Source organism: Flavobacterium oncorhynchi, assembly GCF_002217355.1.
GTDB lineage: Bacteria > Bacteroidota > Bacteroidia > Flavobacteriales > Flavobacteriaceae > Flavobacterium > Flavobacterium oncorhynchi.
This window is the reverse complement of record NZ_MUHA01000004.1, coordinates 12729-70399: the sequence shown is the minus strand read 5'-3', so window position 1 is coordinate 70399 and position 57671 is coordinate 12729. Positions and strand designations below refer to the sequence as shown.

At 33.9% G+C, this 57671-nt stretch carries 51 protein-coding genes and 3 tRNA genes; 31 read left to right on the top strand and 23 right to left on the bottom strand.

Annotated elements, in window-relative coordinates:
- Window positions 1-95: 95 nt before the first annotated feature.
- The 6 genes from B0A75_RS02890 to B0A75_RS02865 all read left to right on the top strand — a co-directional run bounded on the left by B0A75_RS02890 (window position 96) and on the right by B0A75_RS02865 (window position 5303).
- Window positions 96-734, top strand: coding sequence for a DUF4159 domain-containing protein (locus B0A75_RS02890; RefSeq protein ID WP_089052794.1), 639 nt, complete (start codon window positions 96-98; stop codon window positions 732-734).
- Window positions 735-744: 10 nt separating this feature from the next.
- Window positions 745-1239, top strand: a complete 495-nt coding sequence (locus tag B0A75_RS02885) for a TrmH family RNA methyltransferase (RefSeq protein ID WP_089052793.1) — start codon at window positions 745-747, stop codon at window positions 1237-1239.
- Between the two features lie 158 nt (window positions 1240-1397).
- The gene (locus B0A75_RS02880; protein WP_089052792.1) at window positions 1398-2348 is read left to right on the top strand and encodes a zinc metalloprotease; all 951 of its coding nucleotides are present in this window, start codon (window positions 1398-1400) and stop codon (window positions 2346-2348) included.
- Between the two features lie 111 nt (window positions 2349-2459).
- Window positions 2460-3551 (top strand): AI-2E family transporter, encoded by a 1092-nt coding sequence (locus B0A75_RS02875; protein WP_089052791.1) that lies wholly within the window; start codon window positions 2460-2462, stop codon window positions 3549-3551.
- 2 nt (window positions 3552-3553) lie between these two features.
- Entirely contained in the window at window positions 3554-4735 is a 1182-nt protein-coding gene (locus B0A75_RS02870; RefSeq protein ID WP_089052790.1) for a THUMP-like domain-containing protein, read from the top strand.
- A gap of 1 nt (window position 4736) precedes the next feature.
- Window positions 4737-5303 carry a hypothetical protein gene (locus B0A75_RS02865; protein WP_089052789.1) on the top strand — a complete coding sequence of 189 codons (567 nt, stop codon included), beginning with the start codon at window positions 4737-4739 and terminating at the stop codon, window positions 5301-5303.
- A gap of 4 nt (window positions 5304-5307) precedes the next feature.
- Here the strand turns inward: B0A75_RS02865 and B0A75_RS02860 are convergent, their stop codons facing one another.
- From B0A75_RS02860 to B0A75_RS02820, 8 genes are all read right to left on the bottom strand, one after another.
- Window positions 5308-5952, bottom strand: coding sequence for a M15 family metallopeptidase (locus B0A75_RS02860; protein ID WP_089052788.1), 645 nt, complete (start codon window positions 5950-5952; stop codon window positions 5308-5310).
- Window positions 5953-6083: 131 nt separating this feature from the next.
- Window positions 6084-6500 (bottom strand): hypothetical protein, encoded by a 417-nt coding sequence (locus B0A75_RS02855; RefSeq protein WP_123872306.1) that lies wholly within the window; start codon window positions 6498-6500, stop codon window positions 6084-6086.
- A 168-nt stretch (window positions 6501-6668) separates the two neighbouring features.
- Entirely contained in the window at window positions 6669-8171 is a 1503-nt protein-coding gene (locus B0A75_RS02850; protein ID WP_244284334.1) for a TolC family protein, read from the bottom strand.
- 9 nt (window positions 8172-8180) lie between these two features.
- Complete coding sequence (locus B0A75_RS02845; protein ID WP_089052785.1) at window positions 8181-11294, bottom strand: efflux RND transporter permease subunit; 3114 nt, start codon at window positions 11292-11294, stop codon at window positions 8181-8183.
- 33 nt (window positions 11295-11327) lie between these two features.
- A complete protein-coding gene (locus tag B0A75_RS02840; protein ID WP_089052784.1) occupies window positions 11328-12434 on the bottom strand; it encodes an efflux RND transporter periplasmic adaptor subunit in 1107 nt (368 codons plus the stop codon).
- Between the two features lie 837 nt (window positions 12435-13271).
- A complete protein-coding gene (locus B0A75_RS02830) occupies window positions 13272-14375 on the bottom strand; it encodes a fatty acid desaturase family protein (protein ID WP_089052782.1) in 1104 nt (367 codons plus the stop codon).
- 157 nt (window positions 14376-14532) lie between these two features.
- A complete protein-coding gene (locus B0A75_RS02825; RefSeq protein WP_089052781.1) occupies window positions 14533-15438 on the bottom strand; it encodes a carbohydrate kinase family protein in 906 nt (301 codons plus the stop codon).
- 189 nt (window positions 15439-15627) lie between these two features.
- The gene (locus B0A75_RS02820; RefSeq protein ID WP_089052780.1) at window positions 15628-17481 is read right to left on the bottom strand and encodes an alpha-amylase family glycosyl hydrolase; all 1854 of its coding nucleotides are present in this window, start codon (window positions 17479-17481) and stop codon (window positions 15628-15630) included.
- A 160-nt stretch (window positions 17482-17641) separates the two neighbouring features.
- Between B0A75_RS02820 and B0A75_RS02815 the strand changes: the two genes are divergently transcribed.
- From B0A75_RS02815 to B0A75_RS02795, 5 genes are all read left to right on the top strand, one after another.
- Window positions 17642-18706, top strand: a complete 1065-nt coding sequence (locus B0A75_RS02815; protein ID WP_089052779.1) for a sensor histidine kinase — start codon at window positions 17642-17644, stop codon at window positions 18704-18706.
- A complete protein-coding gene (locus tag B0A75_RS02810) occupies window positions 18693-19415 on the top strand; it encodes a LytR/AlgR family response regulator transcription factor (RefSeq protein WP_089052778.1) in 723 nt (240 codons plus the stop codon). Before B0A75_RS02815 ends, B0A75_RS02810 begins: the two co-directional genes overlap by 14 nt.
- A 312-nt stretch (window positions 19416-19727) precedes the next feature.
- Window positions 19728-20564, top strand: coding sequence for an alpha/beta fold hydrolase (locus tag B0A75_RS02805; RefSeq protein WP_089052777.1), 837 nt, complete (start codon window positions 19728-19730; stop codon window positions 20562-20564).
- Window position 20565: 1 nt separating this feature from the next.
- A complete protein-coding gene (locus B0A75_RS02800; protein WP_089052776.1) occupies window positions 20566-21060 on the top strand; it encodes an RNA polymerase sigma factor in 495 nt (164 codons plus the stop codon).
- On the top strand, window positions 21047-21616 hold the full coding sequence (locus B0A75_RS02795) for a hypothetical protein (RefSeq protein WP_089052775.1): 570 nt from the start codon (window positions 21047-21049) through the stop codon (window positions 21614-21616). The genes B0A75_RS02800 and B0A75_RS02795 overlap by 14 nt, the downstream gene beginning before the upstream one ends.
- A gap of 201 nt (window positions 21617-21817) precedes the next feature.
- On the opposite strand, the gene B0A75_RS02790 is transcribed toward B0A75_RS02795, so the two are convergent.
- From B0A75_RS02790 to B0A75_RS02760, 7 genes are all read right to left on the bottom strand, one after another.
- Complete coding sequence (locus B0A75_RS02790) at window positions 21818-22693, bottom strand: ABC transporter ATP-binding protein (RefSeq protein ID WP_089052774.1); 876 nt, start codon at window positions 22691-22693, stop codon at window positions 21818-21820.
- On the bottom strand, window positions 22693-23367 hold the full coding sequence (gene modB / locus B0A75_RS02785; RefSeq protein ID WP_089052773.1) for a molybdate ABC transporter permease subunit: 675 nt from the start codon (window positions 23365-23367) through the stop codon (window positions 22693-22695). Before modB ends, B0A75_RS02790 begins: the two co-directional genes overlap by 1 nt.
- Entirely contained in the window at window positions 23360-23764 is a 405-nt protein-coding gene (locus B0A75_RS02780; RefSeq protein ID WP_089052772.1) for a TOBE domain-containing protein, read from the bottom strand. The genes modB and B0A75_RS02780 overlap by 8 nt, the downstream gene beginning before the upstream one ends.
- Complete coding sequence (gene modA, locus B0A75_RS02775; protein WP_089052771.1) at window positions 23764-24534, bottom strand: molybdate ABC transporter substrate-binding protein; 771 nt, start codon at window positions 24532-24534, stop codon at window positions 23764-23766. The genes B0A75_RS02780 and modA overlap by 1 nt, the downstream gene beginning before the upstream one ends.
- Window positions 24535-24850: 316 nt before the next feature.
- Window positions 24851-24924: transfer RNA gene (locus B0A75_RS02770), tRNA-Arg, on the bottom strand.
- Between the two features lie 36 nt (window positions 24925-24960).
- Window positions 24961-25035, bottom strand: a tRNA-Pro gene (locus B0A75_RS02765).
- Between the two features lie 15 nt (window positions 25036-25050).
- Window positions 25051-25134 (bottom strand) — tRNA-Ser (locus B0A75_RS02760).
- 238 nt (window positions 25135-25372) lie between these two features.
- Here B0A75_RS02760 and B0A75_RS02755 point away from each other — a divergent pair.
- The gene (locus B0A75_RS02755) at window positions 25373-26551 is read left to right on the top strand and encodes an acetyl-CoA C-acyltransferase (RefSeq protein ID WP_089052770.1); all 1179 of its coding nucleotides are present in this window, start codon (window positions 25373-25375) and stop codon (window positions 26549-26551) included.
- A 74-nt stretch (window positions 26552-26625) separates the two neighbouring features.
- The gene (locus tag B0A75_RS02750) at window positions 26626-27387 is read left to right on the top strand and encodes a C40 family peptidase (protein WP_089052769.1); all 762 of its coding nucleotides are present in this window, start codon (window positions 26626-26628) and stop codon (window positions 27385-27387) included.
- 93 nt (window positions 27388-27480) lie between these two features.
- On the opposite strand, the gene B0A75_RS02745 is transcribed toward B0A75_RS02750, so the two are convergent.
- The gene (locus B0A75_RS02745; protein WP_089052768.1) at window positions 27481-28326 is read right to left on the bottom strand and encodes an AraC family transcriptional regulator; all 846 of its coding nucleotides are present in this window, start codon (window positions 28324-28326) and stop codon (window positions 27481-27483) included.
- 119 nt (window positions 28327-28445) lie between these two features.
- On the opposite strand from B0A75_RS02745, the gene B0A75_RS02740 reads away from it, so the two are divergent.
- From B0A75_RS02740 to B0A75_RS02730, 3 genes are all read left to right on the top strand, one after another.
- Window positions 28446-29432, top strand: a complete 987-nt coding sequence (locus tag B0A75_RS02740; protein WP_089052767.1) for an aldo/keto reductase — start codon at window positions 28446-28448, stop codon at window positions 29430-29432.
- 284 nt (window positions 29433-29716) lie between these two features.
- Window positions 29717-30319, top strand: a complete 603-nt coding sequence (locus B0A75_RS02735) for an NAD(P)H-dependent oxidoreductase (RefSeq protein WP_089052766.1) — start codon at window positions 29717-29719, stop codon at window positions 30317-30319.
- Window positions 30320-30321: 2 nt separating this feature from the next.
- Window positions 30322-30600, top strand: a complete 279-nt coding sequence (locus B0A75_RS02730; protein ID WP_089052765.1) for a putative quinol monooxygenase — start codon at window positions 30322-30324, stop codon at window positions 30598-30600.
- Between the two features lie 119 nt (window positions 30601-30719).
- Here B0A75_RS02730 and B0A75_RS02725 read toward each other — a convergent pair whose 3' ends face one another.
- Window positions 30720-31427, bottom strand: coding sequence for a class I SAM-dependent methyltransferase (locus B0A75_RS02725; RefSeq protein WP_089052764.1), 708 nt, complete (start codon window positions 31425-31427; stop codon window positions 30720-30722).
- A gap of 260 nt (window positions 31428-31687) precedes the next feature.
- On the opposite strand from B0A75_RS02725, the gene B0A75_RS02715 reads away from it, so the two are divergent.
- Together B0A75_RS02715 and B0A75_RS02710 are read left to right on the top strand one after the other, a co-directional pair.
- Window positions 31688-32569 carry a LysR family transcriptional regulator gene (locus tag B0A75_RS02715; RefSeq protein WP_089052762.1) on the top strand — a complete coding sequence of 294 codons (882 nt, stop codon included), beginning with the start codon at window positions 31688-31690 and terminating at the stop codon, window positions 32567-32569.
- A 358-nt stretch (window positions 32570-32927) separates the two neighbouring features.
- A complete protein-coding gene (locus tag B0A75_RS02710; protein WP_089052761.1) occupies window positions 32928-34214 on the top strand; it encodes a DUF2130 domain-containing protein in 1287 nt (428 codons plus the stop codon).
- Window positions 34215-34408: 194 nt separating this feature from the next.
- Here B0A75_RS02710 and B0A75_RS02705 read toward each other — a convergent pair whose 3' ends face one another.
- Complete coding sequence (locus B0A75_RS02705) at window positions 34409-35188, bottom strand: META domain-containing protein (protein WP_089052760.1); 780 nt, start codon at window positions 35186-35188, stop codon at window positions 34409-34411.
- A gap of 267 nt (window positions 35189-35455) precedes the next feature.
- Here B0A75_RS02705 and nirB point away from each other — a divergent pair, with 267 nt between their 5' ends.
- From nirB to B0A75_RS02655, 10 genes are all read left to right on the top strand, one after another.
- Complete coding sequence (nirB, locus tag B0A75_RS02700) at window positions 35456-37969, top strand: nitrite reductase large subunit NirB (RefSeq protein WP_089052759.1); 2514 nt, start codon at window positions 35456-35458, stop codon at window positions 37967-37969.
- Between the two features lie 370 nt (window positions 37970-38339).
- Entirely contained in the window at window positions 38340-38717 is a 378-nt protein-coding gene (gene nirD / locus B0A75_RS02695) for a nitrite reductase small subunit NirD (protein ID WP_089052758.1), read from the top strand.
- Between the two features lie 238 nt (window positions 38718-38955).
- Window positions 38956-39540 (top strand): DUF4202 domain-containing protein, encoded by a 585-nt coding sequence (locus B0A75_RS02690; protein WP_089052757.1) that lies wholly within the window; start codon window positions 38956-38958, stop codon window positions 39538-39540.
- A 9-nt stretch (window positions 39541-39549) separates the two neighbouring features.
- Entirely contained in the window at window positions 39550-41358 is a 1809-nt protein-coding gene (locus B0A75_RS02685) for a PAS domain-containing sensor histidine kinase (protein ID WP_089052756.1), read from the top strand.
- A gap of 704 nt (window positions 41359-42062) precedes the next feature.
- A complete protein-coding gene (locus tag B0A75_RS02680) occupies window positions 42063-42722 on the top strand; it encodes a response regulator transcription factor (protein ID WP_089052755.1) in 660 nt (219 codons plus the stop codon).
- 98 nt (window positions 42723-42820) lie between these two features.
- Window positions 42821-44299, top strand: coding sequence for an MFS transporter (locus B0A75_RS02675; RefSeq protein WP_089052754.1), 1479 nt, complete (start codon window positions 42821-42823; stop codon window positions 44297-44299).
- A gap of 99 nt (window positions 44300-44398) precedes the next feature.
- On the top strand, window positions 44399-45658 hold the full coding sequence (locus B0A75_RS02670) for an alginate export family protein (protein ID WP_089052753.1): 1260 nt from the start codon (window positions 44399-44401) through the stop codon (window positions 45656-45658).
- Window positions 45659-45764: 106 nt separating this feature from the next.
- Window positions 45765-46478, top strand: coding sequence for an exonuclease/endonuclease/phosphatase family protein (locus B0A75_RS02665; protein ID WP_089052752.1), 714 nt, complete (start codon window positions 45765-45767; stop codon window positions 46476-46478).
- Between the two features lie 3 nt (window positions 46479-46481).
- Window positions 46482-47102 carry a class I SAM-dependent methyltransferase gene (locus tag B0A75_RS02660; protein WP_089052751.1) on the top strand — a complete coding sequence of 207 codons (621 nt, stop codon included), beginning with the start codon at window positions 46482-46484 and terminating at the stop codon, window positions 47100-47102.
- A 53-nt stretch (window positions 47103-47155) separates the two neighbouring features.
- A complete protein-coding gene (locus tag B0A75_RS02655; protein ID WP_165765077.1) occupies window positions 47156-47731 on the top strand; it encodes a transglycosylase domain-containing protein in 576 nt (191 codons plus the stop codon).
- Window positions 47732-47753: 22 nt separating this feature from the next.
- Here the strand turns inward: B0A75_RS02655 and B0A75_RS02650 are convergent, their stop codons facing one another.
- Window positions 47754-48464, bottom strand: coding sequence for a Crp/Fnr family transcriptional regulator (locus tag B0A75_RS02650; RefSeq protein ID WP_089052749.1), 711 nt, complete (start codon window positions 48462-48464; stop codon window positions 47754-47756).
- Window positions 48465-48640: 176 nt separating this feature from the next.
- Here B0A75_RS02650 and B0A75_RS02645 point away from each other — a divergent pair, with 176 nt between their 5' ends.
- Entirely contained in the window at window positions 48641-52159 is a 3519-nt protein-coding gene (locus B0A75_RS02645; RefSeq protein WP_089052748.1) for a nitrate reductase, read from the top strand.
- A gap of 276 nt (window positions 52160-52435) precedes the next feature.
- Window positions 52436-53866, top strand: a complete 1431-nt coding sequence (locus tag B0A75_RS02640) for a rubredoxin (protein ID WP_089052747.1) — start codon at window positions 52436-52438, stop codon at window positions 53864-53866.
- A gap of 360 nt (window positions 53867-54226) precedes the next feature.
- Here B0A75_RS02640 and B0A75_RS20660 read toward each other — a convergent pair whose 3' ends face one another.
- Window positions 54227-54775, bottom strand: coding sequence for a hypothetical protein (locus B0A75_RS20660; protein WP_244284333.1), 549 nt, complete (start codon window positions 54773-54775; stop codon window positions 54227-54229).
- A gap of 4 nt (window positions 54776-54779) precedes the next feature.
- Between B0A75_RS20660 and B0A75_RS20655 the strand changes: the two genes are divergently transcribed.
- Window positions 54780-55001 (top strand): hypothetical protein, encoded by a 222-nt coding sequence (locus B0A75_RS20655; RefSeq protein ID WP_233207029.1) that lies wholly within the window; start codon window positions 54780-54782, stop codon window positions 54999-55001.
- A 228-nt stretch (window positions 55002-55229) separates the two neighbouring features.
- Here the strand turns inward: B0A75_RS20655 and moaA are convergent, their stop codons facing one another.
- Genes moaA through B0A75_RS02620 form a run of 3 tightly spaced genes read right to left on the bottom strand, consistent with a single transcriptional unit; the run spans window position 55230 to window position 57569 of the window.
- Window positions 55230-56237 (bottom strand): GTP 3',8-cyclase MoaA, encoded by a 1008-nt coding sequence (moaA, locus tag B0A75_RS02630; RefSeq protein ID WP_089052745.1) that lies wholly within the window; start codon window positions 56235-56237, stop codon window positions 55230-55232.
- A complete protein-coding gene (moaCB, locus tag B0A75_RS02625; protein WP_089052744.1) occupies window positions 56224-57138 on the bottom strand; it encodes a bifunctional molybdenum cofactor biosynthesis protein MoaC/MoaB in 915 nt (304 codons plus the stop codon). The genes moaA and moaCB overlap by 14 nt, the downstream gene beginning before the upstream one ends.
- Window positions 57138-57569 carry a molybdenum cofactor biosynthesis protein MoaE gene (locus tag B0A75_RS02620; protein WP_089052743.1) on the bottom strand — a complete coding sequence of 144 codons (432 nt, stop codon included), beginning with the start codon at window positions 57567-57569 and terminating at the stop codon, window positions 57138-57140. The genes moaCB and B0A75_RS02620 overlap by 1 nt, the downstream gene beginning before the upstream one ends.
- Window positions 57570-57671: the final 102 nt, after the last annotated feature.

Sequence of the window (57671 nt, the reverse complement as noted above, 5' to 3'; positions counted from 1 at the left end):
GTTTATAGTTATGGAGCTTCTTATGGAGATTTCTCCTTCGTCGAAATGACAAAAAGCCATGTAAGTAAAGGAAAATCATACGATAATTTGCTATTATGAAAAAAATATTCTACTTAATATTACTTTTTTCTTTCTCTTCTTTCTCTCAAGAAATTGCTTTGCTTAAATACAGCGGCGGCGGCGATTGGTATGCAAATCCAACATCGCTTCCAAACTTAATACGATTTTGCAATGCGAACATTAATACTAGAATAAAAGCAAAACCATCAACGGTTGAACCTAGTAATCCTGATTTGCTTTCGTATCCATTTGTTCATATGACTGGTCATGGAAATGTAGTTTTGAGCGATTCTGATGTTACTAATCTTAGAAATTACTTAACTGCTGGAGGTTTTTTACATATTGATGACAATTATGGAATGGATCAATATATTCGAAAGGAAATAAAAAAGATATTTCCAAATAATGATTTAATCGAAATTCCTGCCAATCATCCAATTTTTCAAAAACCTTATCCTTTTCCAAACGGTCTTCCAAAAATTCATGAACATGACGGAACTCGCGCACAGGCTTTTGGAATTTTCGTCGAAAATAAATTAGTTTTATTATACACTTACGAATGCGATTTAGGTGACGGATGGGAAGATGCAGAAGTACATAATGATCCCGCAAATGTTCGAGATAAAGCGCTAAAAATGGGCGCAAATATCATCAACTATATTTTTACCAATTAAAGACTAAAAAGTGCAGCTTACTCACGAAGAAAACCAATTTGAAAGAAAAACTTTTCCAATAACTTTGGTTTGCGATCATATTTATTTTCAGCAAAATATTGGTTCACTTTTTAGAATTGGTGAAGCTCTGGGAGTTGAGAACATTATTTTCTTAGGCAAGGATATTCCTTTAACTCCAAGAAAAATAAACAAAACCTCACGCAGCACACATCTTCACGTACCCCATACTATTATTGAAGAAACTTCTGACCTAATCACTTTTCTAAAAGAAAACAATTTCGAGATTATCTCACTTGAAATCACAAGTACCAGCAAACCTTTAAAAGAAGTTCAAATTCCTGAAAACCAAAAAATTGCACTTATTATCGGCAATGAAATTAACGGTATTTCTGATGAGCTTTTAAAAATTTCACATCAAATTGTGCACATAAATATGTTTGGAAAGAACAGCAGTATGAATGTTGTGCAAGCAGCAAGTATAGCTTTATACGAATTTACTTCATAAAAAAATATTTAACATTTTTGTAAGAACTAGACTATACAAGGGCTTGTAAAATTCTGACAAAAAAATTGTTATATTTTTTTGGTCAAAACATCATTTTGTTATAAAATTGCGACATAAATAACCAAATTTAATTTTTTATAACAAAAACCCCAAGTATTATGAAAAAAGTTATTATTACCGCAATCACAGCATTAGTGCTGTTTTCATGTCAAAACGACCAAACTGAATCCTCAAATTCAGATACAAGTGCCGTAACTCGTCGTGCTTGTGCTTCTCAGGAAGTTTTAGACGCTCAATTAAAGGCAGATCCTATGTTAGCCATTAGGATGAATGAAATTGAAGCCTTTACCAGTCAAAAATTACTTACAAATCGTTTAGTGAATGGCAAAATCGAAATTCCTGTTGTTGTGAATGTATTGTACAAAACCGCAGCACAGAATATTTCGAATGCACAAATTCAAACACAAATCGATGTTTTAAACAAAGATTTTAATGCACAAAATTCTGACTACGGAAATGTTCCTGCTTTATTTTCAGGAGTTAAAGCCAATATAGGAATTACATTTGTTTTAGATCAAGTAATCAGAAAATCAACAACCAAAACTTCTTGGGGTACAAATGACGCTATGAAAAAAACGGCTCAAGGCGGTATTGCACCAACTTCTCCAACCACAAAACTTAATTTATGGTCTTGCGCAATTGGAGGCGGAATTTTGGGTTATGCACAATTTCCCGGCGGTGCTGCGGCAACTGACGGAGTTGTAATTGATTCTAGATATTTTGGTTTATCCGGAGCGGCAAATGCACCATTTAACCTTGGCAGAACCGGAACTCACGAAGTGGGTCATTGGATGAATTTACGCCATATTTGGGGAGATGCAAGCTGTGGAAGTGATTTAGTAACCGATACACCAACACACAATACTGCAAACTATGGTGTTCCAGCATATCCGCATTACAGCACATGCACAGGAACTCCTGTAGAAATGACAATGAATTATATGGATTATGTTGATGATAATGCCATGTATATGTTTTCAGAAGGACAAAAAAGCAGAATGGCTGCTATTTTCCTTTCGGGAGGACCAAGAGCGGCCTTTGGAATCTAAAACAAACAACATATTTACAAAACAAAAAGCGAGATGTCATCATCTTGCTTTTTTTTGTTTATCCAAAATTTTCAAAAGCTTTTTCCTATATTTATCATCTAAAATTTAAATATGGTGACGTCAAAAACTATTTCAAACGGAATTTTAAGAGCTTTAACTACAATCTTACTTGTAGGCGCGGGACTCTATTTTTTATATGAAATTCAAAGTGTTATTGTTTACTTATGTATTTCTTTAATACTATGCCTGATTGCAAATCCGTTAGTACAGTTTTTGAAAAACAAATTAAAATTCAGCAATTCATTGGCCGCCACTACCACTCTTATCCTTTTTGTATTAGCATTAGTGGGTTTTATTTTACTATTTGTTCCATTAATTATTTCACAAGCCAATAATTTATCACTGCTCGATACTAACAACTTGCAGCAGCAGTTTATTGCTACAGAAAAAAGTATCGAAAGTTACTTTAATATTCAGCATGTAGATTTGAATAAAGTTTTAAAAGAATCTAAAATAACTTCCATGCTGGATTTAACTTATTTTACAGGCTTCTTAAACTCTCTTTTCAGCTTTATGGCAGATATGGGTATGGGATTCGTTTCGGTATTTTTCATAACTTTTTTCTTCATCAAAGATCAAGATGCCTTTAAAGTTTCGGCAAGAAAAATTCTGCCTGACACTAATGAAGATAAAATTTTAAACTCAATTGCTAAGATAAATCATTTTTTAACCCGCTATTTTATTGGTTTACTTCTTCAATTAACGGTCGTATTTATTTTGTATTTTATTGTGCTTCTTATTTTTGGCAACAAAAATGCATTTGTAATTGCTTTTTTATGCGCAATTTTAAACATCATACCATATATAGGACCAATTATTGGCACTATACTGGCGGCATTATTAACTATGATCAGCTTAATTGGGCAAGATTTTCAATCGGAGATTTTACCTACGACAATATATGTAGTCATAGGCTTTTTACTTGTTCAAGCTATTGATAATAATATCAGCCAGCCTATAATTTCATCAAAAAGTGTAAATTCGCATCCGTTAGAGATATTCTTAATTACGGTAATCAGCGGTATCACTTTTGGAATCGTAGGAATGATTATTGCAATTCCATTTTTTACTATGGTAAAAGTAATCTTAAAAGAATTTTTCCCTGACAACAAAATTGTCTCCGTATTAACTGAAAGAATTTAGCATTGAACTTTTCGATTTTAAACAAAAATATCCAAGAATTTATTACTCAAAATACTGGTGTTTCTATTAGTAAACTTGCGCTTCAGAAAAATCCTTTTCCTGAGGTTGACTGGATAGCAGTTTTAAATCAAATCGAAGCCAGAACTAAAGCTAAAGATAAACTGTCAACCTGGTTCTCAACTGAAAACATTATTTATCCAAGCAAGGTTTCTGTTGAACAAACCTCATCAGAAAAAACGGCTGAATATAAAGCTTCTTTAATTTCTGGTAAATCTTTAATTGATCTTACAGGCGGTTTTGGAGTTGATGATTATTACTTTTCTAAAAAGTTTAAACTTGTTGCGCATTGCGAAATCAATGAAGATTTATCCAATATTGTAAAACATAATTTTGAACAGCTGAAAGTTGCAAACTGTGATTTCTACGCTGCTGATTCTGCAAATATTTTAGATAAATCTGAAATAAAGTGGGATTGGATTTATATTGATCCTTCTCGTCGAAATGATGCCAAAGGCAAGGTTTTTATGTTGAAAGACTGTTTGCCAAATGTTCCGGAATCATTAGACTTTTATTTTGAAAAATCGAATTCAATTTTAATCAAAACGGCTCCTTTACTAGATATTTCTGCGGGTTTATCTGAATTAAAATTTGTAAAAAACATTCATATAATTGCTCTCGAAAACGAGGTTAAGGAATTGCTTTTTGAAATTCACAATCAGTATAAAGGCAGTATTACTTTAAAAACAGCTAATATTTTAAAGGATAAAATTGAAACCTTTGATTTTGTCTTGGATGACGAAATGAATTTTATGCCTTATGAATTACCTAAAAAGTACATTTACGAACCCAATTCGGCAATAATGAAATCTGGCGGATTTGATGAAGTAAGCTCGATTTTTAAAATTGGTAAACTTCACAAACATTCGCATTTATATACTTCTAACGAATTAATTGATTTTCCAGGGCGTGCTTTCGAAATAGAAAAAGTGATTCCGTACAATAAAAATGATATGAAAACAGAGCTTGTAAATGAGCAGGCAAATATTACCACTAGAAATTTTCCTGAAACGGTAGAGAACATTCGAAAAAAATGGAAAATAAAAAATGGCGGTAATAAATATTGTTTTTTTACAACTGATAAAAATGATAACAAAATAGTTTTAATTTGCAGAAAAATAATTTAAAATGAAACACTTAATTACACTAACCTTTTTTCTATTAACCTTTACTGCATTTGCACAAAAACCATGTGAATATAGTACTAATGTTACCGATTCTATTGGGACTTATAAAATAACTAATGAATATTTAGTAAGCGAGAAAAACTTTGGAGGTACTTCCAGCTATATCTTCTTTTCGCTGGCACAAACGGATGGTCTTCCAACTTTGAATGTGCAGCTGATTCAAAAAAGTAAAGATTTTATGAAAGCCAACTGTTTTGATAAAAACTCAAAAATATTTTTGCAGTTAGAAAATGGTAAAATTGTTACTTTACTACATATCAATCAAGAAAACTGCGGTACTTTACTTCGCGACGATAAAGGTTTTGACAACCGTGTAAATACTGGAATTTTTATGTTCATGAAAGATAACTTTGAGGAATTGAAAAAATCACCTGTTTCGATCATGAGAATTAAGTACTTGACTGATATCGACGATTATATTGTAAAAAGCGAGTTGGTTTCTGAAATGAACGGCAAGACTTACCAACCCAATACTTACTTTATGCAAAACATAAGATGTGTTGAATAATTAATTATTCACAATTCCAATTTTGATTAGAAACAGGGTCTTTGAGCCCTGTTTTTAAATTATAATGCCACCATTCTGAATCGAACGGATTGAACCCATTCTGAATCATTATTTTTTTTAGAAATTTTCTGTTCGATTTTACTTTTTTAGGAAGTATTGGAAAGCTGTGGCTTGCCTCAAGTCCAAAGTAATCAAAAGAAGTCCCCATTTCTAACTCTTTGCCATTAGAATCAACTAATGTAATATCTACGGCTCCTCCTCTATTATGAATTGATCCTTTTTTTGGATCTGCAACATATTCAGGTTTTGGAACAATCTCCCACATTTTTTTCTGAATTGATAAAGGTCTGTAACAATCGAAAAGCTTAATTCTATAGCCTTTTTCTATAAAATCTTTATTAGCGGCAATTAAAGCTTTAACCGTTTTGTAACGCAGTAAACATTCTGCACAATCGTATACTTTTGCTTTCAAAAAATTGTCTTCGGTCGCGTATTTCATATCGTACACAAAATCTTTGCTATAGTCTTTTAAATTTACAAAAGTTGTATCTGCAACTTCTTTGGGACTTGCATATGTTTCGTTTTGAGCATTTGCAGAGATTATTGAAAAAAAAGCGATTACACAAAGAGTTTTGGTTAATTGTACCATGAGTTTTAAATTTTGAAAAAATGAAATTACTCAAAAAAACGCCAATCTCCTATTTAATCGGTTTTCATATGGATAATTTTGATTTTCTTTTAGCTGATTAATTGAACGAGTCGTTACAAAGCAAATATAATTTACCCGTTATTACTTTTTACAAACTCTGTAATTTCTTTTACTGAATTGGGAATAGAAGATGGATAAGAAGGAAATGAATCGATCATAAAAATAATAGACTTAAATGTATCATCTACCTTATATGATATCTTATAACAAAATGAACTTATTTTATTGACAGATATAATATTCTCAAATAATATCTTTTGAGTATTAGTTTCTAAAAACTTATCTCCTAAATACACTATTTCTAGTTTTCTAAATCTTAATATCCATGCAATAAAAAAAATTAAAGTTGGAAAAAATATAAATGCTAAATCTCTAAATGTAAAATCAAAAATTAAAAAGCCCAAAAACATTACTAGCAAATTTACAAAGAGAATTATTGGAATAATTTTTCTTCGAAAGTATGTCGTGTTACTGGATATTCTTTTCATACTATTTAATTTGACTTCTTAACTATTTAGCCAGATTCAATTCGCCTCGATAAATATAAATATTTTTCTTTAACTAAGTTTTTTTCATACAAAAGATAAACAGTAAAAAAAATGCGCAAAAGTCTTAGACCTTTACGCATTTTATTAGAAATAGCATTGAAGAAGTTTTTAGTTTATTCCTCCTCCTAAAGCTTTGTACAACAATACTTGCGAGCTTACATTTTTAAATTGTATGTCTACAAAATCAAGTTCTGCCTGCAGCATGTCTTTTTGTGCGTTTATTATTTCTAGATAATTGGCATAACCGCTCAAATACAAATCATTTGACACATTTACTGCAATTTCGAGATGTTCAACTTGTTTTGACTTGTATTTTAAAACATCTTCAAACGCTTTTGTGCGATACAATAACGCACTCAATTCATTGTACGCAGTAGTGATCGAATTTTGATATTCTAAAAAGCTGATCTGCTGTCTGCGATTGGCAGTAAAAAATTCATGTTTAATTTGTCCTTTATTAAATATTGGCGCAGTAATTCCGCCCAATAACTGCCAAGCAAATGATCCGCTGTCGAAGAATGTTGCAAAAGAAAATGAATTAAGACCAACATATCCTCCTAAGTTTACTGTTGGAAAAAAAGCAGCTCTCGCCGATTTCGCATCCGCTTTTGTTGCAAGCAATTCGAAATAAGCTTGAGACACATCTGGTCGATTATGTATGATTGAATCGACACTCATTTTTTGATTCAGCACTTCAAGATGTCCTGATAGAAAATCTTTGCTTCTCGTAACTTTACCTCCGTATTCACCTAAAAGAGTCAGTAGGGCTTTTTCCGTTTGATCTATACTAAGGTTCAATTCTTCGGCTTCAGCCAAAATACTATTGTTTTGAGCATTAAATTGCTGCACAGCTAATTCTGTTGCTTTACCAACTGCACGCTGTGCCGAAACAATATCAAGGGCACGCTGCTGTGTTTTTAAGTTTCGCTCATAAATTACTTTTTGTTTATCGAGCGCAATAAGCTTAAAATAAAGCTCAGCAACATCGCTCAATAATCTTGTCTGCAACAATCTTACACCTTCTTGTGATGCAAGAAATCTTTGTTGAGCAGCTTTTTTTCTGTTACTTAATTTTCCCCATATATCAGCTTCCCAAGATACTTTTCCTCCTAAAAATAAATTAGGAGTTACATCTGTATTAATTCTTTGTTTTTCTGATATATTCTGTGAGAAATTAGTATCGAAGTTTCCTACGCCATCCATAGTATATTTACCGTAATGTGTTCCTGAAACATCAGCACCAATGTCAAACGAAGGCAGTAAAGCTAATTTTGCCACTTTTAGATGCGAATTTGCAATGAGAATTCTCTGCTGCATTGCCAAATAATCAGGATTCTGAGCTACTGCTATGTCTAACAATTTTTCCAGCTCTGGATCTTTAAAATACGATTCTGTTTTTAGCGGTGTAAATGTCTGCTGGCTGTCTGTTGTTTTTGGATTTGAGGCAAAATTTTCAGGCAGTGTTTTTACCTTCTGCTGCTCTGCCTCTTTCGGGGCAGAACAGGCAGAAAGTAACATTAAAAACACAACTACAAGTACATATTTTGATTTATTCGTGATGAGATATATTGACTCTGTATGTTTAAGAAATTTTCTAAAATTATTTTTCATTGTTTTCATTTATTTATTCCAAGCTTTTTCAATTTTTGCAAACAGGATGTAAAGCCCCGGAATGATTACCAGTCCAAAAATGGTTCCTATTAACATTCCTCCTGCAGCTGCAGTACCAATAGATCGGTTTCCAATTGCACCAGCTCCAGAAGCAATACACAATGGTATAAGTCCAGAAATAAAAGCAAATGAGGTCATCAAAATAGGTCTGAAACGTAATCTTGCACCTTCAATTGCTGCTTCGGTAATTCCCTGCCCTAACTTATTTTGGGCAATCGCAAACTCTACAATCAAAATGGCATTCTTGGCGAGGAGTCCTATAAGCATGACTAAGGCGACTTGGGCATAAATATTATTGTCTAAGCCCACTGCGAGTAATGCGAGGTACGAACCAAAAACTCCTACTGGTAAACTTAAAAGCACTGGAAACGGAAGCAATAAGCTCTCGTATTGTGCGGCAAGTAATAAGTAAACAAAAAGGATACATAAGGCAAAAATGTAAATGGTTTGGTTTCCTGATAGAATTTCTTCACGCGTCATTCCAGACCATTCGAGTTCGAACCTGCTTGGCAGCTTTTCGGCTGCGATTTTTTCTACGGCAGCAATGGCTTCTCCAGAACTAAATCCTTCAGCTGGCTCACCATTAATCATGGCAGACATATACATATTATAGCGGGTTAAAACCTCAGGGCCGTAAACTCGTTCTAATTTTATAAATGTTGAAAATGGCACCATTTCACCTGCATCATTTTTAAGATACATGTCTAGAATACTTTCTGGATTTTTTCTAAACTGCGGACTTGCTTGTACCATTACTTTATACATTTGAGAAAAACGAATAAAGTTTGTAGCATAAAACGATCCCAGCATGGTTTGCAAGGTAGACATCGCATTGTCTACAGATATTCCTTTTTTAGCCGCAAGATCATAATCAATATGTATTAAATACTGCGGAAATGTAGCATCAAAACTGGTAAATGAATTTTGTATTTCTGGCGAAGCATTCAATTCTTTAATAAAGTTTTTAGTAACGGCATCAGTATTATTGATGGTTCCTCCTGATTTGTCCAGCAAACGTAATTCAAAACCACTGGTATTACCAAAACCGGGAACTGTAGGCGGTGCAAAAACTTCGATTTGAGCATCGGCAATACCTTTTGTTTTCTGCGTAAGCATTGTAATAAATTCATTTACAGAAATGTTTCGATCTTTCCAGTCTTTCAGGTTTATCATTCCCATACCGTAAGAAGCTCCTGCAATTTCAGTAACAATGCTGTAACCTGCAAGAGTTGTTACGTTATCAACTCCGTCAATTTGTTTGGCAATGCGAGTTACTTCATCAAGTACTTTTTCGGTACGTTCTACGGTAGCTCCTTGCGGTGTAGTTACGTTTACATACACCATTCCCTGATCTTCAGAAGGTATAAATCCTGAAGGTAAAAACTTCGAAGTTCCCCAAGTAAGGAAACAGAACAAAACTAAAAGTCCGATAGTCATAGAACTTCTGTCTGCAAATTTTGACAATACTCTGATGTATTTTGAAGTAATATTGTCGAACCACGCATTAAAACGAACAAAGAAACGATCTAATAATGATGTGTTCTTTTTATTTGGATCATGCGGTTTAAGCATTATGGCACACAAAGCTGGTGTTAATGTTAGGGCGTTAATTCCCGAAATTACAATACTAATTGCCATAGTAAGTGAAAACTGTCTGTAGAAAACTCCAACAGGACCGCTCAAGAATGCAACTGGTATAAACACGGCTGCCATAACAATTGTAATCGCAATAACGGCTCCTGTAATTTCTTTCATCGCACTAATTGTTGCGGGCAGAGGCGCCATATGTTCTTCAGAAATTTTAACATGGACGGCTTCTACAACTACAATAGCATTATCGACAACGATTCCTATGGAAAGTACTAGGGCAAAAAGGGTAAGTAGGTTTATCGAGAATCCCATCATCGACATAAAGGCAAATGAACCAATTAAGGCTACAGGTACTGCCAATACTGGTATCAACGTAGAACGCCAGTCTTGCAGGAATATAAAAACAACAAAAGCTACTAGAATAAAGGCTTCTATTAATGTTTTTAAAACTTCATCGATTGAGGCATCAAGAAAACGTGATACATCATAAGCAATATTATAATCCATTCCAGGAGGGAAAGACGATATTTTCAGCTCTGCCATTTTTTCTTTTACACTGGCAATTACTTCAGAGGCATTCGAACCTGGTCTTTGTTTCAACATGATTGAAGCCGAAGGTTTTCCGTCAGTCTTAGAAACCATTCCGTAACTCATTGCTCCAAATTCGATATTAGAAACATCTTTTAATCGCAAGATTGTTCCATCTGAATTAGCACGAAGCGGTACTTCTTCATACTGTTTAGGTTCAAAGAATTTTCCTCCGTATTTAATTACATATTGAAGCTGATTATCAAGCTGCCCTGATCCTTCTCCAACTTTACCAGGAGCTGCAGAAATGTTTTGTTTTTGCAGCGAGCTTATCACTTCGTTTGCTGAAATATTATAGGAAAGCATTTTTTGTGGATCCAGCCATACTCGCATTGAGTATTCTTTCTGTCCCATAATCTCGGCACGACCTACTCCATCAATACGTTTTAATTCCTGAAGAATATTAATATCTGTAAAGTTGAAAATAAATTGTTCGTCCTGAGTTTTATCAGTACTTGTAATATTTAAGTACATCAACATACTATTTACCTCCTTTTCGGTGGTAACTCCTGCTCGTATTACTTCTTCCGGAAGTTCGTCTAGTATGGTTGTTACTCTGTTTTGAACGTTTACGGCAGCAAGATCAGGATCTGTTCCTACTTCAAAGAAAACCTGAATTAGGGTTAAACCATCATTTGAGGTAACGGTCGACATATAGGTCATTCCCGGTACACCATTTATAGCTCGTTCTAAAGGTAGTGCCACAGCATTGGCCGAAACTTCGGCATTGGCACCTGTATATTTTGCCGTTACGGTTACAGACGGCGGTACAATATCTGGAAACTGCGTTATGGGTAATTGAAACAAAGCCAATAACCCCAAAAGTACTATCATCACGGATATGATAAGTGACAATATTTTTCTTTTGATAAACAACTCTATCATTTTATATTTTTTTAGTAATAATTATGTAATGGCTTATAAGCTTACACTTTGTGCGTCTCTAATGTTAATCTTATCTCCATCTCGAAGTGATTGGGTTCCTTCATGTACAATAAGATCATTCTTTTTTAATCCTTTTTTCAAAATGTAAACATCATCAAGAGTGCTTCCAATAACAATATTGGTCATTTTTACAATTCCTCCTTTATCCACCACAAACACGAATTGTTTGTCTTGGATAGAGAAAACTGCTTTTTGCGGAATTAAAACGACATTGGTTCTTGGCTCAGAAATAATCAGTTTTCCAGATGTACCGTGTTTGATAAATCCTTGCGGATTATGAAATTTGGCTTTGTACTGAATTGATCCTGTTTGTCTGTCAATTTCCCCATCGGCTGTTTTTAATTCTCCTGTTTGACCGTAAACCATACCATTTGGCAATACTAATTTTATATCTCCTTTGGTATTAAGGCTTTTATCTGCCATCATTTGAAAGTAAATATTTTCAGGTATCGAGAAATAGGCATATACATCGTCTAATTGTGAAACTGTTGTCAGCAAAGAGCCATTTTCTACTAAACTTCCTTCTTTGAATGGAATACGATCTACAGTTCCGTCAAAAGGTGCTGTTATGGTTGTAAAACTAATTTGTTGTTTTATCGCTTTTCTCTCTGCCGAAGCATGAGCAACTTTAGCATTTGCGGCATCGTGCTTTGCTTTTGATAATTCTAATTCTTTATCGGCAATTACTTTTTTATTAAAAAGAGTTTGAGCCTGCTCCAATTCGACTGTAGCAATTCGAAGGTCTGCCAATGTGCTTTTGTAAACAGCTTCAGCTTTTAAAAGTTGTATTTGAAGTTCTACGTCGCTGATCTTAAAAAGAATTTGTCCTTTTTTTACTCTCTGTCCTTCGCTTACATAAACTTTATCTAGTAATCCAGGTATACGAACATGAATTTCGACATTATTTTTAGCATGTACATCAGCAACAAATCGATTTGAAACGATGGTATCTTTTACAGTTACCTTATATACAGGCAGTGTTTTTATATTTGCGGATTTTTTTTCGGCTTTATCTCCGCAAGAAGCTAGAAATAAAACAGAGAATGCGTACAAAAGGAATTGTTTTTTACTAATGCTCATAATTGTTTTTTAAAAATTACATAAATATACTGGCTCCCTATATTGATTTTATAGGGAGTGGTAAATGGGTTAAATATTGAAAATAGGGAGTTTATCGTATACTGCTTATTCTTTTGAACAGTACCGTTTTAGGACATATTTTTATAGCGCAAATACCTTCATAAATAAATATAAAGCAGTATTGCAGAAACTTGTTTCTGTATATAAAAATAAAAGAGAATTGGGAAATCTAGAAAAGCTGGTACAAATGAAGATGTGTATGACGCTGAATTTGATATATGTTTGCTATACCATAAATCAAGCTGTCTTCAAAGACCTTAAAATGTACTAATTTGGTAAAAAATAAACTTTTTAAAATATTGCTGTCTGAAGAGACTGCACGAGATTTCATCTTCTTTTTGACTATAAAATGTATATCCAGATCTTTGGATATAATTAGTGCTGAAGGTAAAACCTCTGGTATTTCTGATGTTGAAAGAAAATCCTGACCATGACAAGCTGAAAATTCAGAAGGGTGCTTAAAGTACTCTGCACTGCTTGTAAAAGTGAGCAGAAAGAGTAAAATAATACTTATGAACTTAATTTGTTTCATGAACGCAAAGCGAAGGATTACATATTTGTTGTTTGAAAAGGCTGTGCTTTTCTTGATGGTGGGCCAAATATAGTAATTTGAAAAGTAACCAATTCTTAAATTTTTCCAAAAAAAGCAAAATACCTAAGTCAAACACGGTTTTTTAATGAATAAGCCTCTAATTGTATATTGTATTTACAAATCGTTAACTTTTCATTTACATTCTCATTGAAAAATATACCTGTAAGATTGACTTTCGGGAATCTTTATATTTCACCTGTCATCATAATATTTTCTTTCACACCTTTATTTTTGAGCATTCTAAAGTGTGATCGAACTGCATGATAAAATGGATACGAAGTATAAGGAAGATCATACTCCTCAGCATAACGCATAATTATTGGTGTTATATAAGGATAATAAGTATGTCCGATACCCGGAAAAAGATGATGCGCAACATGATGCGTAAAGCCTCCGTATAAAAAATTCGCCAATTTACTATTGGTACTGAAATCTTTTGTAACAATCATTTGATGCATTGCCCAAGTTGCTGATAAATTTCCATCTTCATCTGTTTCTGGAAAATTTGCATCTTCATCGACATGTGTTGACACAAGTGCGACAACGCCCAGCATACTGCCGCATAAATGCATCGAAAACCAACCTGCTAAAATTATATACCAAGGCTGCTTTAATACAATCATAGGAATAAAAAGCAGGTAAAATAAGTTAAGTGCTTTTGCTAAAAACAGTTTGTATATTTCTTTTTGTGGAATGTTGTCTACTACTTTTTTTACATAATTATTTCTCTTTCCAAAAAAGTCTTTGAAATCCCTAATATAAATCCAATTTAAGCTGTACAACGGATAAATAAACCACATATAAATATGCTGGTATTTATGATAATTAAACAGCGGACTGTTTGGAAAAATCCTTATAATGTCACTTTGTTTAATATCTATATCCCAATCGGGAACATTTGGATATGCATGATGAAGATTGATATGTCGTCGAGTCCAAAGCCAATGGTTGCCGCCAAAAAGCTCCAGAATATACATAAACCATTCATTGTGTTTTGATTTTTTGAATAAGGCACCATGCGCAGCGTCATGAAAGGCATTGATAAAAAGTACGATCATGGTTATACCACACAAAATATAGAAAAAGAATAATAAAGGAGTACTGTTTCCAAACAGTAAAATACAGCTGTAAGATAAAAAGAAAAGAGCTACTAGACCTAAAGATTTAATAATATTGAACAGGTACAAGGATGAGTTTTGTAGAATTGTTTCGTTTACTTCAGTTCGCATCTTCTTAAAAAAATCATCAGTACCGGCTTTAAGATACACCGGGCGTTTTAATTTTTCCATAATGGTCTTGGCTAGAAATTCTTACATCAAATTTAATAAAAAAAAGTTAAAACACACGAAAACAAAGCATTACAAAATCAAAAAAAGACTATCTTTTTAAGTCGAAAACAAAAAAAGCCGTTCAATCGAACGGCTTTGAATATTCAGATTTTATATTTTACGCTCTAACTCTTTTCATTAAAGCTTCAATTTCAGCTTGAGAAATTTCAGGATTTGCTCCTGGAGCCTCGGCAACTAGAGCACCGACTGCACAGGCAAAATCAATCGCTTTTTGAGGCTCTTTACCAGTAAGTAATGATGTAATTAAGGCCGCTAAAAATGAATCTCCTGCTCCTACTGTATCCGCTACTTTTATAGGATAACCATTGTTTTCATACAATTGTCCTTCCCACATTAATAAAGCGCCATCTTTACCTCTAGTTACACACATGGCTTTTATTTTTGTTTTCTCGGCAATAAACTGCATGTTTTCTTCTAAGGTTGAAAAAGGAGAATTTATTACGGAAGTAATTTCTAGCAATTCTTCGTCATTAAATTTTATAAAATCAGCCGAATTCATTAGATGCTCAATAATTTCATATGTATAATGAGGTTTCCTTAAATTGACATCAAAAACTTTGTAAACATTTGATTTCAGCAATTCGTTAAGTGAGCTTCTTGATACTTCATCTCGACAAACTAAACTTCCGTAAATTAAAACATCTGCATCAGCGGCTAATTCTTTAGCTGAATCATTCAATACAATTTTATCCCAAGCTGATGGATATTTTATTTCATAACTTGCCGATCCTTGCTCATTTAATGTTACGTTTACTAATCCTGTTGCAAATTCCTCCGATTTAAAAACAGCCGCAGTTTCAAGTCCTAAACTTTTTACGTAATCAATAATTGTTTCTCCATCTGCGTCTTTTCCTACACAGCTAATCATTGCCGATTCGCATCCTAACGTTTTCATTCGCATTGCTACATTAAGAGGTGCACCGCCAATTTTTCTTTCATTGACAAAAACATCCCAAAGCACTTCGCCATAAGCTACTGCCTTAAGTTTTTTTATATTACTCATTCTAAATTCGTTTACTATTATTGTTATTCAAGTGGTATAATGTAAAATACTGAAACAGGTTGTATTTTTCCTTTCAGCAATTAAGTTCTATTTTATTCTGATAAAAATAGATTACCCTAAAAATACAATATTTTGTGCTGACTTAAATTCTAAATCTTAAAAATAAAATTTCATCACTAAAAAACTGAATTACTTATTTAATTCCAAAACCCACATTTTCATTGCAGGTATCGATGTTTTTTTCAACGATGAAAACTTTTCATCTGTCACAAAGTTTTTAGCTGAATTGAATCCTTCTGTTCTCTCGATGTATTTCTGAAAATCGACTTCTTTAGTATCATTACTCGTATTCATAATACACATAATCGTTTGCTTTTCATCATATCTAAAATAAACATACAAACCATCAACAGGAACATAATGCATCAATTTTCCTGTGGTTAATGCCGAAGATGTTTTTCTAAAATTGGCTAGTTTTCGAACTAAATCCTGAGTCGATTTTTCGTCATCTGTTAAACCTTTTCCGGTAAAAGCATTTTTTGTATCAGTACTCCATCCGCCAGGAAAATCGCTGCGCACCAAACCGTCAGGCGCTTTAAATCCTTTAACCAAAACCTCAGAACCGTAATACAACTGCGGGATTCCACGACAGGTTAACAGCCATTGAAAACCCATTTTTTGTTTCTCAACATTCTCACCTACAACTGAGAAAAAACGAGGCTCGTCATGATTATCTAAAAGCAGTACTTTTTGCATTGGGTTTTTACTCAAAAAATCACTGCTTAAAGTATAATATAATTTATTTACACCATCTGTCCAGCCAAATGGCTGAGTAAGCGCAGGAATAATTCCGTAATACAAACTCTGAAAATCAACAACTGATGGCAGATTACTTTTAAAAGGCGTTTCTATATTATTTTGTTCAAAATAAGCTTGATTGGCAACGCCGTGAACCATGATTTCTCCAAAAATAGACATCTTAGGAAATTCATTAAGAATGGCTTGATTACATCTATTTGCAAAATTCAAATCATTGTAAGTGTACGTATCTAAGCGAACACCGTCAATACCAAATGTTTCAATATGCCAAATACAGTTTTGAATTAAAAAATTAGCCATGTATGGATTATCCTGATTAATATCCGGCATAATTTTATCAAACCAGCCATTACTCATTTTTTTCTGATCTGATTTTGCTCCGTATGGATCAAACAACGGCTGTTCTCTATAAATTGTTTGCGTATACTCTGGCCAGCGATGTACCCAGTCATTTTCCGGCTGATCTTGTTCTAAAAAATGATACAGTCCAAAATGATTGTAAACAGCATCAAATATTAGTTTCATACCGCGTTTGTGCAGCTGGCTGCTCAATTCTTTATACGCTTTATCACCGCCATAACGAGCGTCAATTTTATAGTGATCTGTAATCGAATAGCCATGTTCTGTGCGGTTCATCATATCATTTTCCATCACAGGTGTAAACCATAAAGCAGTTATTCCTAAACCTTGCAGATAATCTAAATTATTAATTACACCTTGCAAATCGCCTCCATGACGATCATACATTTGATTTCGGTCTAACGATTGATCTCTCATTCCTTTTACTCGATCGTTTGACGGATCGCCGTTACTAAAGCGATCTACCATTATTAAATCTATAAAATCTGAAGAATTTACACCTTGCGCATATTCGGTGCCATTTCCTGATCTTCGAGCATTAAGCTGCCAATTTATTTTCTGTTTTTTCCCGTTCTTAGCAACTTCAATTAAAACAGTTCCTGGAAGGGCTTCCGGTAAAATTGTAATATCTACAGCTAGATATTTTTTGTTTGAAAATTGATGTGTTTTCAAAACCTTTATTCCTGAATAATTTATACTTACATCAGCTGATGAAAAGACTTCATCTGTACTTCTAATAAGCAATTGTATCGAATTTGTTTTCATTCCTGTCCACCAATTGGTAGGATAAACGTCAATATTTTTGGCATTAACAATACATGTGAAGCACATTAAAACCAAGTAAAAAAAGAATGTTTTTTTCATCTCAAGCTATTTTTAGATTAATATTACTGCCGAAAGGTATTTTTCTTCAGTATTCTAAAAAAGCAACTTATTCAAACAACGTTGTTTACGTTGTAAACAACAATTTAGGTTTCAAACAAAAGCACTATTTTTACATGTATCAGAAAAACAAATAAGTAAAATGAAGATAATGGCATATGATCTTGAAAATAGATCGCTCATAATTAGATTGTATACCTTATACTGGCTGGGGTATATTTTGCTTTTTAGTTTAATTCAAGGGCTGCCTGCCAATGATTTTATTACGGCATTGCGCAACGAATGGTACAGTATTTTACCTAAGATTCTTTTTGTAACTATTGTTGTTGAGTTTTTAATGCCTCGTTTATTATTCAAGAAAAAAACGATAACTTTTATTACCGCTTACGTTATTCTAATTCTGCTTTTTGCTTTTTTACAGCGTTTAATAGACAATTTTATAATCCTGCGTTATTATCTAACATTCTGGAAAATTGAACCTCTTCTATCAGCACCTGTCTTTTTGTATAATGTGAGTAAACTTCAATTTGTAGTTACGATACCAATAGCTTTTAAACTATTTTATTATCTAGCGGAAGAAAAAAATAAAGTACAAACCATTTTATCCGAAAAACTGCAAGCCGAACTTTCGTCTCTTCGAAATCAGTTTCATCCGCATTTTTTGTTTAATGTGCTGAATAGTTTGTATTCTAAAATTCTAAGCAAATCAGATGATTCAGCTGAAATTGTTTTAAAAATATCCGATATCCTGCGATTTTCTATTTACGATGTCAACAACAAAAGCATCACATTAGAAAATGAAATAGATTACCTTAAAAATTATATTTCACTGCAGCAACTGCGTTTTGAGAATCAGCTCCAATTGAGTTTTAGTGTTTATGGTTCTGTAGAAAACCATTCGATAGAACCTTTTTTGATACTGCCGTTTATTGAAAACAGCTATAAATATTGTTTAGACGAAAACAATCAAGGCTGGATAACCATTTCTATTACTATTAATGATGAATGGTTAGTCGTTAAAATTGAGAACAGCCTTTCTGAAAACGCTAATCTGTATCCTGAAAATGTAAACAGCGGCATAGGAATTTCGAATGTAAAAAGAAGATTAGAACTCTTGTATCCAGACACACACGTTTTGACAATAAAAAATGAAACGGTAAGCTTTTTTGTTTCTTTAAAAATAAAAATAAAAGATGGCGGCAATTAACTGTATTATTATTGAAGATGAATTACCTGCATCAATTTTGCTGGAACTTCATATTGCCAAATTTGATTTTTTAGATCTGAAAGGTAAATTTACCAGTGTCTCAAATGCCCAAAATGCAATAAAGTCAAACAAAATAGATCTTATTTTTTTAGATATAAATCTGCCTGGGAAATCTGGAATCGAATTTGCGAAAAGTCTGCCCTCAGAAACAGCAGTAATTTTTACAACTGCATATACAGAATACGCCGTTGAAGGTTTTGAGATTGAAGCTGTAGATTATATTCTAAAACCAATCTCATTAGAACGTTTTACAAAAGCCATAAGCAAATACTCGAAAATAAGAGAGTCGAACGAGATAGTTTTGCATTCTAAAAGTCAAGAAACAGATCGTGCTTTTATCTTTGTAAAATGCGAACGAAAAATGGTTAAACTTTTCCTTGATGAAATTTATTATTTTGAATCTCAAGGAAATTATTTACTGATTTATACACTGTCAGAATGCTACAAAACTTACCAGTCTATAACCGAAATGGAAGATAAATTGCCTGAAGGTTTGTTTTTGAGAATTCATCGCTCTTTTCTTGCTGCCATAAAAAAAATATCCGGCTATAATGCAAATCATATCAACATTCAAAATAAGCAATTGCCAATTGGACGTTTTTATAATTCTGCTGTTTCTAGTTTATTGAACTCTTTAATACAAAAATAAATGTCAGTATATTTTTGTTCACAATGCTACTTCGACTGCTTCCTTTATTAATGATTTTGCAAAAAGGCAGTATTTATTGCTTAAATGAACACTTTCATTCCTAAAATCTTAGTTTTTTTTAATTCAGATTGTTTAGCTAAACAACATGAATAATCACTTATAAAACAGCTAATTAAAACCATTATTACATTTTTTTTCATTCGTTAAGCGCCTATTTATGCGCTATTGCAATTTATTTTAAAAAAAACGTCCTTTTTGAGGTAACAAATAATATAGCACTGCATCAAAAGGTAAACTTTAAAACTTAACGTTATGAAAACTAAATCAATTTTAATTATCGCATTTATGCTTCTTGCTTCAAAATCTGTTTTTTCTCAAACCGCTTTTAAGGTAGATGTAAAAGGAAAAGGAGCACCTGTTTTATTATTTCCTGGTTTTGGCTGCACAGGAGAAGTTTGGAATGAAACAGTAGCCGAACTTTCTAAAAATTACGAATGTCACATTTTTACTTTTGCAGGATTTGGGAATGTTCCTCCAATCGAAAATCCGTGGTTATCTACAATAAAAGACCAAATTATTTCTTATGTCAAAACTAAAAAATTAAAAAAAGCTGCCTTAATTGGTCATAGTTTGGGCGGCACTTTGAGTTTATGGTTAGCTGCTGAAGAACCTACTTTATTCAAAAAATTAATTATTGTTGATGCCTTACCCTCAAGTGCAGCTTTAATGATTCCTAATTACAAAGGAGAAACAATTCCTTATGATAATCCGCAAAGCAAAATGTTGCTGGCTATGGATCAAAAAACATTTAGCGCAATGAATTCACAATCGACTTCTTATATGTGTTTGAACAAAGAAAAGCAAAAAACGATCAACGAATGGATGAATGCTGCCGATAGAAAAACCTATGTTTATGGTTATATCGAAATGCTTAATTTAGACTTACGTAAAGAAATTGCCAAAATTAAAATTCCAGTAGTAATTTTAGCTGCAACAAATCCAGATCTTAATACAGTACAAAACACATATAAAGCTCAGTATGAAAATCTGCCAGCCGCTAAAATTTATTACGCTGCAAACTCGGCTCATTTTGTAATGTATGATCAACCAGAGTGGTTTATAGAAAAAGTAAAACTAGAAATACAATAAGGTGGCTGAAAAAGAACAATTTAACGATATATACAACAAACATTATAATAAAGTGTTTCGTTTGTGCAAAGGTTATTTTTGTGGAGATATTTCACTGGCTTCTGATGCTGCTCAAGAAATTTTCATTAAGGTATGGGAAAAATTAGACACATTCCGAAATGAATCCAGCATAAGCACTTGGATTTACAGAATTACGGTAAACACTTGTCTTCTTTATTTACGAAAATCATCTTCTAAAAAAGAAATTAGAACAGAAAGCCTGCCCCAGCTCGTTACAGAAACCTACTCAAACGAAAAAGACGAACAGCTTCAACAAATGTATCAATGCATACAAAAGCTTGAAGAAACAAATAAAATGATCATACTGATGACTTTAGACGGAATAGAATATCCCGAAATATCAAAAGTAATAGGAATAACCGAAGAAACACTTCGTGTTAGAATCCACCGAATCAAGAAAAGTTTAACTCAATGTGTACAAAATGAAAACATTTGAAGAATTACAAAATATTTGGAATCAGCAAGCAGAATCCAATATAAAGCCAGCAGCCGAAGATATTATTAAAAAAGCTGAGGCTCACACTAAAAAAATTAAACGCAATCATTTTTGGACTAGAATAATTTTGAGTCTGACCGCAGTAATATTGATCTATTATTATATTTGGGTAGGTGCTTATAAACAAACACTATTCAATTTTGGATTGTGCATTATGATCACAATGCTCCTATTTCGTGTACTCTTAGAATGGATTAGTGTGAAAAAATTGGAAAACTTAAAAACGGACACGACCTTAATTGAATACAGTAAATTGGCTTCTCAATTTTACCAATGGAGAAAAAAAATCCACTACATCTGCACACCAATAATCTACCTTACTTATGTTGTTGGTTTTACATTTCTTTTACCCGTTTTTAAAGAAAATTTGTCTAGCGGTTTTTACCTTTATATCGTGATAAGCGGATTTGTTTTTTTAATGCTTTTTGGATTATTTATGGTAAGAATAATAAAAAGAGAAATACAGCTTTTAGGTTTCTTAAAAAACATTTCTTAAAACTACTATTCTAAATTAACTAGAATTCTAGTATTTAAAGAAACTTATACTTTTTGTCACTGTACAGATTTTACATTCAACAAAAGGAACAATTTCATGTTTTGATAAATATATATAACAAAAGCCACTCGATATGAGTGGCTTTTGTTATGAATTTAGAAAGAGCATTTTCATTCCAATTAATCAGCTGCGTTTTTTTTTTTAGGATAAAATCTGAATAATTGGGTTAAAAGCTTTTGAGGCCACAAGCACTTTTTGCCCTATTTTATAATTTACAATTTCATCTTCTGTCGCGACGACTTTTATAATGTTATTTCCTGACGACACTTGTACAACATAAATAATATCACTTTTTATAATGCTGATTATTTCTCCCGTTATTTGAAATTTACTGCTTATTTTCTTTTCAGCAAATACCTCATTCGGCGTTCCTTGCTTAGTAATTTTACCTTTGTCGATAACGACTACCTTATCCGAAAGTTTAAAAATTTCGGCTGCCGAATGGCTGATCATCAAAGTAGTTAATTTATATTTTTGATGAATTTTTAAAATATAATCCTGAAGCTTAAATCGCATTTCATCATCTAAGGCTGAAAGCGGCTCGTCTAACAACAAAATCTCTGGTTTACGAACAATCGCTCTTGCCAACGCTACACGCTGTTTTTGTCCTCCTGATAAATTTTGCGGTTTACTGTTTTGTAGCGACTCCAATTCCATCAGCTCTATTAATTCAGTAACAATTTCCTTTGAATCGTTTTTAGATAACGCAAACTCCAAATTTTCTTTAACCGTCAGATTCGGAAATAAAGCAAAATCCTGAAAAACGAATCCTATAGAACGTTTTTGAACTGGAAGATGGAACTTTTTTAAAGAATCATCCCAAACTTCATCCCCTACTTTTATCTGCACTTTTTCTGCTTCAATAAGTCCTGCTAATATTCTAAGAATAGTGGTTTTACCTGCTCCAGAATTACCATAAATAGCAATAAACTGACCTTTTTCAAAAGTCAAAGAAACATCCAACGGCAGTTCGCCGTCAGCGGTTTGAAGCATTTTATAGGCTTTAAACTGTATCATTAATAAAGTGTAGTTTTTCTTGATTTATTATTAATTAAATGAACAGTAAGCAAAATAAGAAAAGAGAACACAAACAAAATTCCCGCATAGACATTGGCGTTATAATAATTCATCGATTCTACTTCTTCGTAAATGGCAATCGAAACGACTTTGGTTTCTTCAGGAATACTTCCTCCCACCATTAAAACTACGCCAAACTCCCCTATTGTATGTGCAAAAGTCATTATAATTCCAGTAAGTAACGATGTTTGTATATTGGGCAGTAAAATTTTTGTAACAGTTACAAACCTTGATTTCCCAAGAGTAAAAGAAGCTTCCTGAAGTGCAGGCGGCAAATTTTTCAATCCTGACAAAATAGGATTTACCATAAAAGGCAAACTGTATAAAACCGAAGCTAAAATTAATCCTTGAAAAGTAAACACCAATCGAAGATCAAAATAATCAGATAAAAATTTTCCAAAGGCATTTTCTGGGCTAAAACCTATTAAAAGATAAAAACCTAAAACCGAAGGCGGCAAAACCAAAGGCAGACTTATCAGGGCTTCAATAACCGCTTTGAACCGAAACCTGCTATAAGACAACCAATAACAAAGCGGAATTGCCACAATAAAAAGTATTATTGTGGTAATCAAAGCCAGTTTTGCCGTAAGCCATATGGGTTCTAAATTAATCATGTGCAGACAAGCTTACTTCGTTTGTTTTTATTAAAGCCAATACCGTATCATTTTCTTTTAAATCTAATTGTTCACAAGCATTTCTTGTTATAATAGATTTTATAACCTGCTGCTCATTGATCAAATTAATCTGGCACAAAATCACTCCTTTGTGAATAGATTCAATGTGGCACAAAAGTTTATTCTGCGTACTAATATTTGGATTTAAATCTTTAGAAATTACTACTTCCGTTTCTTTAAAAATAATTTTGACAGGATTCTCTATTTTTAAGTAATCAGACGTTTCTGGTGTATCGAGAACAATTGTAGAAAAAGTAACGTTATTTGATTGTACTCTCACGAGCGAAATACCTTCATGAGATTGAATTTGCGATATGATTCCGTTTAGTATATTCATTATGCTTTTGTATCATATCCATAATACTTTAGAATAGCAATTGCTTTCTTTGAAGATATGAAATTATAAAACTTGACCGCACCGGCCTTTCCTTTTGCATTTTTCAAAATTACGCAGCCCTGCTCTAGCGGTGTATGGCTCTTTTGCGGAATAATATAGTACTTTCCTCCTTCTCTTTTCATATTTGGAGTTAGAACAAGCGATAAGGCAGTGATTCCAATATCGGCATTTCCAGTTGTGATAAATTGAGTGGCTTGAGTAATATTATCGCCGAAAACGAGTTTGCTTTTTACTTTGTCATAAATTTTATAAAATTTCAAACTTTCAACTGCTTTTTCTCCATAAGGCGCAGTTGCAGGATTTCCAATGGCTATTTTGCGAATATCTGCGCTTAGAAGGCTGTTTATTTTGCTTTTATTCGGATCTATTTTTTTGCTCCAAATCACCAATTTTCCGGTTGCATACATTTTAATTTTAGAACCGATCAATTTTTTCTCTTCCAATTTTTTGGGATAATCCATATCTGCCGAGAAAAATAAATCAAATGGAGCACTGTTAGAAATCTGCTCAAAGAACTTTCCTGAGGCGCCATAGGTAATCTGTGTATTTATACCTGGATTTTGAATTTTAAAAACGGTATTTATCGAGTCCAGAGCAATTTTTAAGTTGGCTGCCGCTACAATTGTAATTTTTTCCTGTCCTCGTACAATTCCAAATGTCAATACTAAAAATGCTGTTACAATAAACAAATGTCTTTTACTAGCTTTCATCTCTAATTGTTCTGTTAGTATTGTAAAAGTAAGTATTCTAAGGCAGAGTAGAAAAATCTAATTTGTTTTTAAGAGTAAAATTATCAGTCCAAATAATCGAAATCTTCCTAATAACTTTAAACGATCCCTTTCTCTCCGTTTGAAATGTAGACTATTTTCTTTTCAGATTGACTTATACTTATACTTATACTTATACTTATACTTATACTTAATTGCTAGTCCACAGGTTTTAGTGTTGATCTCTAAAAGAACAATTTTCAGGTTTCGATAAATGGTACAAAACAAAAAAGCCACTCAAATTGAGTGGCTTTTGTTGTGATCCCAGAAGGATTCGAACCTTCGACCTACGCATTAGAAGTGCGTTGCTCTATCCAGCTGAGCTATGGAACCAAAATAAGATTTTTATAAAAAAACTCTCAAAAAAAGTCGGGGTGGCAGGATTCGAACCTGCGGCCTCCTGCTCCCAAAGCAGGCGCGATAACCGGGCTACGCTACACCCCGAAGGCAAAATTTAAGCGGAGAGACAGGGACTCGAACCCTGGCGACGGTTACCCGTCGACAGATTAGCAATCTGCTCCATTACCGCTCTGGCACCTCTCCAAGCTCAAGAAACGTGTTCTGTTTTGCGGTTGCAAATGTAAGACAACATTCCATATCTCACAACTATTTTTGCGCTTTTTTTAAAGTTTTTTTAATCTTTTTTCTAAAACACTTCACAATCAAACGAATAGAATTAACAAAAATTTCATCTTAAATTTAAAATCCAATCGAATTGACGCAAAATTTGAATTTATTCAAATAAACAGTAAATTTGCTAGATAACTAATATTAACAGAAAATGAACAAAAGAGTTGTGATTGTTTCTGCCGTTAGAACACCTATCGGAAGTTTCATGGGTGGGTTATCTACCGTACCCGCACCAAAATTAGGCGCTGCCGCTATTAAAGGCGCACTTTCAAAAATTAACCTAGACCCAAAATTAGTTGATGAAGTTTTCATGGGGAACGTAATCCAAGCTGGTGTTGGACAAGCTCCAGCTCGTCAAGCTGCCCTTTTTGCAGGATTATCAGAAGAAGTTGCTGCCACAACAGTTAACAAAGTCTGTGCTTCTGGAATGAAAGCGGTAATGTTTGGTGCGCAGGCAATCGCTTGCGGTGATGCCGAAATCGTAGTTGCCGGCGGAATGGAAAGCATGAGTTTGATTCCACATTACGTGCAAATGCGTACTGGAAACAAATTTGGTCCTGCAACAATGCTGGACGGAATGCAAAAAGATGGTTTAACAGATGCTTACGATAACAACGCAATGGGAGTTTGCGCTGACTTATGCGCATCTGAATACAAAATCAGCCGTGAAGAACAAGATAACTTTGCTATTCAATCTTATGAAAGAAGTGCAAAAGCTTGGGATGCTGGAAAATTTGATAATGAAGTTGTTCCCGTAGAAGTTCCACAAAGACGCGGCGAACCAATTATATTCTATAAAGATGAAGAATACACTAATGTAAAATTAGATAAAATTCCATCTTTAAGCCCTGTTTTTACAAAAGACGGAACTGTAACTGCTGCAAACGCTTCAACTATAAACGATGGTGCCGCTGCTTTAGTTTTAATGTCTGAAGAAAAAGCAATTGCATTAGGTTTAAAACCTTTAGCTTATATAAAAGGCTATGCAGATGCAGCGCAAGAACCAAAATGGTTTACTACAAGTCCTGCAAAAGCATTACCAAAAGCTTTAGACAAAGCTGGAGTTTCAATTTCAGATGTTGACTATTTCGAATTCAATGAAGCCTTTTCTGTTGTTGGTCTAGCCAATGCAAAAATCTTAAATCTTGATAACGATAAAGTAAACGTAAACGGTGGCGCTGTTTCACTAGGACATCCGCTTGGCTGCTCTGGAGCACGTGTTATTGTAACTTTAATTAATGTTTTAGAACAAAACAATGCTAAAATCGGAGCTGCTGCAATTTGCAACGGCGGCGGCGGCGCATCAGCAATTGTTATCGAAAGAGCTTAAATAATAATACTTTAAATTAGGAGTTATTAACTACTTTTGACTCCTAATTTTTTTAAACTTATAAATTACCCTAAATGTTCGGAATTTGCAATCTTGCCATAGTACCCGTTCGATCTGAGCCTAGCGACAGAAGTGAAATCGTTACACAACTTTTGTTTGGCGAACATATCGAAATTTTAGAACGCCAAAAGCAATGGGCGCGCATAAAAATTCAGTTCGATGATTATGAAGGCTGGGTAGATTCAAAACAATATCAGGTAATTTCTGAAGAAAACTACAATCAATTAAGTAAAGAAGCCATTATTCTAAACGCTGATTTAATTGATTATATCACTTCTCCAAACAATTTATTACTGCCAATTCCGCTTGGTGCTTCGTTAACGTTTTTAAACAATAACGAAATCAACACCTCCAATTTTGATTTTGAAGGAACAAAAACCAGCGGTATAAAACCCAAAAGCGCACTTATAAATACTGCTTTTATGTATCTAAACGCACCTTATTTATGGGGCGGAAAAACACCTTTTGGAGTAGATTGTTCTGGTTTTACACAAATGGTTTACAAACTAAACGGATACAAAATTCATCGCGACGCTTCTCAACAAGCACTAGAAGGCGAACCTTTAAGCTTTATTGAAGAAAGTGAACCCGGAGATTTAGCTTTTTTTGACAATGATGAAGGAAACATTACTCATGTGGGAATCATTATGGAAAACAACTATATCATTCACGCAAGTGGAAAAGTCCGTATCGATCGTTTAGATCATACCGGAATTTACAATCCCGAAATAAACAAACACACTCATAAACTTAGAGTAATCAAAAAAATCATTTAAAAACACGAATTGCACTAATTATCAAAAATTAAAAATCCTTTTAATCAGTGTAATCGGTAGCAAAAAAATAGTATAAATTCGTGAAATCCGTGTTTATGCACTCAATCGAATCGTCTTTCTAAACTCTGACGGACTATTGCCCTTTTGTTTTTTAAAGAATTTATTAAAGTGACTTTCGTCCGTAAAGCCAAATTCATATGCAATTTCGTTAATGCGCTTATCACTGAATTGCAAACGATGCTCTATCAGTTTTGTTTTATAATTACTAATATATTGCTGCATCGTTTCATCGGCATGTTTCTTAAAATAACGTCCTAAATACGTATTCGAAATTCCGAAATAATCACTTATAGATTCTGCTTTTATTTTCTCAGGATAATAAATATTCGTTTGAATATATTGTAAAATATCCATTGCTTTAGCTTCAGTTCCCACATTCACCTGTTCCGGTAAATATTTCGCAATATTTCTGGCAACAATAATGATTAAAGTATTTACCAATTGTTGAATCAATTCCTGATTATAAACATCTTTATCATTGTGTTCGCGGCAAATCGCTTCGATCATTACCTTAACCAAACACTTATCAGCATCATTCTTTAAAATACAACCTGGTTGATGATTTGCATTTTGCAGAATATATTCTAAACGCTGAATGTTTTCATTTTGAAGACTCGAATTCTTCAAATAAATATCATTAAATCTCAAAAAGAAAAATTTCGTTTTCGTTTCAATAGTAAAATTATGACAATCCTCAGGTGTCAATAAAAACATATGTCCAGCATCATATTCAAAGATATTTTTATTGATACACTGTCTTCCCGTTCCGCTCAAAATGTAAACCAATTCAAAGAAATTGTGGCGATCCCCAACATCTGGATATTCATCCAATGTTTCAAAAGAAACCGTAAACGGTTCATATAAATTTTCTTTTTTCATAATCTTAAAGAATCTATTGAAGTTGCAAATGTACCTAAAAAAGACAAAATTATACAATTTTACACTCAAAAAAATGGTATAATTTTGTCAAAAATTTGTAAAACGTAATATTTAATATCATGGAATATAGAAAATTAGGCAACTCTCAACTAGAATTATCAACCATAACATACGGCGCATTTGCGATTGGCGGAAACATGTGGGGCGGAAACGAAAAGAAAGATTCAATCGACTCTGTTCGCGCTTCTATCGATCACGGCGTAACAACAATTGACACTGCTCCTTTTTACGGATTTGGCTTAAGCGAAGAAATGATTGGCGAAGCTATAAAATCTTACGATCGTTCAAAAGTACAATTGTTAACTAAATTCGGCTTAGTTTGGGATGGAAGCAATAACGGAAAAGGCGATTTCTTTTTTGATGCCGACGATAATGGCAAAAAAATTCCTGTCTACAAATATTCATCAAAAGAAAACGTCATAAAAGAAATTGAAGAAAGTCTAAAACGTCTTCAAACAGATTATATCGACTTATTGCAAATTCACTGGCCAGATTCAACCACACCAATTTCCGAAACAATGGAAGCCGTTGAAACCTTACTTCAACAAGGAAAAATCAGAGCATTTGGAGTAAGTAATTATAATGTTTCTCAAATTCAGGAAGCACAAAAAACAGTTCAGATCGCATCCAATCAAGTTGCATACAGCATGCTCAACAAAAGCATTGAAACAGATTTACTTCCATTTACAATTGCAGAAAATATCGGAATCATAGCATACAGCCCAATGGAAAGAGGTTTGCTTACAGGAAAATATTTTACAGACGGCAAATTAAAAGAAAACGATCATCGTAATGGTTATTTTGGAAAATTTGATATTCAACAAGTAAAAACTTTAGTAGAAGAATTAAGCTCATTAGCCAATTCTAAACACATTTCGATCTCACAATTAGTTTTACGCTGGACTACTTTACAAAAAGGAATCTCAATTGTTTTGGCTGGCGCAAGAAACGCTGAACAAGCCATCTCAAACGCAAAAGCAATGGATTTTGATTTATCGGCTGCAGAACTAGATTTTATTAATCAGGCAATTGCTAAAATAAAATAATATTTAAACACATAGGAACATAGTTTTTATTGCGCATAAAAGGCGTTTCACTTGCATTAACAAACATAGTCAGCACAATATTGTCATTCCGAGGAATGACAAACTTTGAGAGTTCTGTTTCTATGTGTTTTAAAAAATCTCAAAATTTAAATAATTAGAATTTGGGCGTGTTCGCCGCGGCGAATCGGGCTTTCGGCTATATCTTTTATTCCGCTATCGCTTCATAAAAGGATACCGCCTCAATCCCTCACGCATCCATTTTCAAAAGAAACAATCATATAAAAATGAAAAAAATATTTATTATCAACGGAAGTCAAAACTTCGCTCATTCAGGCGGAAAATTCAATGAAACCGTTACAGACTGGACAATTGAGTTTTTAAAAAGTAAAAACTACGAAATAAAAACAACTGACATCAAACAAGAAATCGACCTTAACGAAGAAGTAGAAAAATTCGTTTGGGCAGATGTAATCGTTTATCATACACCTGTTTGGTGGTTTCAATTGCCAAATCTTTTCAAAAAATACATCGACGATGTTTTCACTGCTGGACACAATAAAGGAATTTACAAAAGCGACGGAAGAACCAGAACAAATCCGGACATTAATTACGGAACCGGCGGACTTTTACATGGACGTAAATATATGCTGACTACAAGTTGGAATGCGCCTGCAACTGCTTTTACACTTCCGGGAGAATTTTTCGAAGAAACTTCTGTGGATGATGGTGCTATGTTTGGTTTTCATAAAATGAACAAATTTGTGGGAATGCAAAAACTCGACGGATTTCATTTTCATGATGTCGAAAAAGGTGCTACATCTGAAAATATTAGTATCTTTAAATCTGAATACACAAACCACTTAGCAGAAATTTTCAAAACCATATAACCATGATATCTATAACTGCCATTATAAAAAGCAAGAAAGAAAACACTCAACAGCTTCACAGCTTATTGAATGACCTAGTTACCGAAACTAGAAAAGAAGCTGCATGCGTGCGCTACGATCTTCATCATGCCGAAAATGTTTTTATTATTTGGGAAGAATGGAAAGATCAAACCGGCTTAGATCTTCATAACAACCAATCTCATTTACAAGATTTCATTACTAAAAGCGAAACCTTTGTTGCCGCTCCAATTCAGGTTTACAAAACTGCACAGGTTTTATAAGATATTTTTTCTGCCTCGAATTCACGAATTATTTTAATTGCTCTGTGCATAAATTTTAAAGAATAGATTCGTGACTCGAGCGATAGCGAACAGGCGAAGCAATTCGAGGCAATAAAAAACTACTTAATCCCTCCAAAAGCTCCAAAACACATATTTTTATGTAAAATTTCGACGCTTTTAAAACCCACTTTTTTCATCAAATCCAATTGATAATTCATTGATCTTGGCGTATCTTCTTTTGCGATATAATCAAATACATTATTACGATATTCCGCCCCTCCTATTCCTTCCAAATATTCTCCATAGCGCTGCCAGGTGTATTCGTTCAACAATTCCGTGTCTTGTGTAATCAAATCCGAAATCATAAAACAGCCGCCCGGTTTTAATAATCTGAATATTTTAGTAAAAGTAGTTTCCCAATCCTGATCATCTCTTAAATGATGCAAAACTGCTCCCGCCAAAATAATATCAAAACTATTTTCATTTAAATCAATTTCGCGAATATCACCTTGTTTGATTTCTACTTTCCCTTTTGTTTCTGCTGATACTCTTTCAAAAGCTTTATCCAACATTGGCAAACTCAAATCGACCAAAGTGCAATTTAAATCTGGTAATTTAGACAACATCATTAAAGTATAATTTCCTGCACCGCAGCCAATATCCAAAACATGAGTGGCATTTGGAATAATTCTTTTAGAAGCTTCCGTAATTAATTCCAACGAAATTTTAGCATCAATAGTAGACAATTGTCCCGTTTCTAAATTCGAAAATCGTTCGACATCGTTATCAAATCGTTCTTTGATTTCTGCAATAGTTGATTTTTTCATAGTCTATATTTTTTAAATCTCTCGCAGTCTCGATAGCTATCGGGAACAGATTGAGCGAATCTTTTTGCTATTATTGATCGGAATATTGTAGTTAAAATGATTTTATCTAAACTAATAATCTGCTCAATCTGAAACCCGAGCGATAGCGAATTAGCAAAGTACATCTGCGAGAGAGTTCTGTTTTCTTTTTCCAAAACTATCTCTTTTATAAATACTTTAAAAATACTATTTTTATCAATCATCAATACTTTAAAAGTATCATGGAATTACGTCACTTAAAATACTTTTTGGCTGTAGCCGAAGAACTGAACTTTACCAAAGCTTCTGAGAAACTTTTTATTTCGCAGCCGCCATTAAGTCGCCAAATTATTGAACTTGAAGAAGAACTTCAAGCGAAGCTTTTCATTCGGAACAATAAAAAAGTAGAACTAACGGAAGCTGGGAAATATTTCGAAAAAGAAGTAAAAGTCCTTTTTCAGAATTTGGAACGTATTTCTATAAAAACAAAAAAGATTGCCAAGAATGTCTCGGGCGAATTCAGAATCGCCTACATCAGCTCGATTTACTCAGCTGTTATTTCAGAATTAATAAAGCATTTAAAATTACAATTCCCTTATGTAAATTTTAAACTTTTTGAAGTATCCACAACCAAACAAATCGACGCTTTAGAACAAGGAAAAATCGAAATGGGAATTATTCGTTCACCAATAAAATCACCAAAAATACAATCTCATTTATGGTTTAAGGATGGATTTTCACTTGTCTTTAATAAAAAGAACATTCAATTGAAATCTGAAAAAGAGATATTGAACTTAAAAGATGAGACTTTTGTGTTCTTCAATAAAGATTACGCGCCGCATTATCATGAAGTTTTACTAGAACTTTGCGCCTTTTATGGCTTTACGCCGAAGATCATTCATGAAGCGAACAACATAAATTCTATAGTACAATTAGTCAAAAATGGCTTAGGAATTTCGATTGTTCCATCCAACATTGCAAAAAACAATCAAGATCCTGAAATTGGTTTTCTTGAATTAAAAAAAGTGAATCTTTTTACAAATGTTTCGATTATAACTTCAAAAGAAGCTGATTCTGAAATCACAAGATCTGCTGTTGAATTTTTGTTGACACAAAGTCGCTAAGACGCTAAGTTTTTTCAAGCCACAGATTAAAAACATTAAGAGGATTTTCTCTCATTTTTGTCATTTCGACGAAGGAGAAATCTTCGCAAGTAGCTCCGTTCCTACAAGCCAATCTTTGTGGAGCTTCTCGTGGAGATTTCTCCTTCGTCGAAATGACAAACTATTCGGAAAAACTCTAAATAAAAACTTTGCGCCTCTGCGTCTTTGCGAGATTAATTCAAAAACAATTCGTGAAAATTAGTGCAATTCGTGGCTATAAAAAAATCGTTACAATTTATCACAGCATTCCCAACAATAAAAAGAGAACTTTTAAATACCTTAGCAAATTATAATTCTACCAAATAAAATCAATACAAAAATGGCTGAGCAATCTTCAATTCAGTGCCCGAACTGCGGAGAAAATATCGACGTAAACGACATCTTAAAACATCAGTTAGAAGATAGTATCCGTAAAGAATTTCAACAAAAAGCTGCTGCTCAGGCAAAAGAACTGGAATTAAAAAGCGAGCAATTCGAAAAAGCCAAAACCGAATTTGAAGCCAAAAAGAAACAAGAAAATGAACTTTTTGCCGAACGTTTGGAGCGCGAAAAAAAGACTGCTGAAAAAGAAATTTCTGAAAAACTAAAAGCCAAACTCGAAGAAGAAAATAAAGATCGCATGCTTTTGATGGAAAAAGAGCTTTCTGAAAAATCAGAAAAACTTCGTGAATTGAATAAAATGACAGGCGAAATTGCAAAACTTCAGCGTGAAAAACTGGAAATGAAAGAAGCAATCGAAGCCGAAGCACAAAAGCAGTTAAACGCTACTTTAGTTCTGGAACGCGATAAAATTCGCAAACAAGAAGAAGAGAAAAACGAACTGAAAATAAAAGAATACCAAAAACAATCTGACGATCAAAAAAAGTTGATCGAAGAAATGAAACGCAAGCAAGAACAAGGTTCTATGCAATTGCAAGGCGAAGTAATGGAATTAGCAATTGAAGAATGGCTGGCAAGTAATTTTCCGCTTGACACTATCGACGAAATTAAAAAAGGCGCTAACGGTGCCGATTGTCTTCAAATTGTCAATACACGCGAATTGCAAAACTGTGGTTCGATTTACTACGAAAGCAAAAGAACAAAAGCCTTTCAACCTTCTTGGATTGAGAAATTCAAAAATGACATTAGAACCAAAAGAGCCAATATTGGTGTTTTGGTGACCGAAGTAATGCCAAACGGAATGGAAAGAATGGGAATGCGAGACGGAATCTGGATTTGTACTTATGAAGAATTTAAAGGTTTGACCGCTGTTTTACGTCAATCACTAATTCAAGTAAGTCAGGCAGTTCAGGCACAAGAAAACAAAGGCGATAAAATGTCGATGCTGTATGATTTTTTAACCAGCAACGAATTCCGTTTGCAAATTGAAGGCATTGTTGAAGGTTTTACACAAATGCAAAGCGACTTAGATTCTGAAAAAAGAGCTATGCAGCGAATTTGGAAACAACGCGAAAAACAAATCGAGAAAGTAGTTCACAATACCTTAGGAATGTATGGTTCGATTCGTGGTATTGCAGGAAATGCAGTTCAAACAGTTAGAGCTTTAGAATTAGATTTTGTTGAAGGAGAACAGGAAGATGAAGAGCCTAAGGAATTGTTTGAGTAATTAAGAAATACGTTTAAAGCAACGAATTCAACACAATATTGTCATTTCGACGAAGGAGACCCGAGCGATAGCGAACAGGCGAAGCAAATCTTCGCAAGCAGCTCCGTTCCTATAAGCAAATCTTTGTAGAGCTTCTCGTAGAGATTTCTTCTTCGTCGAAATGACAAAAAATGCGATAAAACAAAAATACAAACCTAATCCACCTTCTTAAAAACAGCCAATTTCCCAGAAGGATTTGACAAAATCAACTGATTATTACCTATAGAATAAGTAGTTGTGCTTTGCAGCGCTTTTGTAAACTCACTTTCTTTATTTCCTTGAGGACAAGCCATAAGAGTCGAAAGAACTCTTGTAAATCGCAGTATATCTTTTTCATAAAAAATTTGTCCGCTTATAGCATTACAGCCGCCATAGCCCGAAAATCTATTTTCCGTTGAGTTAATTTCGATTCTAGGCATTTCTTTTTGAAAATCAGAAGCAAAAACTTTATAACCATTTAGTTCTTCCAAAACCCAAATATCATACAGTCGATAATCTGTAATATATTTTCCGCATCCACTGAGTTTTTTAAATTCTAATTCAGAGTTATTCTTGATTTCGACTTTTACATTATAAGGAGAAATCGCTCCAGACATAGAATCCTGACAATCTAACTGTTGAATCGTAATAATTCCAGAAACATTATCATTGCTTACCTTATACATTTTCACATTGGCATCCATAGCCCTGATTGCATCAACTGCAGGAAAAGTGATACTCTCTTTACCCGGAATTAGTGAAGTAAAAACAATATTATCATTTCCTATTTTAACTCCCCAAAATGGCTCATTTCCAGTTGCTTTAAAATAATAGTTCAAATCGTCCTGATTTACTCCTTGTTGAGCAGTTTCTTTTGTCTCTGAATTTTTGCCTGCTGAAGTTTTACAGCTCACCATCAAAGACAGTAAAAGCAAAAGTGGTATTATTTTTTTCATAATATCTCTATTTGGAATGTGCTTTTTACTAAAACACCTATAAAATTCTTATGAATTTACGACTTTTTTTTGAAATCGCTATTTAGAATCTTTTCAAATTTGAAATAATTGACAATCTTTAAATTTACCAAAAACCTAGACTACGTAATACATTACGGTAAAATACGTAGCAAACAAAATCTATATCTACTTAAAAAATAAATATTTTACGTATTTAAATAAGTATAAATACTTATATTTGCGTAGTAATACTTAATTAAAAAAATCATGATTAGAGTAATAGTAGTTGGAAACGGCATGGTTGGTTATAAATTTTGTGAAAAATTCATTGCAAAATCAGGACAGGAAAAGTATCAAATCACTGTATTTGGTGAAGAACCAAGGCGCGCTTACGATCGCGTTCACTTAAGTGAATACTTTGGAGGAAAAACAGCTGATGATTTATCTTTATCGACAAGCAATTGGTACACAGAAAACAATATTATTCTCAATACATCAGAGTTAATTACAGATATTAATCGTACCGAAAAAACAATACATACACATTTAGAAAAAACACATACGTACGACTACTTAGTTTTAGCTACAGGTTCATCAGCCTTTGTTCCTCCAATTGACGGAGTTGAAAAGGAAGGTGTTTTTGTATACAGAACCATCGAAGATCTTGATGCGATTATGGCTTACGCCAAAAAAATAAAAATAAAAGGCGCAACCGAAGCGGCAGTTTTAGGAGGTGGCTTATTAGGTCTTGAAGCAGCAAAAGCCGTTAGAGATTTGGGACTGAATCCGCATGTGGTGGAATTTGCTCCGCGTTTGATGCCAAGGCAATTAGATCAAGGCGCAAGCGATATGCTTCAATCTAAAATTGAAGAATTAAACATTGGAATTCATCTTAACAAAGCAACACAATATATCGACGGAAAAGAAAGTATAACCGGAATGATGTTTGCCAACGATGAATTACTAAAAGTAGACATGTTGGTTATTTCTGCAGGAATTAAACCTCGCGACGAATTGGCTAGAATTTCAGGACTTGAAGTCGGCGTGAGAGGTGGAATTGTAGTAAACAATCAAATGCAGACATCAGATCCTTCTATTTATGCGATTGGAGAAGCGGCGCTTTACAATCAAAACATTTACGGACTTGTTGCTCCAGGTTACGAAATGGCCGATGTTGCCGCCGAGCAAATCTTAAATGGAGATAAAACCATGAGAGAAACCATCGATATGTCAACACAATTAAAATTAATTGGTGTTGAAGTGGCGAGTTTTGGTGATCCTTTTATCGAAAATGAAAATGTAACAGCCATTATTTATGAAAATAAACTAAGCGGTGTTTACAAAAGAATCAACGTTACCAAAGATTCTAAAACGCTTTTAGGCGGCATTTTAGTTGGAGATTCAAGTGATTATAATTCGCTCTTCCAGATTTACAGCAACGCAATGGCATTACCAAAAAATCCAGAAGATTTGATTTTAGGTACTCGCGATGGCTCTGAAGGCTCAAGTTTAGGAAGTGTTATGGATTTGCCAGATACAGCCGTAATTTGTTCTTGCGAAAATGTAACGAAAGGCGCGATCTGCTGTAAAATTTTAGATGAAAGCTGCACTACATTTTCTGATGTTGTAAAAGCAACCAAAGCAACTTCTGGCTGTGGAGGTTGTAAACCAATGGTTTCCGATTTGGTAAAAGCCACTCAAAAATCTTTAGGAAAAGAAGTAAAAGAAGTCATTTGCGAACATTTTAATTATAATCGTCAAGAATTATTCGATTTGGTAAAAATAAATAAATATGAGAATTTTTACGATGTTTTAGATCACCACGGAAAAGGCGACGGCTGCGAAATTTGCAAACCAGTTGTAGCATCAATTTTTTCAAGTATTTACAATGATACAGCAAATAAACACGTAACCACTCAAGATACAAACGATAGATTTTTGGCTAACATTCAACGAAACGGAACTTATTCTGTTGTGCCAAGAGTTGCCGGCGGTGAAATCACTGCTGAAAAATTAATTGTGATTGGCGAAGTCGCAAAACAATTCGATTTATACACTAAAATTACCGGAGCTCAAAGAGTCGATTTATTTGGAGCTCATTTAAGTGATTTGCCTAAAATCTGGAAAATCTTAATTGATAATGGTTTTGAAAGCGGTCATGCCTACGGAAAATCACTTCGTGCCGTAAAAAGCTGTGTTGGAAACGCTTGGTGCCGCTACGGAATGGACGACAGCGCTGGATTTGCCATCGAACTTGAAAACAGATACAAAGGAATTCGTTCTCCGCATAAACTAAAAGGCGGTGTTTCAGCCTGCATTCGCGAATGCGCCGAAGCCCGAGGAAAAGATTTCGGTTTAATCGCGGTTGAAGACGGATGGAATTTATACATCGCTGGAAATGGCGGTGCAAACCCAAAACACGCCGTTTTATTAGCTGAAAAAATCGATAAAGAAACAGTAATCAAATACATGGATAGATTTTTAATGTATTACATCAGAACTGCCGGTCCGCTGATTCGAACATCAACTTGGTTAGAAAAATTAGATGGCGGTTTAGAATATTTGAAAGAAGTAATTATTGAAGACAGTTTAGGAATCTGTGAAACTTTAGAAACTGAAATGCAAGCTTTAGTAAACACTTTTGAATGTGAATGGAAACAAGTTCTAGAAAAACCAAGATTATTAAAACGTTTCAATCACTTTATAAACTCAGAAGAAAAAGACGACAATGCTGTTTTTGTTCCGCTAAGAGATCAAAAAATGCCAAAAGCTTGGTTGTAAATTCAAGACATAAATTTTTAAACACATAGAGACATAGATTTTAAAAACTTAATAAAGGCGTTTAACTTGCATAAACACGTATAGCTATGTGTTAGAAACTAGTTTCTTTTAATTTTCTATTTCTCAAACAAAAAGCAAAAAAATCTATGTTTCTATGTGTTTAAAATAAAAGCCACAGATTAAAGGATTAGAAAGATTAAAAAAAGAATTAGCGTCTTTACGCCTTTGTGGCAAAACACCATAAAGCTCCAAAAAAAAGAAAAAATCATTAAACGTTTGCTGTCCTTCTTACCCTCTTTTTTACTGCGCCATCAAACTCTCTTGATTGTAAAAAGAGGGCTAAGAAACAGGAAATCAAAACTCAATCAAAATGGAAGAAATCTTAAATCAATACGAAACAGTTCATGCGAGCGATGCAACAATTTGGTTCAAAGCAGGTAAAGTAGAAGATTTTCCAACCAATCGCGGCGGCTGTATTAAATACAAAAACAAACAGATTGCGATTTTTAATTTTGCCCGTCGAAACGAATGGTACGCTTGTCAAAACGCCTGCCCTCACAAAATGGAAATGGTACTTTCAAGAGGAATGACAGGTTCTGCCGATGATATCCCGAAAATCGCCTGCCCAATGCATAAAAAAACATTTTCATTAGTTGATGGCTCGAATCTAAACGGCGAAGAATATAGCATTGCAACTTACCCAATTAAGATTGTCGAAAATGAAGTTTTCGTTGGATTTGCAGACTAATTTATATGCCACAGATTAAAATAATTAAAATTGTTTGCCACGAATTTCACAAATTACACTAATTTAATTCGTGGAGATTCGTGAAATTCGTGGCAAAAAAAAAATACACAAGATTAAATCCAAAAAATCCTTTAATCTGTGGCAAAAAAACATAAACAATAATTCGTGCTAATTCGTGAAATTCGTGGCGAAAAAAAACTTAATTACGTATCTTTGAAATCTATTATTAAACCAAAAAATGACTACACCTTTTCAAAAAGCAAGCGAATGGATTGATGCTGAAAACGCACAGGATCCAAACATCGAAACTCACCAAAACAAAGAATATCCAAAAGAATTATTGTATTCAAACAGGATGTACGAAAGATTGATGCAGTTCGAACCAAATGCATCTGAAGAAATTCAAATTGCGTCAAAAGCACAACACATCTGCCGATGGAAAGTTGCCCGCGAATCGTACCCAATGGATCGCGTTGGTTATTTGAAATGGAGAGAAGAACTTAAAAAATTCCATGCAAAAACAACTGCCGAAATTCTAGTAAAAGCAGGCTACGATGAAACTTTTATAGATCGCGTTTCATTTTTAATAGAGAAAAAATTACTTAAAAAAGATCACGAAACACAATTATTAGAAGATGTTATCTGTCTTGTGTTTTTAGAATATTACTTAGATCCTTTTGTTCATAAACACGATGAAGAAAAACTAAAAAACATCATCAAAAAAACCTGGGATAAAATGTCGGATAAAGGACATCAGGAAGCCTTAAAAATCAACTATTCTGAAGAAAATCTCAATCTTATAAAAGCATCTTTAGGATTGTAAACTGACTTTATGAAGAAAAGCAATCAGGAAGAAGACAAAATCACTTTCAAAAATTTACGACGACTGTATTTTTTTGCGCTTCTTACTATTGCGGTAACTATAATTATCAGTCAGATTTTAGTGCAATACAATCTGAATCAGCAATTAAGCGATTCTAAAATCATAAACTTTTCAGGAAAACAACGAATGCTGAGTCAGAAAATCGTAAAAGAAGTTCTGATTCTGCAGTATGTTTCTGAAAACGCTTCTGCAAAACAAATTTCGCATTTAAATGACGTTTTATCACTTTGGAAAAAAAACCAAAATGCACTCCAAAACGGAAGTGACAGCTTAGCCTTTCCAAAAGAAAAATCAGAAACACTTTCTAAATTATATCTTGAAATCAATCCGATTTTCAATAAAATTGCAAATACAACTGATTCTTTTTTATTGAATTTAAAACAGAAAAAGCAAGCAGCCGAAAATCAAAAATTAGTAACTATAATTTTAGAAAACGAAGGCATTTTTCTTTCTAAAATGAATCAGATTGTAAGTCAATACGATCTCGAAGCGCACGAAAAAGTAACCGAACAACGCCGAATTGAATACTGGATTTTCGGGTTTACACTTTTGGTATTGCTTTTAGAGTTTCTTTTCATTTTTAGACCAACCAATAAAAAAATTGAACGATTAATTGCCAAACTTTTATCTTCTGAAAAGAAAGCGTTAAAACTCGCATACGATACTGAAATACTAAGCGAAATCAAGGAAAATTCGGTTAAAGAATTAAAGTCGCTTAATTATGCAATGGAAAACACATTGCTCTATTGCCGAATTGCACCTGATGGTTCAATCATACATATTGGCGAAAAATTTGCTAAACTACTGAATTACACCAAGTTTTTATCCAACAAGAAGTTTTCTGAAGTTTTAACAGCAGACGAAAAAGAACAAATCAACTTTGATCGACTGATATTCGAAAAACAACGAAGCGGCTGGCAAGGCGAAATTAAAATTGTTACCAAAGAAAATGTTGAGATTTGGCTTGACCTTTCGATGGTTCCCGTTATGATTAAAAAAGACGAATTAGAACTTTTAATTGTCTGTTTTAACATTACCGAGCGCAAAAAAGCACAACGCGAGGTCGAACGTTTGAATCTTGAAAACAGCACTGAAAAAATCAATCAGCAAAAGATTATCTCAAGCAAAATCGTCGAAAACCAAGAAAACGAGCAAAACCGAATCGCCAAAGAAATTCATGACGGAATTGGTCAAATGCTGACTGGTTTAAAGTTTAGCTTAGAAAGTATCAATTTAGATGACAGAGAAAAATCAGAACAAAAAATTGAGTATCTAAAGAAACTTTCACTAGACATTATAAAAGGCGTCCGTACAGCAACTTTCAATTTAATGCCTCCTGAATTAAGTGATCACGGCATTGTTTCATCCTTGGCAAAACTTACGCAGGAACTTTCAAAACTAACAGGAAAAGAAATTCTTTTCTACAACAAAACCGATTTCAATCAACGATTAGATTCTTTAATCGAAATCAATATTTATCGCCTAACTCAAGAAGCTATAAACAACGCCATAAAATATGCCGAATCGTCCCATATCATTGTTCAACTTTCTCACAGTGAAACTTTGTTAAGCATTATAATTGACGATAACGGAAAAGGTTTCGACATCAATGCTGTCGACAAAAAACGCAACAGCGAATCTGGAATGGGTTTGTTGTTTATGAAAGAAAGAATCCAATACATTAATGGGCGTGTTTTCATCAAATCAATTCTTGGCGAAGGAACAAGGATTACCTTTAATATTCCGATTCTCAAATGAGAAAATTAGTCAATTAGATAATTATATAATTTACCCAAACGTCGAACTCCTACTTGTCAGGCTGAGCGAAGTCGAAACCCTGCAAAGTAAATCGACAAAATCATTATCTAATTACCACATTTACTAATTATCTAATTATCAAGGCGATCCAGTATTAGAAAAAGTGGGCAATTTAACTTTGTCTATATGCGCCCACTTTCCCTAATACTGTCGGGCTATCCGCGCTACTTCGGTAGCTTGCTCCTATCCCTCTCGCGGGTAAACGCTTTCAAAAAATATTTTGCTTTTAATTAAACTTAAAATAAATCAATTGCCTCCAGCTTTAGCTGGTGGAATACAGACAAGTATAAAAAAGGGCTTTAGCCAAATACATACACATTCGGCTAAAGCCCTTTCTCATATCTACAAAAACCTCCGACTAAAGTTGGAGGCAATTGAAAGCCAAACTTTGTCAAAGTCGATTATCAAATTCTAGATAAGCTTGTCAGGCTGAGCGAAGTCGAAGCCCAAGCAATCTTAATCGACAATTTTACAGCGCAACGTACGTAAGCTTCGACTTCGCTCAGCCTGACAATTGTATAATTTAGAATTTCCAACATTAGAAATTTTAATGTTAGAATTTAAAATCTAAAAAATTACGTATATTAGCGTCTTCTTTATAGATGAATATACGTAAAAAATCAAGAATCTAATTTAAGTAAACTATGAGTAATATCATTCGTGTAGTGCTGGCAGACGACCATGTTTTTGTAAGAGATGGAATTAAATCTTTACTTGAAAATGAAGCAAACATTGAAGTCGTTGGCGAAGCAATTGATGGAGCTGATGCACTTGATGTTGTTGCCGAAAGCAAACCAGACTTACTTATAGTAGATATTCGTATGCCAAATTTAACGGGCATCGAGGTAGTAGAAAAACTTAGAAGCGAAAATAACAATGTAAAAATTATTATGCTTTCTATGCATGAATCTGAAGAATATGTATTGAAATCTATAAAAGCTGGTGCCGATGGTTATTTGCTAAAAGGTTCAAGTAAAGAAGAATTCTTGAAAGCCTTACACACAGTGGCTGCCGGCGGAAAATATTTTAGTGGTGATATTTCTTCTATTCTAATAAGCCAGCTTACAAATTCGTCAACATCACTAGAACCTAAACAAAATCTAAGTGAAGAAATGATGATTACTAAAAGAGAAAAAGAAATTCTGACTCTTTTATTATCCGGAAAAGGAAACAAAGAAATTGCCGAAGCGCTTGATATCAGCAAACGTACTGCTGAAGTACACCGTTTTAATCTAATGAAAAAATTGAAAGTTAAAAACTTAATGGAACTTTCTAACAAAGCTGCTGAATATTCTTTGATTTAAAAAAATACGTATTAATACGTATTTATTTTCCAAAAACTGCGTTTTAGCATCTTTTAACTAAGTTATAGTACTTATTTTTACATAAAAATATAAGTGCTATGAAAACTACAAACTCATTATCTCAATCACACAAAATTTTATTTTTGAACACATTGGCTTTTACTGTGTGTTTTGCCTGCTGGACATTAAACGGGGTTTTAGTAACCTTTTTGGTCGATAACGGAATTTTTCATTGGAGCGTTGTTCAAGTTGGATGGCTCTTGGGAATTCCAATTTTAACAGGCTCAATTATGCGCTTACCAATTGGTATGCTCACAGATAAATTTGGAGGGAAATATATCTTTTCACTTTTATTGCTGCTTAGCTCAATTCCGCTGTTTCTCCTGCCCTATGCTGACAGTTTTTTTATGTTTGCTTTACTCAGTTTCTTATTTGGAATGGTAGGAACTAGTTTTGCTGTAGGAATAGGATATACTTCAATCTGGTATCCAAAAGAATGGCAGGGACGCGCTTTAGGAATCTTCGGAATGGGAAATGCGGGAGCTGCAATTACCACATTTTTAGCGCCTTCGCTATTAAATCATTTCTCTTTAGAGGATCCGCAAAATGGCTGGAAAATACTTCCAATTATCTATGCTTTTTCCCTTGTTTTAATTGGAATTGCTTTTTTAATTTTTGCTAAAAATAAAAAAATTGAGAACCATACAAAAAGCGTTCGTCAAATGCTTGGTTCGCTAAAATCAGCTAGAGTTTGGCGATTTGGAGCTTACTACTTTTTAGTTTTTGGCTGCTTTGTTGCGTACTCTCAATGGCTGCTGCCCAATTTTATGAACGTTTACCAAACCAGCTTGGTTATGGGCGGATTATTTGCCACAATGTTTAGTCTTCCTTCTGGTGTAATAAGGGCTTTTGGAGGTTATTTATCAGATAAATTTGGTGCGCGAAAAGTTATGTATTGGGTTTTAAGTTCTTCTGTTATTTTAAGTGCTCTATTAATGGTTCCGAAAATGGAAATCACTACTACAGGTCCCGGCCTTCTTGCAACAAAAAAAGGAACAGTAACTTCTATTGCAAAAGACAACATTAAAATAGGTGAAACAGAATTTAATATTGCGCAAAAACAAGAAAACAATTCTGAAAATACAATTCTCCCAACTCGAACATCTTGGCAGCAAGTTGTTGTCGCACAGAACCAAACCGTAAAGAAAAAGGAACTGCTGGCAAAAGGAATTACTGTAATAAAATTCGATGCTAATATGTGGGTATTCTTAATTTTAGTAATTTTAATTGGAATTTCTTGGGGAATTGGCAAAGCAGCAGTTTACAAACATATCCCAGAATATTTCCCTACAGAGGTTGGTGTTGTTGGAGGTATGGTTGGAATGATTGGGGGTTTGGGCGGCTTTTTAGGTCCAATCATCTTTGGATACTTGCTGACCGCAACAGGAATTTGGTCAAGTTCATGGATTTTTATTTTACTATTCTCGACCATTTGTCTCGTTTGGATGCATTATACCGTAACTAAAATCATGAACGAAAAACAACTGGCTTTGGCAAAAGTAATAGACAGAAAATAAGCGTATTAAAAGTTTAAAAATAATTATCAAATATGATTAATATCACTAAAAGTAAAATCATTATAAGATAAATTTGTCTTTTATTAAACCATCATAGATATGAAAAAAACTAGAATAATTCTATCCTTACTTTTTCTAGGATTTGGTGCTGCCATGCAAGCACAAGAATTTGATGCCAACTTACAATTAAGACCACGTTTCGAATATCGAAACGGATACAAAACTTTATTACCAGAAGGTCAAGAAGGAACTTCGCAAATCTCGCAGCGTTCCCGTTTAAATTTAAATTTTAAGCAAGATGATTTGATTGTTAAATTAACTCTTCAAAACATTAGAACCTGGGGCGATGTACCAACCACAACCACCGCAGATAAAAATGGAGTTGCCGTTTTTGAGGCTTGGGCACAATACAACTTCACCGAAAAATGGAGCGCAAGAGTTGGGCGCCAAGTACTCTCTTATGACAATCAGCGTATAATGGGTGAAATCGATTGGTTACAACAAGGACAAAGTCACGATGCAGTACTGGTTACTTTCCGCCCAAAAAACCAGCAGCTTGATATGGGATTTGCTTTCAACTCAAATGCCGAAAATATAGTGCAAACTCCATACACTGTCGCCAACTACAAAGCTATACAATATGCTTGGTACCACACATCGTTCAGTAATTTAGGCATGAGTTTATTAGCCCTAAATACTGGATATGAATATGCCAATGCCGACGCAAAATTATTGGTAGATTACAAACAGACTTTTGGAACGTATTTAACCTATAAAACGGGTAAATTAGATACTAATTTCTGGTTATATGGACAAACTGGTAAAAGTACAGACAAGCAGGTAAGTGCATGGAATGCCGCTGGTTATTTAGGATACAACATTTCTGATGCCTTTAAAGCTGGTTTAGGTTATGAATTTTTATCTGGAAAAGATACAAATGACGGCAGTACAGTAATTAAATCGTTCAATCCAATATTTGGAACCAATCATGCTTTTAATGGTTATATGGATTATTTTTATGTTGGAAATCACCAAAACAGCGTTGGTTTGCAAGATGCCTACTTAAAACTAAGTTATAATGTCAAAAAATGGCAGTTTGCGTTAATGCCGCACGTATTTTTATCTGCCGCAGATGTTGTGACTCCAACAAATGAAAAACTTGATTCTTACTTAGGAACTGAGGTCGATTTTACTGCAGGCTACAATTTCAAAAAAGACATTACACTAACTGGAGGTTATTCTCAAATGTTTGGTTCAAAAACTTTAGAGTTCTTGAAAAACGGAGATGCAGGTCATACTAACAATTGGGCTTGGTTAATGATTTCTGTAAATCCTAGGATTTTTAGCTGGAAGAAATAGTTTTTTTCTAAAAATTAATATTAAAAACCCCCTCTTTTAAATAAAGAAAAAGGGGATTTTTTTTGCGTACATTTGAGTACATTATTCCCAAAATAAAAGATTTTCAATGAAACTCATAGCTTGGAATTGCAACATGGCATTCAGAAAAAAAGCAAAATTCATTCTGACTCATAACCCTGATATTGTCATAATTTCTGAGTGTGAAAATCCTGAAAAATTAAAATTCTCAAATGAAGTACAAACACCAAATGACATTCTTTGGTACGGTACAAATCCGAATAAAGGACTTGGCGTTCTCTCCTACAGCAATTATCACTTTCAATTATTAAATTGTCATAATCCGGACTTCAAAAATATCTTACCGATAGCGATTACGGGCGGAAAAGTTGATTTTACCTTATTTGCTATTTGGGCAAATAATCCCGCAGATAAAGATGGCGCATACATATCGCAAGTTTGGAAAGCGATTAATTATTATGAAGATCTTATCAAAGAGACCAAAACAATTTTAATTGGCGATTTCAACAGCAATACCATTTGGGACAAACCGCGTCGTAAAGGGAATCATACGACAGTCGTAAATAAATTAGCCGATAAAAATATTTTTAGCACCTATCATAAATATTTTAATCAGATTCAAGGTCAAGAACAACATCCAACTTTATATCTTTATAAGCACGAAAACAAACCTTATCATATAGATTATTGTTTTGCTTCAAATGATTTTATGGAAGTTTTAGAAAGTGTTGAAGTCGGAAATTACAAAGATTGGACTTTACACAGTGATCATAAACCTTTAATAATTAATTTTAATTTATAAATAATGAACAACTGGACCCAAAGATGGGATGACCGCTACAGCAACGAAGAATTTGCATATGGCGAAGAACCCAACAATTACTTAAAAGAACAAATTCAAAAATTAAAACCCAGCACTATTCTTTTTCCTGCCGAAGGCGAAGGACGAAATGCCATTTTTGCTGCAAAATTGGGTTGGAACGTTTCCGCTTTTGATATTAGTGAAGAAGGAAAAAATAAAGCTTTAAAACTTGCTGAAGCCAACAATGTTTCGATTGATTATCAAGTTGGCGAATTAGAAACGCTAAATTTCAAAGAAGAACAATTTGATGTAATTGCCTTGATTTATGCTCATTTCCCTGCAGAAATTAAATCCGAAATTCACAAACAGCTTGATAAACTATTACGCAAAGACGGTATTATTATTTTTGAAGCTTTCAGCAAAAAGCATTTAGAATATCTTGCAATAAATGATAAAGTTGGCGGACCAAAAGATATTGAATCTCTATTTTCTATAGAAGAAATAAAAAGTGATTTTCCGAATTATGAAATCATCGAATTAGAAGAAAAAGAAATCGAATTAAACGAAGGTTTATTCCATAACGGAACGGGTTCTGTAATTCGATTTATTGGTAGGAAAAAATAAATTATTCGAAGTAGAGACGTACCCAGATGCGTCTCTACAAAAACACCCTTTTTATGCTTAAAAAGACTTTAAGAATATTCCTCATATCGGCTGCCTTCCTGGCAATTACAATTACGTTTTTACTAAGTGGCTTCAATCCTATTTATAAAAATGAAAAGTTTGTTGATCTAACAGAAAAAATAAATGAAGCAAAGAAAGAAAATCTCAAAACATTTACTGGTATCTATGAAAAGATAAATACAAAAATGAAAGAAGAAAAATGTCCTTGTGATCGAGCTACAGATTATATTCCTGTATACAGACATGGATATTCATTTACAAAATCACTTTATAAACTTAAATTACAGAGAGAATTTACACAGACGGATTGCTATAAATATCTTCTTCTAAATACTGATTTTAAACACGTCTATGCTGACTCTACCTACAAAACTTTCGGTGTAAAAGAAGCTTCAATGTTCTATTTCAATAAAAACATAGGACAACTTAATGAAGAAGAAATTTTGACTTTAATTGCAATGTTAAAAAATCCAAGTCTTTATGATCCAATACGAAATAAAAAAGTAGTTCGTAATAGAGTTCTACTCTTGAAACGTATATTACATAGCCAAGCAAAAAGTAAATATTAATACGTAGAATTACGTAATAAGATTAAACAGAAAAATATTTATGTTCCATAATTTCAGAGCGTAATTTTGAAACTTCCAAAATCCCAATTCGTTTTCCAACCGTTTTTATTAAAGCTTCTTTTTTAAGACTTGAAATAACCCTAATTGCTTGTTCTTCGGTCGTTCCTGCAAAATCGGCAATTTCTTTGCGAGAAAGATCAATATCAATTAAATCATTGATTTGTCCGAATTTACGATGAATATAAAGCAATAAATCAACCACACGTTCACGAACATTCATATGCGCAATTTTACGAATGTTGTTTTCACTTTTATTCAATTCATCAGCATAAAACAACATTAAAGCATAGGTAAGTTCTGGAATATGCTGTAAAATTTCCAGCATCGTTTCATTGCTAAAATTACACAAAACAGTATCTTCCAAGGCATAAGCACCAATTAAATACTTTTTCCCAGTTCCAAATCCGCGAAAACCAATAATATCTCCACTTTTCGTTAAGCGTACAATTTGCTCACGTCCGTTAATTCCCGTTTTTACTGTTTTCGCTTTTCCTTTGCAAATAAAATAAAGTCCTTGTAAAGAAGAACCTTCCACAATAAATTGATCTGATTTTTTGCAGACTATATTCTGTTTCTTAGAAACATAAGTATTCATTTGCTCTAAATGGAGATGTTTCTTGATAAAGCAATTTTCATTGGCACAAGAATAACAAAGGGTTTGTTCTTCTTTCATGAGTCCTAATTTTTATTGGATTAAAAACTAATTTGTTGCTGCTCATTTTATTGCATCAAAAATAAAAAAATAAATCTAAAAAATAAGTATTTATACGTAAAAATACTTATTTTTGTATAAGTGATTTATCTAAGTCACTACAGATTCAGGAAATAGTATCTAAAAAAAGAACTGTAATGCAAAATACCAAAATCAAAACTACCTGTTCTTATTGCGGCGTTGGCTGCGGCATAATCGTAACCAACGATGCTAAAAACGGCGTTATGGTTGAGGGTGACAAAGATCATCCGGTAAATAAAGGAATGTTGTGTTCTAAAGGAATGAATCTGCATTACGTAGTCAATGATACTTCTGACCGAATTTTATATCCTGAAATGCGAGGCAGTAAATCTTATCCGCTCGAGCGTGTAAGCTGGGATACAGCTCTAGATCGCGCTGCGGCAGTTTTTTCTTCTTTTATAAAAAAACACGGACCAGACAGTGTAGGGTTTTATATTTCGGGACAATGTTTAACTGAGGAATATTACTTAGTAAATAAATTGGTAAAAGGTTTCTTGAAAACCAATAATATCGATACCAATTCACGACTCTGCATGAGTTCTGCCGTTGTGGGTTATAAAAAGACTTTCGGAGAAGATTCTGTACCAATTGCGTATGATGATATTGAATTGGCTGATACTTTTTTAATTACAGGCGCAAATCCCGCTTGGTGTCACCCTATTCTATTTAGACGGCTTGAAAAACATAAAGAAAAAAATCCAAAAACGAAGATAATAGTAATTGACCCTAGGCGAACTGATACAGCCGCTTTCGCCGATTTGCATTTACAAATTCTTCCAGGTTCTGACATTATTTTGTATCATGCTATTGCCAGACGCATAATTGAAAAAGGTCATGTTGACCATGATTTTGTCAAAAACAATGCTGAAAATTTCAAACAATATAAAGATTTAGTATTAAGTACGTCGCTTGAAAAAGCATCAAAACTATGCGGAATATCAGTAAACGATATTAAACTCGCCGCAGATATTATTGGAAAGGCTAAAGGATTTATTTCACTTTGGGCAATGGGACTAAATCAAAGTGCTGTTGGCGTTGACAAAAATACGGCTTTACTGAATCTATCTTTATTAACAGGACAAGTTGGGAAACCAGGTTCTGGTCCATTTTCATTAACGGGTCAGCCGAATGCTATGGGCGGACGTGAAGTGGGCGGAATGGCAACACTTTTGGCAGCGCATAAAGACATTGCAAATCCTACACATCGCAAAGAAGTGGCTGACTTTTGGGGCGTTGACGAGATTTCAGATAAACCGGGGTTAACGGCAACAGAAATGTTTGAAGCTTTAGAATCAGGAAAAATGAAGGCTGTTTGGATTATTTGTACAAATCCTTTAGTTAGTTTGCCAGATTCCCGTCGAATCGAAAAAGCACTTCAAAACGCTAAGTTTGTAGTAGTTCAAGATATTTCGCATAATGCTGATACAGCAAAATTTGCCGATTTGCTTTTGCCTGCTGCCGGCTGGTTAGAGAAAGATGGAACAATGACCAATTCTGAACGCCGAATTTCTTATCTGCCAAAAGGAATTAATGCGCCGGGAGAAGCACTTCCTGATATTGAAATTTTAATTCGTTTTGCTAAAAAAATGAATTTCCATGGTTTCGATTTCAATAACGCCGAAGAAATTTACAAAGAGCATTGTGCACTTACCAAAGGTACTAATATTGATATTTCATTTTTAAATTATAATCGTTTAAAAACCGAAGGCACTTTTCAATGGCCGGTTCCAGATTACGGACATCCGGGAACGCCTAGATTATTTACAGATAAAAAATTCTATACGCCTTCTGGAAAGGCAATTTTTAACCTGCCAGTTTCAATCGAAAACACATCGGTACAGCCCAATTCCGAATTTCCTTTTATTTTAACTACGGGACGAATTCGCGATCAATGGCACACTATGACCAAAACAGGAAAAGTTTCGAGATTATTAACCCATATTCCAAGTCCGGTTTTAGAGATAAATCCAATTGATGCCTTTAAAAATGAAATTAAAAATGGCGATATTATTACCGTTACAAGCAAAAATGGCGAAGTTCGCGTAAAAGCAAAAGTGACCGATTCTATTAAAGAAAAGGTACTTTTTCTTCCAATGCATTGGGGAAAACAACTTGAAAATGATTTGAATAGAACAAACAATTTAACGAATACCGTTGTAGATCCCATTTCAAAAGAACCTGATTTTAAATACACGACCGTTTCGATTAAAAAATATGTAAAACCTTTTCAGAAAATTGCTATTGTTGGTGCTGGTGCAGCTTCATTCCGATTCATTCAAAATTATCGTGAATTCAATACCACTGATGAAATTATTGTTTTTTCGAATGAAATAAATCCGTTTTACAATCGTGTTTTGTTACCCGAATACATGACAGGAGAATTCACTTGGGAACAACTTTTAAAGGTTAAAGACGGCGAAGCATTAAACAAGCTGAATATTACCATGAAAGCGGGAATTTCTATTGAAAAAATAGACTCCAATACAAAAACTATAAAAGATAGTTTGGGCGAAATACACACTTTCGATTCTTTGATTTTAGCAACTGGAAGTCGCCCTTTTATTCCAGAAAATGCGCAACTGCACCTTCCGGGACGATTTACCGTAAGAAGAAAAGAAGATGCTGACCGTTTAAAAAAACATCTTGACAGCACCAATCTTCCGCCGGAAGAACAGCATGTTGTTATTATTGGCGGAGGTTTATTAGGATTGGAATTGGCTGCTGCTTTAAAACATAAAAAAGTAAAAACTACTATAATTCAGAGAGCTTCGCGTTTAATGGAACGTCAGCTGGATCGAATTTCGAGCAAATTATTGGCCGAAGAAGTACAGCTTCGTGATATTCAGATTTATTTTGATAATGAAGTCAGCACCGTTTTTGAAACGGATAATGAAAACGAAATTGAAATTGCCTTAAAAAGCGGTAAAATTATAACTGCAAATGCAATTGTTTATACGATTGGAACAATTCCGAATATCGAAATTGCGAGAGAAGGTGGTCTTGCCTGCGGGCGCGGCGTAAAAGTCAATCAATATTTACAAACTTCGAATCCTGATATTTTTGCCATTGGAGAAATAGCAGAATTCAATAATAAATTATTCGGAATTACTTCTGCCGCCGAAGAACAAGCGGATATTCTGGCAAACTTTTTAGCGGGCGATATCAGCAGTTATTATAAAGGTTCGATTTTAATGAATATTTTAAAATTAGAAGATATAAATCTGTGCAGCATCGGAGATATTACAATTCCAGAAAACGATGATTCGTATGAAGAAATTGTTTTTACTGATTTGAAAAAACGTTATTACAAAAAATGCATTGTAAAAGATGATCTCTTAGTTGGTGCAATTTTAATGGGAGATAAGAATGAATTTGCCGAATTCAAAACGATGATTGAAAGCAAAATCGAATTATCAGACAAGCGAAATATGCTTTTAAGAGGAAGCTCTACTGCAAAACCTGTATTAGGAAAATTAGTTTGTTCCTGCAGTCAGGTTGGTGCCGGAAACATTGAAGAAACAATCAAAAGAGGTGTAAACGATTTTACTGATTTATGCAAAAACACTGGTGCAGGATTAGGATGCGGAAGCTGTAAAACGGAGGTTAAAGAGATATTGGCGAAATGTAAAGTTTAAAAAAATGTTTCAAGTTGCTTACCGTTTGTCATTTCGAGGAACGAGAAATCACACAAGAAACTCCGCAAAGTACAAACTAGTCTTTGTCGAAATAAGAGTGTGATTTCTCCTTATGTCGAAATGACAAGATTGCGGTCAAATTTGAAACTTGAAACGTGAAACCTAAAACAACGTGATGTCACCCTGAGCGAAGTCGAAGGGCTACACGTGAAAGGCTTCGACTTCGCTCAGCCTGACAAGCTCGAGAAAAACTTGAAACGTGAAACAAATAAAACTATGGAGTTAACAAGATTAATAGTAAAAGGAGGCGTTATCTCACCGGGAGAATTGCTAGAAGTAGTAAATATTGCTTTAGATGAAGGTCTGGATTCTATTTCTTTTGGTTCGAGACAGGATATTATTTTTCCTAAGGGTTTTAAATCTTTAGACAAAACCACTTTGGGAAAACATCATTTTGTTTATCCAGATCAAAAAAGCGGCAACAATATTGTTTCTTCTTATGTTTCGACGGATATTTTTAGAAATACCAATTGGCTGACAGGAAATCGTTTTTTGTATGTTTTAGAAGAATTTAAAGAACAACCCAAACTAAAAGTAAACATTACAGATCCAAAACAACAGTTGGTTCCTTTATTTACAGGACATTTAAACTTTATAGCTTCAGAACATGAAGATTATTGGTATCTATATATCAGACTTCCAAAATGGGAAAAGATGGAAGTTTATCCTGTCTTGATTTATACTTGGGATTTAGCGAAAACCTATTATGAAATCGAGAAAATTACAGATGAAACAACACTTGACATCGAAATGCTTTTTACGCTGATAAGCGAAGCTTTAGACACTAATAATCGAACAATCGACAAACCTTTAAATATTCCGTTTTATCCTTTTCCTTATTACGAAGGAATGAATCGAATGGGAATCGATCAATACTGGCTTGGGCTTTATTGGCGAAATAATTTATACGATTTAGATTTCCTGAAAGAAATGTGCGATTTGTGTTTTGAATGCAAAATCGGTAAAATATGTATAACACCTTGGAAATCTTTCATCATAAAAGGAATTCCGAAGGACCGAAAATTAGAATGGGAAAAATTCTTAGGCAAAAGAGGGATTAATGTTCGTCATTCCTTATTAGAATTAAATTGGCATCTGCCTGTTGCTATGGAATGGGCATTGAACTTGAAAACGTTTTTAGTTCGTACGCTTGATCAATTTGACATTAGTACATATGGACTTAATTTTGGTATTTCAGAATACAATCGCGACGGGCATTATTTTACTTCGATTGTTATCGAAAAAAATGAACTTCCAGCAGCTTTAGAATCCATTAAAATCAGAGATACCTACAATGTTTTGTTTGCGAAGAATTTTGATCCGAATACACGAGAATATATCGTTCACTCTCAGGATATCGACAAACTTGAGCTGCCAACTATTCTAATCGAATTAAGCCGAAAATATTTCGATGAACTCGGAAACGCAACAGCTGAAACCACTGAAAACCTGCAGAAAAAGGAAAAACCACAATTGGATATTTACCAATGTCAAGAATGTCTAACACTTTATAAACCGGAATATGGAGATGAAAGTCAAGGCATTCCAAAAGGAATTTTGTTTACAGATTTAGGCGAGGATTATTGCTGTTCTTTGTGTGAATCACCGAAAAGCAATTTTAAAATTTTAGAGATTGTAACAAATTAGTATCTTCTCAAGTATTAATAGAATCTATTAGCTTCGTTAGTTCACTAGCGTTCCTGCCGTGCTATCCGATATATCATATGTGAATCCATATAGTTATTGGGAGCAGGACAATAAAACATCCCTTTCTTCAGAGTTAGAGCATTTGTTTTCACTTGAATTTATTAGAAATATTTCAAGTTTCCCAATTCACAATTACCGATTCATAATTCAGAAATACATCTCATTTTTTCATGTAGAATTGTTAAGAGATTCTGGTTAAAAATTCCGATAAAAAAAACAAACAATTCACTTTCAACTACTTAATATTAATTTTTATAAGAAAACTTAACATTGAGTAACTTGTTTTATAATTATCTTTACTTAACTGTGAATTAACAATTTAGTTACATTGCTAACAATAACTTTACCTAAAAGCGCATTTAATATGGAAAACAAACCCGAAGAAAGTACCCCGGAAAAAATCGATTCTGTAAAACCTGAAGCTGTTAAACCAGTTACAGAAAACGCAAAACCAGAAAATACTCCTGTTAAGAAAGCACCTGTCCGCAAAGCTGCACCTGCAAAAACGACAGCAGCAAAACCAACTGCGACAAAACCAACTGCGACAAAAGCAACTGTGGCAAAACCTGTTGCATCAAAGCCTACAACAACCAAGGCTCCTGCTGCTTCTGTTACAAAAGCTGCCGCAACACCTACAGCAAAAGCACCTGCTAAAGCAGTTGTAAAATCGGTGGCAGCAACTACGCCAAAACCGGCTGTACGAAAAGCACCAGCAAAAAAAGTATTAACTCCTGCAGTAAAACCAGAAGAAAAAACGGCAATTGCTGCAACACCAATTACTGAACCTAAAAAAGAGAATACTAACCAAGCAGTTAAAACTGAAAAAGATAAAGCTGCTAAAAAAGCCAAAAAAGTGAAAGATAAAGAAAAGGAAAAAGAGAAAAAGAAAGCAGCTAAGAAAAAAGAAAAAGCGAAGAAAGATAAAAAGAAAGAGAAAGCTAAAAAAGCAAAATTAAAAGCGAAAGCCAAGAAAAAAGAAAAAGCTAAAAAAGCGAAAGAAAAAGCGAAAGCTAAAAAAATTGCAAAAAAGAAAGCGAAGTCTCAAAAAAAGGCAAAAGCTAAAAAGAAGAAATAATTATTGAGAAAGGTTTGACTTTAAAAAAGTTGAACCTTTTTTTATTTCTGAGCTCTTACACTTAGTTTGTCATTTCGAGGAACGAGAAATCTTCGCAAGTAATTCTGTAAAGAAGATTGCCAATTTTTGTCGATTTACGAGTGCGATTTCTCGTTCCTCGAAATGACAAGATTAGGCAAAAAAAGCTTCGACTTCGCTCGGCCTGACAATTCACAATTCACAATTAAACTATCCGCCAATTGCAATCATACTGCGATTGTCAAAATGTTTAGCTGGATCATTCATTTCGTCAATTGTCGCCATTCCTGCTCTGACTTTCTTTTTACTTTGGATAGCTGCTGCAATTAAATTCATAATTGATTCTCCATTTCTAATAGGAGTCAATAAATCGGTTTCCGAATTTGAAAAAAGACAATTTTTTATTTTTCCGTCAGCAGTTAAACGGATTCGGTTGCAGCTATCACAAAACGGGTTTGTAATCGAACTTATAATTCCGAAATCGCCTTGAAAATCTTTTATTTTATAATTTCTTGATGTGAAGTTTTTCTCGTCTTCTAATTTTTGAATTTGATCGGAAGAAAAAGTATTTCCAACCAACGATAATATCTCATTTTGTGAAACCATTTTACTTCTGTCCCACTCGTTTCCTGCAAAAGGCATAAACTCAATGAAGCGTACAGAAATTGGCAGAAACTGTGTTAATTTCACAAAATCAACAATTTCATTATCATTAAAACCTTTCATTAAAACCACATTTACTTTTACCTGAAAATCATTATTTAAAAGTAAATGGAGGTTATCAATAACTTTCTCAAACTGATTTCTGAGTGTTACAGCATGAAATTTAGACGAAATCAAAGTATCTAAACTCAAATTGATCTTTTTGATTTTAAATTGCTTTAAAACGGCAATATGACGGTCGATTAAAATTCCATTTGTCGTAATAGAAAGCGAAATATCTAAAGATGCCAATTTTGAAACAATTTCTGGAAAATCTTTTCGTAGAAGTGGTTCTCCTCCGGTTAATCTAATTTTATCAACACCATTTTTTACGAAAGTTTCGGCGATGCTAAAAATCTCTTCAGCAGTCATTAAACTCGCTTTTGGAGAAAGTGCAATTCCGTCGGCTGGCATGCAGTATGTACAACGCAGATTGCATTTTTCCAACAGCGAAATACGCAGATAATTGTGTCTGCGTCCAAAACCATCCGTCAAAATAGTGTTAGAGGCTGTCATGATTTTTTCCTTTTAAAATGTGAAAAACGTGCATTACATGTGGAAACACTGCATCCATCGATTCTCTAGCTCCGTTTGTAGAGCCCGGTAAAGCCAAAACTAAGCTTTTGCCCAAAGTTCCTGCAACAGTTCTAGACAACATTGCATAAGGCATTCTTTGCTGTCCGTAATCACGAATGGCTTCTTCAATTCCTGGAATTCTGCTTTCTAATATTGGCAACAAAGCTTCTGGTGTTACATCTCTCGGTGATAATCCTGTTCCGCCCGTAAAAATTACCAGCTGATTTTCTTTTGTGTAAGCTTTTGTTCTTTCCTGAATAATATCTAATTCGTCAGGAATAATTTCATAATGTGCTGTTTCAACTCCGTATGAATCTAATTTTTCTACAATTATTTTTCCAGAACGATCTTCTTTATCGCCTGCAAAAATCGAATCAGAACAAACAAAAACAGCCGCTTTTATAGCGTTTGGAAATTTATTTTTGAAAGAGGATTTTCCACCTTCTTTAGTAATCAATTTAATAGTTGAAATCTCGATTTCTTTATCAATTGGTTTCAGCATATCGTACATCGTCAATGCTACGATTGATGCGCCGTGCATGGCTTCAACCTCAACTCCGGTTTTGTAAACAGTTTTTACATTGAAGATAATCTGAATTTCTAATCCTTCAATTTTATATTCTACCGAAGTAAATTCAATTGGAATCGGATGACAATCTGGAATGGATAAATGGGTGTTTTTTACCGCAAATAATCCAGCTGTTTTTGCCATTTCGAGAACATTTCCTTTTGGCACAAGATTATTTACCACAGCATCAATTGTTTCTTGTTTACTGACTTTTACAATTGCCGTTGCTGTTGCTTTTCGTAATGTGCTTATTTTATGCGTAATATCTACCATTAACTATTTTGTTTCCAAGTGAATGTATCGTTTTCAAACATTTCTTTACCAAAAATTGGCACATCAGTTTTTATCCAGTTTACTATGGCTTCTGTGGCTTCATAAACTTGTTTGCGTCGTGTTGCTGAAACAAACACAAACAAACAGATTTCGCCCGCTTTTACAACACCTAAACTGTGATAAATGTGCATGCAGGTTAAGTCGAATTTAGCAAAAGCCTTCTCGCGAATTGTGTGCAATGCCTCATTTGCCATATCGGTATATGCGGAATAATCAATCGCAACAACTGTATTATCGTGAATTACATCGGCACGAACTTGTCCTAAAAAAATATTGTGTGCGCCAATTGTATGTTTCGATTGGTGTTTTGCGATTGACTCAGCAATAAATTCAGGAGAAATTGGTCCTTCTACAAATACATTTTTACTCATTTTTTATATGTTTTTTTTATAGCTGCGAATTACACTAATTTTCACTAATTAAATTCTATAGTAAAGAAAGTTAGCCGCAATATTGTCATTTCGACGTAGGAG

Bases quoted from the DNA above. Each gene is read 5' to 3' on its own strand.
- B0A75_RS02890 (WP_089052794.1), top strand. From the start codon at position 96: ATGAAAAAAATATTCTACTTAATATTACTTTTTTCTTTCTCTTCTTTC.
- B0A75_RS02880 (WP_089052792.1), top strand. From the start codon at position 1,398: ATGAAAAAAGTTATTATTACCGCAATCACAGCATTAGTGCTGTTTTCA.
- B0A75_RS02875 (WP_089052791.1), top strand. From the start codon at position 2,460: ATGGTGACGTCAAAAACTATTTCAAACGGAATTTTAAGAGCTTTAACT.
- B0A75_RS02865 (WP_089052789.1), top strand. From the start codon at position 4,737: ATGAAACACTTAATTACACTAACCTTTTTTCTATTAACCTTTACTGCA.
- B0A75_RS02860 (WP_089052788.1), bottom strand. From the start codon at position 5,952: ATGGTACAATTAACCAAAACTCTTTGTGTAATCGCTTTTTTTTCAATA.
- B0A75_RS02855 (WP_123872306.1), bottom strand. From the start codon at position 6,500: ATGAAAAGAATATCCAGTAACACGACATACTTTCGAAGAAAAATTATT.
- B0A75_RS02850 (WP_244284334.1), bottom strand. From the start codon at position 8,171: ATGAAAAATAATTTTAGAAAATTTCTTAAACATACAGAGTCAATATAT.
- B0A75_RS02845 (WP_089052785.1), bottom strand. From the start codon at position 11,294: ATGATAGAGTTGTTTATCAAAAGAAAAATATTGTCACTTATCATATCC.
- B0A75_RS02840 (WP_089052784.1), bottom strand. From the start codon at position 12,434: ATGAGCATTAGTAAAAAACAATTCCTTTTGTACGCATTCTCTGTTTTA.
- B0A75_RS02830 (WP_089052782.1), bottom strand. From the start codon at position 14,375: ATGGAAAAATTAAAACGCCCGGTGTATCTTAAAGCCGGTACTGATGAT.
- B0A75_RS02825 (WP_089052781.1), bottom strand. From the start codon at position 15,438: ATGAGTAATATAAAAAAACTTAAGGCAGTAGCTTATGGCGAAGTGCTT.
- B0A75_RS02820 (WP_089052780.1), bottom strand. From the start codon at position 17,481: ATGAAAAAAACATTCTTTTTTTACTTGGTTTTAATGTGCTTCACATGT.
- B0A75_RS02815 (WP_089052779.1), top strand. From the start codon at position 17,642: ATGAAGATAATGGCATATGATCTTGAAAATAGATCGCTCATAATTAGA.
- B0A75_RS02810 (WP_089052778.1), top strand. From the start codon at position 18,693: ATGGCGGCAATTAACTGTATTATTATTGAAGATGAATTACCTGCATCA.
- B0A75_RS02805 (WP_089052777.1), top strand. From the start codon at position 19,728: ATGAAAACTAAATCAATTTTAATTATCGCATTTATGCTTCTTGCTTCA.
- B0A75_RS02795 (WP_089052775.1), top strand. From the start codon at position 21,047: ATGAAAACATTTGAAGAATTACAAAATATTTGGAATCAGCAAGCAGAA.
- B0A75_RS02790 (WP_089052774.1), bottom strand. From the start codon at position 22,693: ATGATACAGTTTAAAGCCTATAAAATGCTTCAAACCGCTGACGGCGAA.
- modB (WP_089052773.1), bottom strand. From the start codon at position 23,367: ATGATTAATTTAGAACCCATATGGCTTACGGCAAAACTGGCTTTGATT.
- B0A75_RS02780 (WP_089052772.1), bottom strand. From the start codon at position 23,764: ATGAATATACTAAACGGAATCATATCGCAAATTCAATCTCATGAAGGT.
- modA (WP_089052771.1), bottom strand. From the start codon at position 24,534: ATGAAAGCTAGTAAAAGACATTTGTTTATTGTAACAGCATTTTTAGTA.
- B0A75_RS02755 (WP_089052770.1), top strand. From the start codon at position 25,373: ATGAACAAAAGAGTTGTGATTGTTTCTGCCGTTAGAACACCTATCGGA.
- B0A75_RS02750 (WP_089052769.1), top strand. From the start codon at position 26,626: ATGTTCGGAATTTGCAATCTTGCCATAGTACCCGTTCGATCTGAGCCT.
- B0A75_RS02745 (WP_089052768.1), bottom strand. From the start codon at position 28,326: ATGAAAAAAGAAAATTTATATGAACCGTTTACGGTTTCTTTTGAAACA.
- B0A75_RS02740 (WP_089052767.1), top strand. From the start codon at position 28,446: ATGGAATATAGAAAATTAGGCAACTCTCAACTAGAATTATCAACCATA.
- B0A75_RS02735 (WP_089052766.1), top strand. From the start codon at position 29,717: ATGAAAAAAATATTTATTATCAACGGAAGTCAAAACTTCGCTCATTCA.
- B0A75_RS02730 (WP_089052765.1), top strand. From the start codon at position 30,322: ATGATATCTATAACTGCCATTATAAAAAGCAAGAAAGAAAACACTCAA.
- B0A75_RS02725 (WP_089052764.1), bottom strand. From the start codon at position 31,427: ATGAAAAAATCAACTATTGCAGAAATCAAAGAACGATTTGATAACGAT.
- B0A75_RS02715 (WP_089052762.1), top strand. From the start codon at position 31,688: ATGGAATTACGTCACTTAAAATACTTTTTGGCTGTAGCCGAAGAACTG.
- B0A75_RS02710 (WP_089052761.1), top strand. From the start codon at position 32,928: ATGGCTGAGCAATCTTCAATTCAGTGCCCGAACTGCGGAGAAAATATC.
- B0A75_RS02705 (WP_089052760.1), bottom strand. From the start codon at position 35,188: ATGAAAAAAATAATACCACTTTTGCTTTTACTGTCTTTGATGGTGAGC.
- nirB (WP_089052759.1), top strand. From the start codon at position 35,456: ATGATTAGAGTAATAGTAGTTGGAAACGGCATGGTTGGTTATAAATTT.
- nirD (WP_089052758.1), top strand. From the start codon at position 38,340: ATGGAAGAAATCTTAAATCAATACGAAACAGTTCATGCGAGCGATGCA.
- B0A75_RS02690 (WP_089052757.1), top strand. From the start codon at position 38,956: ATGACTACACCTTTTCAAAAAGCAAGCGAATGGATTGATGCTGAAAAC.
- B0A75_RS02685 (WP_089052756.1), top strand. From the start codon at position 39,550: ATGAAGAAAAGCAATCAGGAAGAAGACAAAATCACTTTCAAAAATTTA.
- B0A75_RS02680 (WP_089052755.1), top strand. From the start codon at position 42,063: ATGAGTAATATCATTCGTGTAGTGCTGGCAGACGACCATGTTTTTGTA.
- B0A75_RS02675 (WP_089052754.1), top strand. From the start codon at position 42,821: ATGAAAACTACAAACTCATTATCTCAATCACACAAAATTTTATTTTTG.
- B0A75_RS02670 (WP_089052753.1), top strand. From the start codon at position 44,399: ATGAAAAAAACTAGAATAATTCTATCCTTACTTTTTCTAGGATTTGGT.
- B0A75_RS02665 (WP_089052752.1), top strand. From the start codon at position 45,765: ATGAAACTCATAGCTTGGAATTGCAACATGGCATTCAGAAAAAAAGCA.
- B0A75_RS02660 (WP_089052751.1), top strand. From the start codon at position 46,482: ATGAACAACTGGACCCAAAGATGGGATGACCGCTACAGCAACGAAGAA.
- B0A75_RS02655 (WP_165765077.1), top strand. From the start codon at position 47,156: ATGCTTAAAAAGACTTTAAGAATATTCCTCATATCGGCTGCCTTCCTG.
- B0A75_RS02650 (WP_089052749.1), bottom strand. From the start codon at position 48,464: ATGAAAGAAGAACAAACCCTTTGTTATTCTTGTGCCAATGAAAATTGC.
- B0A75_RS02645 (WP_089052748.1), top strand. From the start codon at position 48,641: ATGCAAAATACCAAAATCAAAACTACCTGTTCTTATTGCGGCGTTGGC.
- B0A75_RS02640 (WP_089052747.1), top strand. From the start codon at position 52,436: ATGGAGTTAACAAGATTAATAGTAAAAGGAGGCGTTATCTCACCGGGA.
- moaA (WP_089052745.1), bottom strand. From the start codon at position 56,237: ATGACAGCCTCTAACACTATTTTGACGGATGGTTTTGGACGCAGACAC.
- moaCB (WP_089052744.1), bottom strand. From the start codon at position 57,138: ATGGTAGATATTACGCATAAAATAAGCACATTACGAAAAGCAACAGCA.
- B0A75_RS02620 (WP_089052743.1), bottom strand. From the start codon at position 57,569: ATGAGTAAAAATGTATTTGTAGAAGGACCAATTTCTCCTGAATTTATT.